This is a genomic window from Thiorhodovibrio winogradskyi (assembly GCF_036208045.1).
Lineage (GTDB): Bacteria > Pseudomonadota > Gammaproteobacteria > Chromatiales > Chromatiaceae > Thiorhodovibrio > Thiorhodovibrio winogradskyi.
This window is the reverse complement of record NZ_CP121472.1, coordinates 1-57,671: the sequence shown is the minus strand read 5'-3', so window position 1 is coordinate 57,671 and position 57,671 is coordinate 1. Positions and strand designations below refer to the sequence as shown.

Annotated in this window: 47 protein-coding genes, 1 tRNA gene and 1 pseudogene (1 of these 49 running past the window's edge); 32 read left to right on the top strand and 17 right to left on the bottom strand. The window is 58.4% G+C overall.

Translation table 11 applies throughout. From position 1 onward, the window contains the following. Positions 1-729, top strand: partial view of a complex I subunit 5 family protein gene (locus tag Thiowin_RS00240; protein WP_328985754.1) — the 3' portion only. It extends 783 nt beyond the left edge of the window; 729 of the gene's 1,512 nt are visible here — the last part of the coding sequence; its start codon lies off the left edge, out of view; its stop codon occupies positions 727-729. Beyond that, positions 726-2,555 (top strand): complex I subunit 5 family protein, encoded by a 1,830-nt coding sequence (locus Thiowin_RS00235; protein WP_328985753.1) that lies wholly within the window; start codon positions 726-728, stop codon positions 2,553-2,555. The genes Thiowin_RS00240 and Thiowin_RS00235 overlap by 4 nt, the downstream gene beginning before the upstream one ends. Positions 2,556-2,681: 126 nt before the next feature. Here Thiowin_RS00235 and Thiowin_RS00230 read toward each other — a convergent pair whose 3' ends face one another. Both Thiowin_RS00230 and rsmI read right to left on the bottom strand, forming a co-directional pair. Beyond that, positions 2,682-3,701, bottom strand: a complete 1,020-nt coding sequence (locus tag Thiowin_RS00230; RefSeq protein ID WP_328985752.1) for a PdaC/SigV domain-containing protein — start codon at positions 3,699-3,701, stop codon at positions 2,682-2,684. A 29-nt stretch (positions 3,702-3,730) separates the two neighbouring features. After that, the gene (rsmI, locus tag Thiowin_RS00225; RefSeq protein ID WP_328985751.1) at positions 3,731-4,636 is read right to left on the bottom strand and encodes a 16S rRNA (cytidine(1402)-2'-O)-methyltransferase; all 906 of its coding nucleotides are present in this window, start codon (positions 4,634-4,636) and stop codon (positions 3,731-3,733) included. On the opposite strand from rsmI, the gene Thiowin_RS00220 reads away from it, so the two are divergent. The 5 genes from Thiowin_RS00220 (at position 4,635) to cls (ending at position 10,627) form a co-directional block, all read left to right on the top strand. Continuing rightward, entirely contained in the window at positions 4,635-6,521 is a 1,887-nt protein-coding gene (locus tag Thiowin_RS00220) for a penicillin-binding protein activator (protein ID WP_328985750.1), read from the top strand. The two genes, rsmI and Thiowin_RS00220, sit on opposite strands and share 2 nt — an antisense overlap. After that, on the top strand, positions 6,518-6,934 hold the full coding sequence (locus tag Thiowin_RS00215; RefSeq protein WP_328985749.1) for a YraN family protein: 417 nt from the start codon (positions 6,518-6,520) through the stop codon (positions 6,932-6,934). Before Thiowin_RS00220 ends, Thiowin_RS00215 begins: the two co-directional genes overlap by 4 nt. A 67-nt stretch (positions 6,935-7,001) precedes the next feature. Next, positions 7,002-7,613, top strand: coding sequence for a BON domain-containing protein (locus Thiowin_RS00210; protein WP_328985748.1), 612 nt, complete (start codon positions 7,002-7,004; stop codon positions 7,611-7,613). After that, positions 7,570-9,051 carry an FAD-binding oxidoreductase gene (locus Thiowin_RS00205; protein ID WP_408034139.1) on the top strand — a complete coding sequence of 494 codons (1,482 nt, stop codon included), beginning with the start codon at positions 7,570-7,572 and terminating at the stop codon, positions 9,049-9,051. Before Thiowin_RS00210 ends, Thiowin_RS00205 begins: the two co-directional genes overlap by 44 nt. A 4-nt stretch (positions 9,052-9,055) precedes the next feature. Continuing rightward, positions 9,056-10,627, top strand: coding sequence for a cardiolipin synthase (gene cls, locus Thiowin_RS00200; RefSeq protein ID WP_328985745.1), 1,572 nt, complete (start codon positions 9,056-9,058; stop codon positions 10,625-10,627). Here the strand turns inward: cls and Thiowin_RS00195 are convergent. The 5 genes and pseudogenes from Thiowin_RS00195 to Thiowin_RS00175 all read right to left on the bottom strand — a co-directional run. After that, entirely contained in the window at positions 10,624-10,914 is a 291-nt protein-coding gene (locus Thiowin_RS00195) for a hypothetical protein (RefSeq protein WP_328985744.1), read from the bottom strand. The genes cls and Thiowin_RS00195 overlap by 4 nt on opposite strands. A gap of 52 nt (positions 10,915-10,966) precedes the next feature. Continuing rightward, positions 10,967-12,355, bottom strand: a complete 1,389-nt coding sequence (locus Thiowin_RS00190; protein WP_328985743.1) for a cytochrome c — start codon at positions 12,353-12,355, stop codon at positions 10,967-10,969. Positions 12,356-12,409: 54 nt separating this feature from the next. Then, positions 12,410-13,522 carry an AI-2E family transporter gene (locus tag Thiowin_RS00185; RefSeq protein ID WP_328985742.1) on the bottom strand — a complete coding sequence of 371 codons (1,113 nt, stop codon included), beginning with the start codon at positions 13,520-13,522 and terminating at the stop codon, positions 12,410-12,412. Positions 13,523-13,561: 39 nt separating this feature from the next. Continuing rightward, complete coding sequence (ptsP, locus tag Thiowin_RS00180) at positions 13,562-15,793, bottom strand: phosphoenolpyruvate--protein phosphotransferase (RefSeq protein ID WP_328985741.1); 2,232 nt, start codon at positions 15,791-15,793, stop codon at positions 13,562-13,564. A 226-nt stretch (positions 15,794-16,019) separates the two neighbouring features. After that, positions 16,020-16,559 (bottom strand): annotated as a pseudogene (locus tag Thiowin_RS00175) (RNA pyrophosphohydrolase); the annotation flags it as partial. A 131-nt stretch (positions 16,560-16,690) separates the two neighbouring features. On the opposite strand from Thiowin_RS00175, the gene Thiowin_RS00170 reads away from it, so the two are divergent. From Thiowin_RS00170 to Thiowin_RS00150, 5 genes are all read left to right on the top strand, one after another. Beyond that, positions 16,691-17,359, top strand: coding sequence for a histidinol-phosphatase (locus tag Thiowin_RS00170; protein WP_328985740.1), 669 nt, complete (start codon positions 16,691-16,693; stop codon positions 17,357-17,359). Between the two features lie 159 nt (positions 17,360-17,518). After that, positions 17,519-18,298, top strand: coding sequence for a GNAT family N-acetyltransferase (locus tag Thiowin_RS00165; RefSeq protein ID WP_328985739.1), 780 nt, complete (start codon positions 17,519-17,521; stop codon positions 18,296-18,298). 6 nt (positions 18,299-18,304) lie between these two features. Next, a complete protein-coding gene (locus tag Thiowin_RS00160; RefSeq protein WP_328985738.1) occupies positions 18,305-19,108 on the top strand; it encodes a lysophospholipid acyltransferase family protein in 804 nt (267 codons plus the stop codon). 7 nt (positions 19,109-19,115) lie between these two features. Beyond that, a complete protein-coding gene (locus Thiowin_RS00155; RefSeq protein WP_328985737.1) occupies positions 19,116-20,336 on the top strand; it encodes a glycosyltransferase family 4 protein in 1,221 nt (406 codons plus the stop codon). Next, positions 20,308-20,838 carry a phosphatase PAP2 family protein gene (locus Thiowin_RS00150; protein WP_328985736.1) on the top strand — a complete coding sequence of 177 codons (531 nt, stop codon included), beginning with the start codon at positions 20,308-20,310 and terminating at the stop codon, positions 20,836-20,838. Before Thiowin_RS00155 ends, Thiowin_RS00150 begins: the two co-directional genes overlap by 29 nt. On the opposite strand, the gene Thiowin_RS00145 is transcribed toward Thiowin_RS00150, so the two are convergent. Next, positions 20,831-24,418: a sulfite exporter TauE/SafE family protein gene (locus Thiowin_RS00145; protein ID WP_328985735.1), complete on the bottom strand. Its 3,588-nt coding sequence runs from the start codon at positions 24,416-24,418 to the stop codon at positions 20,831-20,833. The two genes, Thiowin_RS00150 and Thiowin_RS00145, sit on opposite strands and share 8 nt — an antisense overlap. A gap of 262 nt (positions 24,419-24,680) precedes the next feature. Between Thiowin_RS00145 and putP the strand changes: the two genes are divergently transcribed. From putP to Thiowin_RS00125, 4 genes are all read left to right on the top strand, one after another. Beyond that, positions 24,681-26,198: a sodium/proline symporter PutP gene (gene putP / locus Thiowin_RS00140; protein ID WP_328985734.1), complete on the top strand. Its 1,518-nt coding sequence runs from the start codon at positions 24,681-24,683 to the stop codon at positions 26,196-26,198. A 17-nt stretch (positions 26,199-26,215) separates the two neighbouring features. Further along, on the top strand, positions 26,216-29,110 hold the full coding sequence (glnE, locus tag Thiowin_RS00135; protein ID WP_328985733.1) for a bifunctional [glutamate--ammonia ligase]-adenylyl-L-tyrosine phosphorylase/[glutamate--ammonia-ligase] adenylyltransferase: 2,895 nt from the start codon (positions 26,216-26,218) through the stop codon (positions 29,108-29,110). An 83-nt stretch (positions 29,111-29,193) separates the two neighbouring features. Then, entirely contained in the window at positions 29,194-30,114 is a 921-nt protein-coding gene (locus Thiowin_RS00130; protein WP_328985732.1) for a branched-chain amino acid transaminase, read from the top strand. A 39-nt stretch (positions 30,115-30,153) separates the two neighbouring features. Then, entirely contained in the window at positions 30,154-30,402 is a 249-nt protein-coding gene (locus Thiowin_RS00125) for a zinc-finger domain-containing protein (protein WP_328985731.1), read from the top strand. A gap of 263 nt (positions 30,403-30,665) precedes the next feature. Here the strand turns inward: Thiowin_RS00125 and prfH are convergent, their stop codons facing one another. After that, complete coding sequence (gene prfH, locus Thiowin_RS00120) at positions 30,666-31,295, bottom strand: peptide chain release factor H (protein WP_328985730.1); 630 nt, start codon at positions 31,293-31,295, stop codon at positions 30,666-30,668. Between the two features lie 884 nt (positions 31,296-32,179). Between prfH and Thiowin_RS00115 the strand changes: the two genes are divergently transcribed. Genes Thiowin_RS00115 through argA form a run of 3 tightly spaced genes read left to right on the top strand, consistent with a single transcriptional unit; the run spans position 32,180 to position 35,233 of the window. After that, positions 32,180-32,407 (top strand): hypothetical protein, encoded by a 228-nt coding sequence (locus Thiowin_RS00115; protein ID WP_328985729.1) that lies wholly within the window; start codon positions 32,180-32,182, stop codon positions 32,405-32,407. Between the two features lie 23 nt (positions 32,408-32,430). Continuing rightward, positions 32,431-33,849, top strand: a complete 1,419-nt coding sequence (locus tag Thiowin_RS00110) for a sigma-54-dependent transcriptional regulator (RefSeq protein ID WP_328985728.1) — start codon at positions 32,431-32,433, stop codon at positions 33,847-33,849. Next, complete coding sequence (argA, locus tag Thiowin_RS00105; RefSeq protein ID WP_328985727.1) at positions 33,824-35,233, top strand: amino-acid N-acetyltransferase; 1,410 nt, start codon at positions 33,824-33,826, stop codon at positions 35,231-35,233. Before Thiowin_RS00110 ends, argA begins: the two co-directional genes overlap by 26 nt. A 24-nt stretch (positions 35,234-35,257) precedes the next feature. Here argA and djlA read toward each other — a convergent pair whose 3' ends face one another. After that, on the bottom strand, positions 35,258-36,094 hold the full coding sequence (gene djlA, locus Thiowin_RS00100) for a co-chaperone DjlA (RefSeq protein WP_328985726.1): 837 nt from the start codon (positions 36,092-36,094) through the stop codon (positions 35,258-35,260). 128 nt (positions 36,095-36,222) lie between these two features. On the opposite strand from djlA, the gene Thiowin_RS00095 reads away from it, so the two are divergent. Then, positions 36,223-36,630 carry a globin domain-containing protein gene (locus Thiowin_RS00095; RefSeq protein WP_328985725.1) on the top strand — a complete coding sequence of 136 codons (408 nt, stop codon included), beginning with the start codon at positions 36,223-36,225 and terminating at the stop codon, positions 36,628-36,630. Between the two features lie 69 nt (positions 36,631-36,699). On the opposite strand, the gene thiS is transcribed toward Thiowin_RS00095, so the two are convergent. Then, positions 36,700-36,900, bottom strand: coding sequence for a sulfur carrier protein ThiS (gene thiS, locus Thiowin_RS00090; protein WP_328988169.1), 201 nt, complete (start codon positions 36,898-36,900; stop codon positions 36,700-36,702). A gap of 173 nt (positions 36,901-37,073) precedes the next feature. Here thiS and Thiowin_RS00085 point away from each other — a divergent pair, with 173 nt between their 5' ends. From Thiowin_RS00085 to Thiowin_RS00065, 5 genes are all read left to right on the top strand, one after another. Further along, positions 37,074-38,894, top strand: a complete 1,821-nt coding sequence (locus Thiowin_RS00085; protein WP_328985724.1) for an AMP-dependent synthetase/ligase — start codon at positions 37,074-37,076, stop codon at positions 38,892-38,894. A gap of 225 nt (positions 38,895-39,119) precedes the next feature. Next, positions 39,120-39,193 (top strand) — tRNA-Gly (locus Thiowin_RS00080). 74 nt (positions 39,194-39,267) lie between these two features. Then, complete coding sequence (locus tag Thiowin_RS00075) at positions 39,268-40,866, top strand: AsmA family protein (RefSeq protein WP_328985723.1); 1,599 nt, start codon at positions 39,268-39,270, stop codon at positions 40,864-40,866. 15 nt (positions 40,867-40,881) lie between these two features. Further along, the gene (mutY, locus tag Thiowin_RS00070; RefSeq protein ID WP_328985722.1) at positions 40,882-42,039 is read left to right on the top strand and encodes an A/G-specific adenine glycosylase; all 1,158 of its coding nucleotides are present in this window, start codon (positions 40,882-40,884) and stop codon (positions 42,037-42,039) included. A 58-nt stretch (positions 42,040-42,097) separates the two neighbouring features. After that, entirely contained in the window at positions 42,098-42,370 is a 273-nt protein-coding gene (locus tag Thiowin_RS00065; protein ID WP_328985721.1) for an oxidative damage protection protein, read from the top strand. A gap of 95 nt (positions 42,371-42,465) precedes the next feature. Here Thiowin_RS00065 and Thiowin_RS00060 read toward each other — a convergent pair whose 3' ends face one another. Together Thiowin_RS00060 and Thiowin_RS00055 are read right to left on the bottom strand one after the other, a co-directional pair. Further along, positions 42,466-43,761: a RuBisCO large subunit C-terminal-like domain-containing protein gene (locus Thiowin_RS00060; protein ID WP_328985720.1), complete on the bottom strand. Its 1,296-nt coding sequence runs from the start codon at positions 43,759-43,761 to the stop codon at positions 42,466-42,468. A gap of 3 nt (positions 43,762-43,764) precedes the next feature. Next, positions 43,765-44,193, bottom strand: coding sequence for a secondary thiamine-phosphate synthase enzyme YjbQ (locus Thiowin_RS00055; protein ID WP_328985719.1), 429 nt, complete (start codon positions 44,191-44,193; stop codon positions 43,765-43,767). Between the two features lie 286 nt (positions 44,194-44,479). On the opposite strand from Thiowin_RS00055, the gene Thiowin_RS00050 reads away from it, so the two are divergent. The 7 genes from Thiowin_RS00050 (at position 44,480) to parC (ending at position 51,962) form a co-directional block, all read left to right on the top strand. Continuing rightward, positions 44,480-45,370 (top strand): phosphoribulokinase, encoded by an 891-nt coding sequence (locus tag Thiowin_RS00050; RefSeq protein WP_328985718.1) that lies wholly within the window; start codon positions 44,480-44,482, stop codon positions 45,368-45,370. A gap of 261 nt (positions 45,371-45,631) precedes the next feature. Continuing rightward, positions 45,632-46,288 carry a riboflavin synthase gene (locus Thiowin_RS00045; protein WP_328985717.1) on the top strand — a complete coding sequence of 219 codons (657 nt, stop codon included), beginning with the start codon at positions 45,632-45,634 and terminating at the stop codon, positions 46,286-46,288. A gap of 39 nt (positions 46,289-46,327) precedes the next feature. Continuing rightward, the gene (ribBA, locus tag Thiowin_RS00040) at positions 46,328-47,476 is read left to right on the top strand and encodes a bifunctional 3,4-dihydroxy-2-butanone-4-phosphate synthase/GTP cyclohydrolase II (RefSeq protein ID WP_328985716.1); all 1,149 of its coding nucleotides are present in this window, start codon (positions 46,328-46,330) and stop codon (positions 47,474-47,476) included. A gap of 101 nt (positions 47,477-47,577) precedes the next feature. Then, complete coding sequence (gene ribH / locus Thiowin_RS00035) at positions 47,578-48,045, top strand: 6,7-dimethyl-8-ribityllumazine synthase (protein ID WP_328985715.1); 468 nt, start codon at positions 47,578-47,580, stop codon at positions 48,043-48,045. A gap of 50 nt (positions 48,046-48,095) precedes the next feature. After that, positions 48,096-48,587 (top strand): transcription antitermination factor NusB, encoded by a 492-nt coding sequence (gene nusB, locus Thiowin_RS00030; RefSeq protein WP_328985714.1) that lies wholly within the window; start codon positions 48,096-48,098, stop codon positions 48,585-48,587. Further along, positions 48,584-49,594, top strand: a complete 1,011-nt coding sequence (thiL, locus tag Thiowin_RS00025; RefSeq protein WP_328985713.1) for a thiamine-phosphate kinase — start codon at positions 48,584-48,586, stop codon at positions 49,592-49,594. The genes nusB and thiL overlap by 4 nt, the downstream gene beginning before the upstream one ends. 118 nt (positions 49,595-49,712) lie before the next feature. Next, positions 49,713-51,962, top strand: a complete 2,250-nt coding sequence (parC, locus tag Thiowin_RS00020; protein ID WP_328985712.1) for a DNA topoisomerase IV subunit A — start codon at positions 49,713-49,715, stop codon at positions 51,960-51,962. Between the two features lie 89 nt (positions 51,963-52,051). On the opposite strand, the gene gyrB is transcribed toward parC, so the two are convergent. From gyrB to dnaA, 4 genes are all read right to left on the bottom strand, one after another. Next, positions 52,052-54,457 (bottom strand): DNA topoisomerase (ATP-hydrolyzing) subunit B, encoded by a 2,406-nt coding sequence (gene gyrB, locus Thiowin_RS00015; protein WP_328985710.1) that lies wholly within the window; start codon positions 54,455-54,457, stop codon positions 52,052-52,054. 29 nt (positions 54,458-54,486) lie between these two features. Then, the gene (locus Thiowin_RS25115) at positions 54,487-54,957 is read right to left on the bottom strand and encodes an AAA family ATPase (protein ID WP_408034138.1); all 471 of its coding nucleotides are present in this window, start codon (positions 54,955-54,957) and stop codon (positions 54,487-54,489) included. Between the two features lie 65 nt (positions 54,958-55,022). After that, complete coding sequence (gene dnaN / locus Thiowin_RS00010) at positions 55,023-56,132, bottom strand: DNA polymerase III subunit beta (protein WP_328985709.1); 1,110 nt, start codon at positions 56,130-56,132, stop codon at positions 55,023-55,025. A 177-nt stretch (positions 56,133-56,309) separates the two neighbouring features. Further along, the gene (gene dnaA / locus Thiowin_RS00005) at positions 56,310-57,671 is read right to left on the bottom strand and encodes a chromosomal replication initiator protein DnaA (protein WP_328985708.1); all 1,362 of its coding nucleotides are present in this window, start codon (positions 57,669-57,671) and stop codon (positions 56,310-56,312) included.

Here is a 57,671-nt window from a genome sequence, read left to right as displayed (position 1 = left end):
CGCTTGGTCTATGATGTGTACGGTATCGGCTTCGCCCAGTCGCTCGGGGTGCTCGATGGTCTGGTGGTCATCGCCTCGGTCACCATTGTCTATGGCTCGGTGCGCGCCTTGACGCAACAGGAACTCAAGCCGCGCCTGGCGTTTTCCACCGTCAGTCAGGTGTCCTATATTGTGCTCGGCATCGGCCTGTTCGGGCCACTGGGCACCATCGCCGCGCTGGCGCATCTCATTCACCAGGGGCTGATGAAGGTCACGCTGTTTTTCTGCGCCGGCAATTATGCCGAGGAACTGGGCATTCACCGCATCGATGAACTCGACGGCGTCGGCCGGCGCATGCCACTGAGCAGCCTGGCCTTCACCCTGGGCGCACTGGGGATGATCGGCCTGCCGCCGGTGGTAGGCTTCATCAGCAAATGGCTGCTGGGTCTGGGGGCGGTGCAGGCCGGCAAGCCCTGGGTGATCGCGGTGCTGGTCACCAGCACCCTGCTGAACATGGCCTATTTTCTGCCCATTCTCCATCGGCTGTGGTTCCGCCCCGGTCCCGCGCGGGGCCTGGGCGACTGGCCCGGCGAGCGCAAGCCCGGAGGACTGGAAACCAGTGCCTGGCTGCTGCTACCGGCACTGGCCACGGCGCTGCTCAGCCTCATGGCCGGGATGCTGGCGGGCTTGCCCTTCAGCCCGTTGCAATGGGCGACCCTGGTGGTCCGACAGGAGTATCTGCTGCCATGACCAGCTTGCCGCTCGCCTCCCTGCCGCTGGCGCCCTTGTTGCTGATCACGCTCTTGTGGCCGCTGCTGCTGGGACTGCGGCCGCTGTTGGTCGACGTTGGGCGTTGGAAACTTCAACAGCTCGATTGGCCATGGCTCACCGCGGCCTGGCCGGCGCTCGCGCTGGTTGTCTTCGGCGCCGACGGCGGTTTGCGGCTCGATGCCTGGCTGACGGGCGGACGCTGGGAACTGGATGGGCAACGCCGCCTGTTGCTGGCCTTGACCGCCTTGCTGTGGGCGCTGGCCGCCTGGTACGCGCGGGGTTATTTGCGCGCCGAGCAGCAACAGGCACGCGCCGGCGATGCGACCAGTCGCGCGCGGCTGCTGCGCTTTGGCGCCTTCTGGCCACTGACCCTGTGCGGCAATCTGCTGCTGCTGGTGGCCGAGGATATCGCCAGCTTCTACCTGGGCTTCGCGCTCATGACCTTCGCGGCCTATCCGCTGGTGATCCACAATGGCAGTCGCGTGGCGCGCCGTGGTGGTTTCGCCTATCTGATCATGGCGCTAGTGGGCGAGGCCCTGATTCTGGCCGGTCTGCTGTGGGGCGCCGGCAGCGGCCATGGCAACAGTCTGGCGATCACACTGACCGAGTTGCGCCTGACATTGGCGCGGGCCGAGTCGGGGGTCTGGATCGGGCTGTTGCTGTGGCTCGGCTTTGGCGTCAAGGCCGGGGTCATCGGCCTGCACACTTGGCTGCCATTGGCCCATCCGGTCGCCCCGACGCCGGCCAGCGCGGTGCTGAGCGGCGCCATGATCAAGGCCGGTCTGGTCGGCTGGTTGAGCACCTTGCCGCTGGGGCTCACCACCGCCGATCCGGCCTTTCGCGGACTGGGGCTGGCGATGCTCGGCGCCGGTCTGGCCGGGGCCTTCGCCGCCGCCTTGGTCGGCGTGGTGCAGCGCCAGCCCAAGACGGTGCTAGCCTACTCCAGTGTCAGCCAGATGGGCCTGCTGGCGGTGCTGGTGTCCCTCGGGCTGTTGCAGCCACAACACTGGCCGATGCTTAGCGCGGCGGTGATCCTGTTCACCGCCCATCATGGCTTGAACAAGGGCGCGCTCTTTCTCGGAGTCGAGATCAGCCGGCGGCCACCGCCCTGGCCGAGCTGGCTGCTGTGGACGCTGATGGCGCTACCGGCGCTCTCCCTGGCCGGTGCCCTGGGTTCCGGGCTGGTGGCGAAATGGGCGTACAAATCCGCGCTCGATAGCGCGGGTGACAAGAGGCTGCTGTTCTGGTCGGGCCTGGCGGCAGTGGGGACGACGGCGCTGATGGCACGGACACTGTGGCTCCAATGGCAGGAGCGCCAGGAGCCGCGGCGGAATCCGCCCGCCGCCATGCCACTTGCCTGGCTGATCTGCGTGCTGGCCGGACTCAGCCTGCCGCTGTGGATTGGTTGGCACGCGGTCGCGCCCGACTTGCCGCCACTCACAGCCCTGCCCGCTCTGCTGTGGCCCCTGGCGCTGGGCCTGCTGTTGTCCCTGGTGCTGGGCTGGAGCCTCTGCCGCTTTGCCCCCCAGATCGCGCTTCAGTTAAGCCGTTGGCTGCCGGCGGGCGATCTCTGGTGGCCCCTGGCCTGGTGCGCGCGCGGTCTGCTGCGCGCTGGCCGCTGGACGGCCCAGGCGCTGGCCAACATGCAAGCGGCCTGGGTGACCTTCTGGGTCGCGCGTGAGCAAGCCATGCTAGCCGCGCTCGATCAGCTGATTCGTGCCGAGGGCTGGCTGCGCCGCCAGCTTGCCATGCTGTTGCTTGCCCTGGCCGGGGGACTCGCGGCCTTGCTGCTGTCGTATCCATGAGACTGGGCGAGACTAAGCGAGACTAAGCGAGACTGGGCGAGACTGGGCGAGACTTGGCAGCGAGTCCGACATCAAACTGGCTTCAAACTGGCATCCAGCTGACAGCCAGGCCAAGGCTCGGCATTGCTAGTCGCCGAACCAGCGCGGATTCAGCACCCCGGCCAGCTCATCATAGCCAAGCAGCACATCAACAATGCCAAGGGCATAGGGGCCGATCTGATACTGACCAAAAATGATCTTGAGCCCATCGGCCAGTGGCAGCAACACCTGGTAGTTTTCTGCTTCAGGCGCGGTGCCATTGCGGAGCCAATCGTCGTCGCTGTCTGCATTGAATGGCTCGCGCTCGGAGAGGTCGGCATGGCTTAGCTCCGCGAGCCGTGACAACCAGGGGCTATCCGGGCGGAATAATCCGGCTGGCGGAATTGACTCACCCTGATCACGGCTAAACACCAGCGCCTGATGCATAAAGGCACCGTGGGCGCCACCGGTATAGCTGTAGAGTGTCAGATCGATGGTCCAGAAGCGCTGCCCGGTGTAGGTTTGTGCAACATCAATCTCAATCGCCCAGGGCGGACCAAAATGCTCGCCCTGGTTGCCATCGAGAAAGTCCAGATAGTTTTGCCTGAAATCCTGCAACTGCTCGCGCACGCTGGCGGCGATCTGGCGATTCGCCTTCCGGGTGGCGCTGTCCTCGCCTGCGAGCCGGGGATACTTGGCCTTTAGCTCGACGAGTGGCCCGCGTTGGACAATTTCAACACCGTCCGGCAACTCGCGCTCCGCGATCGGCCCCAAGGGTCCATCGACACGCAGACTGAGAGCGGCGATGCGCTGGCGATAGGCGTCCACCAGGCACGAGTTCGTGTCGCAGCCGTTGCGTTCGGCCAGCCAGTCGCGCTGCTGCGTTCGCAGCGCCTCGGCGGCCGCGCCGGCATCGCCAAGCGCGCGTCGATAGAGGTCGCCCAGGGTCCCGTCAAGCGAGCCAAGCTCTGCATCGGCGCAGATCAAATGCTCGACCTTGGTGGTTGCCTTGCGGCAATCGAAGCTGGCACTCTGGGCGGAGATGGGTAGCGCGGCTAGCGTGCAAAACACCAGCGGCAGCATCGCCATTGGCCTGCCATTGGTTGCAAGAGTCACTGCTTGAAACATGATCGACACCATCCATTTCTTCACGGGAGTCAGGGATAAGAAGAGTCGTCAGCTTGCGACTCTGACCGCTGGCGCGTCAGGGCCGCGCGATAGAGTCGGTTGCGCTGACCACCCGTGATGCGCGCGGTTAAGGCAGCCGCCTGGCGGGTGGGCAGCTCGCGACAGAGGATATCGAGGATGCGCGCCTCCTCGCGCTCCTGCCGCGCGCCCTCACCGCCACCGGCCCCTTCGATCAGGAGCACGAACTCCCCGAGCTGCTGTTCGCTGTCCGCGCTGACACGCGCATGCAGGTCGCCGAGCGAGCCGGTTAAAAACGTCTCGAAGCGTTTGGTCAGCTCACGCGCGATCACAGCCTGGCGCCTCTCGCCGAGCATGGCGCGGCTGTCCTCCAGGGTTGCGACTAGACGTTTGCCAGTCTCGTAGAAGAGCAGAGTACCCGGCTCCTCGGCAAGCTGGTCAAAAAAAGCACGCCTTGCGGCGCTGGTACGTGGCGCAAAGCCGAGGAACAAAAAACGATCGCTTGGCAAACCCGCGGCCGAGAGGGCACAGATCAGCGCGCTTGGCCCCGGGATCGGAACCACATCGACGCCTTGCGCACGAGCTGCGCGCACCAGACTGAAGCCGGGATCGCTAATCAGCGGAGTACCAGCGTCGCTGATCAGCGCAATGCTCTCCCCTGCCCGCAGACGCGCGAGCAGGCGCGGATAGGTCTGTGCCTCGTTATGATCATGATAGGCGCACAGCGGCTTGCGGAGACCCAGGTGGTCGAGCAGGCGACGGCTGTGGCGTGTGTCCTCGCAGGCGATCAGATCCACCCCGGCCAGTATCGCGGCGGCGCGGGCACCAAGGTCGCCAAGATTGCCGATAGGCGTGGCCACCACGTATAGTACGCCAGACCGAACGGCCGCATCCAACTGATTTGGCGGAGAGACCATGAATCCTACCCTGTCCGTTCCCCGATCCATTCCCAAACCACGCGCGGCCCTGCCCAGGCTGGCCGTGGGTGCGATCTTCATTGTGCTGACCGGCTGCGCGACCGTGCCAGGCGGAGATGACCGGCCATTATTAACCGGAGTGCCCGCGAATGCACTGGCGGAAATCGAGTCAACCGCGGCGGCGGGCGATGCCGTGAATGCGGCCGAGGCCTACCTCAAGCTTGCCAAGGAGTCCAACGCACCCGCGCGCCAGGCGCTCGAGTTGCGCGCGGCCGAGGCCTTCTACCTGGGCGGCCAATCCCAGCGCGCCCTACGCACCCTGGGTGCCATTGATAGCGGCCGCCTCACTGCTGGTCTGCGCCACCAGGAGCAACTGATCGCCGCCCGCGCGGCCCTGCAGAGCGCCCTGCCCGAGCGCACTCTAACGGAGCTCAACCGGCTCGGCGCTTTCGGCCTGCCACCGGAGAGTCGCATCGAGCGCCTGGGCATGATGGCCGCAGCTTACCGCCAGAGTGGTGATCCCGTCCAGGCAGCGGCCAAGCTCGATGAAATTGATCGCATGCTCGGCGGCTCGCAGCAGCGTCTCGACAACCAAGTCTCGCTGCTATTGACCTTGTCGGTCCTGGACGCAGCGCAATTGCGAGAGCTCAGCCAAAAAGGCAGCGGACGCCTGCGCGCCTGGGCCGGTCTTGCGGAACTGCTCTCCACTGCCAACCAGGCCGATGCCACCGTCCTTGGCAAGTATCGCGGCTGGCGTTCGCGCCACGGCAGCTTGCCAGTCACCGAGGAATTGCCCCGCGCCTACTATGCCGCCCTGCACGGCGACTATGCGCCCGGCACGGACGTCTGGGTGCTGCTACCCCGCAGTGGTCACTTCAGCGGCGCCAGCATGGCCATCGACAGGGGCCTGCGCCATGCCGATGAGGCCCAGGCCAGCGGGAATCGTCCCCGCGTCAAGACCGCCAACAGCACCGATGATGCCGAAGCCGCCTATGAGCGAGCCGTGTCAAATGGCGCCGACCTGGTGATCGGGCCACTGCAAAAAACCGCCGTTAACGTGCTGAGCAGCCGCCAGCAACTGCCCGTGCCAACGCTGGCGCTGAATCGTGACAACAAGGGGCGCTCTCTGCCCGGGACGCTCTATCAGTTTACCCTGGCTCCGGAGGATGAAGCCATCAGCGCCGCCAATTATGCCTGGGACTCCGGGCTGCGCTCGGCTCTGCTGCTGTACCCTCAAGGCCCCTGGGGCAATCGTCTGGCCAAAGCCTTTCGTGAGCACTGGCGATCCCTCGGCGGCAACCTTGCCGGAGAGACTGTCTATGGCGCCACGCCGGCAAGCATGGGCACGGGGGCCGAGACCTTGCTCGCACCCGGCAAGGGCGATCTGATTTTCCTGATCGCGACCGATGACAATGCCCAAAGCCTGTGGGCCAAGCTCAAACTGGCCAACCAGCGCAACCTCCCGGTCCTCGCCACCTCCCATGTTTACAATGGCAGTGGAACGGATTCTCTCGCCCTGACCGGGCTCTATTTCGTTGACATTCCCTGGCTCATTGGTTCCAGCGGCCCGGCTCGCGCGATGCCGCGACTCCCACCAGGCGCGGGGGGCTCCAACGCGACGCTGACCCGCCTGGCCGCCATGGGCATTGACAGCTACCGACTGGCGCCGCGCGCCCACGCGATGAGTCTGCATCCTGGGCATTTCCTGCCCGGCGTCAGCGGCGGACTCAGCGTCGATGGCAGCGGACGCGTGCTGAGAACACTGGCCTTGGCGCGCTTCGAGGCGGCTGGACCCGTCCCGGTCACGCACATCGAAGCGGCGCGCCCACCTGCCTCCAAGAGCGCAGATTCCACAATGTCCAAGTCGCTCATTGCCCAAAGATGACGGCGTCTGGCGGGAGGCAAATCCATCGCGCGGGTGCTAAGAGCCCGCGCCTCGGATCCGAGACAGCGCTGGCACGAGGCCAGGGCTACGAAACTCTGGCGCGGCAATATCTACAAACACAGGGACTTGAGTGGATTGCCTCCAATCACAGGTGCCGCTTCGGTGAGATTGATCTCATCATGCGCGACCGCCAGGTGCTGGCATTTGTCGAGGTCCGCTACCGCCGGTCGCAGCGCTTTGGCGGCGCCGGCGCCAGCGTGGATACGCGCAAGCAGCGCAAGCTCATCATGACCGCGCGGCACTATCTGAGCCACCATCCGACTGACAGCGCCTGCCGTTTCGATGTGGTGGCCATCGAGGGTCAGGAAGTGATTCATTGGATCAAGGGAGCTTTCGATGCGTCCGAGCAATAAATCCACAGCTGCTTCAATCCCAGCCCAAGACATCTGGATCCGGTACTTGAGGAAGATGCGCACGCAGATGAAACCTTTGGTTATCCTGCTGACCCTGATCATGAGCCTGACCTTGCTGTCCGCTTGCGCTCCCATGGTCGTCGGAGGCGTGGCCTTGGGCGGCGCCGTCCTGCATGAACGCCGCTCCGCGCAGACCGTGCTGGGTGATGAGACCATTGAACTGCAAGCCATTCATTACTATCACCAAAATCCGGATATTAGCGAACACAGCAGCATTTCGGTCACCAGCTACAACTATGAGGCACTGCTGACCGGCCAGGCCGAGAGCGCCGCTGTTTCGCGTCGCTTCGCCGAGCTCATCGCCCGACTGCCCAAGGTGACCAAGGTTTACAATGAGGTCGAAATCGGTCCGAACATCAGCCTGACGCGCAAGAGTCAGGATACCTATCTTGGTTCGCGCGCCAAGCTGGCACTGGCCGACATCAAGATCCCGGATTTCGACCCGCTGCGGGTGAAAGTAGTGGCCGAAAATGGCGTGATCTACCTGATGGGTCTGGTCACTCCGGAGGAGGCCGAGGCCACGGTGGAAAAGGTGCGACGCATTCCAGGTGTCGTGCGCGTGGTACGTATTTTCAATGTCATCAGTGCAACAAACACAGTATCCCCACCCAGCACCTGATCGGCTTCCTGATCGGCTTAGGCGCGCGCTGGCGGACATCGTCGGCACCGATGCGCTACTGACCGATCCCGCCGACTGCTGGGCCTATGGCTATGACAACAGCCGCCGTCAGGGTCAGCCGGGTGCCGTGGTTTTTGTGCATGATGCCGAGCAGGTGCGGCAATTGGTCCGACTCTGTGCGAACGAGCAGCTGCCAGTCACTGCGCGCGGTCTGGGCACAGGCACCACGGGTGCGACAGTGCCCGAGCGCGGCGGTCTGGTCATTGCTTTCGAGCGCATGAATCGCCTGCTCGAGATCGATGGCGCCAATCGCCTGGCCCGTGTCGAACCCGGGCTGACCAATCAACGGTTGCAGCAAGCGCTGGCGGCACAGGGGTTTTTCTGGCCGCCGGACCCGACCAGCGCGGCGGTCTGCACCATCGGCGGCAATCTCGCCTATAACTCCGCCGGACCGCGCGCGGTGAAGTACGGCACCCCACGCGAGAACACCCTGGGATTGACGGCGGTGACAGGGACCGGCGAACTCATCCGCACGGGCGTGAACACCACCAAGGGCGTGGTCGGCTATGACTTGACCCGGCTATTGATCGGCTCCGAGGGCACCCTGGGGCTGATTGTCGGCGCCACCCTGAAGCTCACCCCCCTGACCGAGGATCGCCGCACCCTGGCCGCAACCTACCGGGATATTCATGCCGCCGCCACCGCGGTCGCCGCCATCATGGCACAGCCGGTCACGCCCTGCGCATTGGAGTTCATGGACGCGGCCGCCATCGAGATGGTGCGCGAATTCTCCGACCTTGGCCTCGCGCCCGAGACCGGCGCCATGCTGATGATCGAGGTCGACGGACCGGCCGATTGTGTGGACAAATCCGCCGCCGCTGTCAGCGCCGCCGCGCGCGTGCCGGGCCTGCTGGAGCTGCGCACCGCCGCCGATCCGGCGGATGTGGCGGCGCTATGGAAAACGCGCAAGGCACTGTCGCCCGCGCTGCGTCACGTGGCGCCGAAAAAAATCAACGAGGATGTGGTGGTGCCCGTCTCCCACATGGCGACTTTCATCGACGGGCTCGACCAGCTTTCGCGACGCACTGGCATTCGAATTGTTAATTTTGGTCACGCTGGCAATGGCAACATCCATGTCAACCTGCTGGTCGACCCGGATGATGCCGACGAACTGCGCCGCGCCCAGGAATGCCTCAATGCGGTGTTTGACTTGGTGGTGCGCTTGGGCGGCACCCTGTCCGGCGAGCATGGCGTGGGCCTGGAGAAGCGTGATTTCGTCAGCCGCGAACTCGACCCGGCGGCCTTGCGGCTGATGCATGCCATCAAGCGGCAATTCGACCCGGCTGGCATTCTTAACCCGAACAAGGGCCTCCCCCAGCCCTGTCCCCCAGCCCTGTCCCCCAGCCCTGACTTCCAACCTCCAACTTCGAACGCCTGACCCCATGAGTGAATCCAGTCTGATGGCTAGTCTGCTGCTGGTCGCGCACTTCGCGCTTCAAGTGGGCATCGCCATGCGCGTGCTGCTGCGCCCGCATCGCGAGCCGGCGGCACGCATGACCTGGGTTATCTTGATTTTCGCGCTGCCGGTGGCGGGCTTTGTGGCTTACCTCTTGGTGGGGGAGACCAATATCGGCCGGCGGCGGGTGGAGCGTCTGCGCCAATCCCTCGCACGCCTGCCAGCACCGCGACTGGTGACCCACCCGAACGCCGCCGGAATCAGCGAACCCGATGGCATTTCCCCAGATAGCATCCGCCCGGACAGCATTCCTCCTGACAGCATTCCCCCGGAACACCGCCATCTGTTTCGCCTCGGCGAGTCCATCAGCGGCTTTGCGCCGGTCAGTGGAAACCAGGCCCGCCTGCTCGCGGACTCCACAGCCACCATTGATGCCCTGGTCGCCGACATCGATGCCGCGCGCGATCATGTGCATCTGCTGTTTTACATCTGGCTACCAGACAACAATGGCCGCCGCGTGGCCGAGGCGCTGATACGCGCGGCTGGGCGTGGCCTGATGTGCCGCGCCCTGGCGGATGACCTCGGCTCAAGGCGCATGATCGGCTCCGAGCACTGGCGGCGCATGCGGGACGCCGGGGTGCGCCTGGCGCGCGCGCTGCCCATCGGCAACCCGCTGCTGCGGGTCCTGACCGGACGCATCGATTTGCGCAATCACCGCAAAATCGTGGTGATTGATGACTGGATCACCTACTGCGGCAGCCAGAACTGTGCCGACGCGGAATTTCTGATCAAGGCCAAATACGCGCCCTGGGTGGATCTGATGGTGCGCTTCGAGGGACCAATCGCGCGCCAGAACCAGTATCTGTTCGCCAGTGACTGGATGCCCCATGTCGAGGACGACATGGACGCCCTGCTGCGGCGTCCCTTGCGGCAATTGCCGTCCCAACCCGCATCAGCGCCGTTTCCGGCGCCCCTATCGCCGCCATTATCATCCGGGATATCCCAGGATGCCTTGCCAGCTCAGGTCATAGGCACGGGTCCGACAGTGCGCTGGTCGGCGATGCCAGAGGTGTTCGAGGCACTGATTTACAGCGCGCGCCAGGAGCTCACCATCACCACCCCTTACTATGTACCCGACGAGTCCATTCAGGCCGCTCTCTGCGCCAGTGCCCGCCGCGGCGTGCGCACCACCATTGTCTTTCCCGCCCATAATGACAGCCGCATTGTCGCCGCCGCCAGTCGCAGCTACTATGCCGAACTGCTCGCGGCCGGGGTGCGCATCTTTGAGTATCCCAAGGGCCTGCTGCATGCCAAGTCCCTGACCATGGATGGCGCCATCAGCCTGATCGGCTCGGCCAACATGGACAGACGCAGCTTCGAGCTCAACTACGAAAACAACATTCTGCTCCATGACCCGGCTCTGACCGCCAGCCTGCGCGAGCGCCAACAGCAGTATCTGGCCGACTCAGTGCCCATTACCCCCGAGCAGGTTGGCGCCTGGAGCTGGCGCCAACGCCTGTGGAACAACACAGTCGCCATGCTGGGGCCGGTGCTTTAACCCGATCCGCTCGCGCGCTCCTCGTTGGCCAGCGCCCGTTCGGTGATCCCATGGTATAGATCAATGGCGCGGCTGTAGAGCGACTGCAGATCCGGGCGTTGATCCACCAAGGGCTTGATGCGCTGCGCGTCCTCGAACACCCGTGCGAGAAAATCCATATCAAAGGTCTCCAGGGTCGCGCCCTGATCGACCCGTTCCTTGATCTCCAAGGCACGCGGCAGACGAAACTTCTCAAAACGCTCCAGAAAGGCGATGGTCACGCCTTGCTGCTCTTGACTGACAGTCATGGGCTTGTGTTTCCTAGGGTTAAGATGGCCGCGAATCGCAACCACCGCTGAGCTAGTCCCCCCGGCGTAGCTGGCTGACCTGCTCGGGCGTGACGGGTGCGGCATCATTGCCCCAGTTGGCGCGAATATAGCTGGCCAGAATGGCGATCTGGCGATCATTGAGCAGGCTACCAAAGGATGGCATGACCACATGCGCGGAGAATGCCTGGGTTGGGTCGGCCGGCGCGCCGAGCAGCAGCGCGCTGACGACATCCTTCGGATCAGGCAGGGTCACCACTTCATTGCCGCGCAGAGCGGGGAAGTAGGGCGCGAGTCCCTGCCCATGGCTCTGGTGGCAGCCCGAACAGTAATGCCGGTACAGGCGCCGGCCTTGGATATCGTCCTGCTCGCTGAGCTGATGCGGTCTTGATGGCGCTTGGCGCGGGGTTTCTATTGCCGGCCGGTCTTTAAGATAGACCGCAATGGCACGCAGGTCCGAATCAGCCAGTCGCGACAGGCTGAGATGCACCACCTCGGCCATGGGACCGAGCGCGGCGGTTACGGGGCCATTTTGGGAACCATTGTGGGAACCAGCTTGGGGGCCATGCGGCGCGCTGGTGTTGGTCTGCCCGCTGGCCGCGTCCTTGGCGGGCGTGGCCTCGCCGCTGCGCATATATGTGATGAGTTCATGGAGCCTCCAGTCGCCCAAGCCGTCACCCAACTCGGAGGTCAGATTGGGCGCGTACCAGCCATCAATCAGGGCGCCCGTCAGCGCTTCATGGGCCTCGGTGGCACCGGCCAGATTGCGCGGCGTATGGCAGGCGCCGCAGTGACCCAGGCCCTCGACCAAATAGGCCCCGCGGTTCCATTCCTCGCTTTTGCTCGGGTCGGGCTCGAAGCGCTGGTCGCTGAGGTAGAGTTCCTGCCAGCCAAACAGCAGATCGCGCAGATCGAAGGGCCAGCGCAGTTGGGTTTCTGGTGGGCGATAGTCCGAGGGCTCGAGTGAGAACAGATAATCCTTGATGGCGAGCAGGTCATCGTCCTTGACCTTGGTGAAAGAAGGATAGGGCAGAGCCGGATAATAAGGCTTGCCATCCGGGCGGATACCCTGCTGGAGCGCGCGCAGGAAGTCTTGATCGGAGAACGACCCTATACCCCAGGCCTTGTGCGGGGTGATGTTGGGCGAATAAATCGTGCCGAAAGGCGTGTTCAGCGCCAGCCCACCCTCAAATGGCTTGCCGCCAGGACGCAGGTGGCAGCCCAGACAGTCTCCGGCCAGGGTCAGATAGCGCCCATGCTCAATGCGCGCCTGGGTGAACTTGCCATAGGCCTTGGCGGGTGGGAGCGGCGGCTGGCTGGCCTGATTGCTCGCATCCGCAGCATCCGTCCCGGCCAAGGTCGGGGCCATCGATAGCAGGCAGGCCAGCACCAGGGCGCCGTGGCGAAGAGTCAGATCACGCATGGTCGTCTCCTGAAAACAATCGAAAATGACAGGGCGGCAGCCGTATTCGCTAGCTCAGCTTCCGGACTCCATGCTCCGCAAGGGTTCGACCCACAGGCTGCCTTCTGCTGAAGCACCGGCTTCCCCGACCACGGCGACCTGATTCTCGGGTCCCAGCAAAATGGCGATGGGGCGCGTCTGCGGATTGGCACCCAGAGCAATTTTCAGCGCCATGGTCAGGGGAACCGACAGGAACATGCCACCGACTCCCAGAACATAGCCCCAGAATACCAGAGACAGGAAGACCACCAGGGTGGAAAGCCCCACACCCCGACCCATGATCTTGGGTTCCAGGATATTGCCAATGCCAAGATTGATGGCGGCAAAGCCAATCATGGTCATAAGCGCGGCGCCGAGGTCGATCTGCACCAGTGCCAACAATACTGGCGGAATGGCGGCGATGATGGAACCAATGGTGGGCACGAAATTGAGCAAAAAGGCAATGGTGCCCCACATGGGCGCGAAATCCACGCCGACGATGCTCAGCAGAATCCACACCAGCACGCCAGTGAGCAGACTGGTGCTGGCCTTGAGCGCCATGTAGCGGTTAATGGCCCGCATCACCTGTTGCGCCTGGTCAATGGACTCTTCTGGTGTGCGCAGCGCCAGGCGCACTTTGTTGGGCAGGCCGTCGGCTTCAAGCAGGATGAAAATCACTGTCACCAGCACCAGCATGGTATTGGCCAAAATGCTGCTAAAGCCGGTCACCATGGCGCGCATCATCGCCATCATGCGCGGCGGATCAATCAGCGAACTCAATGCATTTTCCGGCAGCTCCACGCCATGGCCTTCGATCCAAGTCTGCAGTTCGCTCGCGGCACTCAGCAAGCGCACCTGATAGCTCGGCAGACGCTGGTTGAAGGTGTTGAGTGAATCAGTGAACAGGGTGCCCACAACCAGGCCAACCCCGGTGAGCACGCCGGCAATCACAAGCATGGCTGCCCAACGCGGCAATCCATGGCTACGCAGATAGCGCAGCGGGCCCGCCGCCAGCACGGCAATGAAGATCGACAACAGAAAGGGCATGACCAGGTGTGAAGCGGCGCGCAAACCCGCGACCAGCACCACCAAGGCGCCCGCCATAATCAGAAAACGCCCGGCCGGGCTGAAATCCGGTGTTTCATCCATAGCATTATCCACACTGAAATGTCAGCCACCCAGCCGCGCTCAGCGCCCCGGACGCACCAGTCCGCCGAGGCCGATGTCCTCAAGCGCCCCGGTCAGTAGTTTGCGCACCGCAGCGCCGGTCTCGCAGCGCAGCGCATCGTTGAGCAGTTCGCGCGCCCGCCCGCGACTGAGACTGCGGATGACACCTTTAACGCGCAGCAGACTGGCGGCACTCATGCTGAGGCTGTGCACCCCCGCACCAAGCAGGAGCACGGCACCAAGGGGATCACCGGCCAGCTCACCGCACACACTTACCTCTTTGCCATGGGCGCGGGCACCAGCCACTACCGTGGTTAGCGCCAGCAGCACCGCTGGATGCAGGTCATCGTAGAGGGCTGCGACACGCGGGTTGTTGCGATCCACCGCCAGCAGATACTGGGTCAGGTCGTTAGTGCCGACGGAGAGAAAATCCACCCGACCGGCGAAGCTCTCGGCTTGATAGACCGCCGCTGGAACCTCGATCATGGCCCCGATGGGCGGCATGCTCACGGCATGGCCTTCGTCGAGGAGTTCCTCGAGCGCGCGACTGATCATGCGCTGGGCTTCGTCGAGTTCGCCCAGGGTGGTGATCATGGGCAAGAGCAATTGCAGATTGTCGAGTCCAACCGAGGCCGAGAGCATGGCGCGCACCTGGGTCATGAAAATCTGCGGATGATCCAATGCGACCCGAATGCCACGCCAACCAAGAAAGGGGTTGGATTCCTCGATGGGAAAATAGGACAGTGGTTTGTCGCCGCCAATATCCAGGGTGCGGATGGTGACGGTACGGGGCGCGAACACCTCGAGGATACGGCGATAATTGTTGTATTGCGCGCCCTCGCCGGGAAAGCGATCCCGCACTAGGAAGGGGAGTTCGGTGCGGTAGAGCCCAACGCCAGCGGCCTCGTCGCTGCCGGCCGGACGCTGCTCGGACACTAGACCGGTGTTCAGATATAGCGGCAGCGAGTAGCCATCCGTGGTTTCCGACGGCAGACCACGCAGGGCGTCGAGCTCAGCCGCGAAGGCCTGCTCCTCATCGGCCAATCGCTCGTATTCGTTTCGAATACTGGCGCTGGGGTCAATATAAACGCGCCCGCGATAGCCATCGACAATGGTCTCCAGCCCGTTCATGCGGCTGACCGGCAGGTCGCTCACGCCCATGGCCGCCGGCAAGCCCATGCCGCGCGCCAGAATCGCGATGTGCGAGGAAGCCGAGCCGCCGCTGCTGACGATTCCGGCCAGGGACTCGCTCGGCACCGCGCTCAACTGCATCACGCTGATCTCATCGCCGACCAGAATAGTCTGCGGTGGATACTTCAGCGCCGGTGCGTGCTGGTTTTGCAGGCGGGTCAGAATCCAGCGACCGAGATCGCGGACATCCGAGGCACGCTCGCGCAGATAGGGATCTTCCATCTGATCGAACACGGAAGTGTGCTCGGCAATGGTGTCGCGCAGCGCTGCCTGGGCCCAGTTCCCGTCGCCAATACGCTTGAGCGCGCCATCGACCAGGGAATCGCTTTCCAACATCATGCGCCAGGCATCGAAGAGCGCGCGGTCCTCTTGGCTGAAACGATCACCGATGCGATCAATCTCGGCCCCGACATCCTTGAGCGCGGCCCGAAAAGCGACCACTTCGCCCTCGGCATCCTCAATGAGCTTGTCAGGCACCGCTTCCAGATTGGCTGGCGGATAGACCACCACCGTGGTACCAAAGCCGATGCCGGGTGAGGCCGCCATGCCGGAAAGAAAGCGGCTCGGCATCAGATCCTGCTGATGCATGCGCCCAAGCTCAATGGCGCCGGCCAATTGCGCGGCCAGGGTAATGACAAAGGTGACTTCATCATCGCCGAAGCAGCGCGATTCACGCTGACGCAGCACCAGCACGCCAAGCACACGGCGGTTTTGCACAATGGGCACACCAAGAAAACCGCGAAAACGGTTCTCGCCAGTCTCGGTGATGCTCAAATAGCGCGAGTGAGTAGAGGCATCGCTTAGGCTGACCAGATCGGCCTTTTCCGCGACCCAGCCTACCAGGCCACGATTGAGCGGGATGCGCACCCGCCCCACAGCCTCGGGACGCAGTCCATCGGTGGCCAGCAGGACATGCTCGCGGTTGCTTTGATCAGTCAGATACACCGAGCAGACATCAGCGCCAATGGCTTCCTTGACACGACTGACAATGATGCGCAGGGCATCGTCGAGCGACAGGGCGCGATTGACCTCCTGGACAATGCGACGCAGCGACTCAAGCATGCCTTGGGCTCCGCTCTGGTTCGGCCGCGACTGGAGGCGGGTTATGAATATGGGCTCGCGAGGCTTGCATCAGGGCCACCTAGCGGCGCCGGCAGATGAGAGGTATCTGTCCCGACCCAGTGGGCTCGGCAGCCGCCCATTCGACTGGCCCGGGCTGTGCCCGCGGGGAGTTTGGTTGCAAGCTTGCTTGCAAATTGGCTTGCAAATTGGCTTGCAAATTGGCTTGCAAAGTGGGCTGGGACTGGCGCGTGAGCCCATCGGGCGAGCGGGCTTGACGGTCACCGCACAACTCCGGGTAAAGCAGGGGCTGCAACTCGATCAGCGCCTGTTCATAAACCCTGCGCTTGAAATACACCACCTCGCGCAGCGGACTCCAGTAACGTACCCAGCGCCAGGCATCGAACTCGGGCTTGGGGGAATGGTCGAGACAGAAGGCATCCTCACCACAATCAACCCGCAGCATGAACCAGATCTGCTTCTGCCCGATGCAGGTCGGCCCGCAGCAATGGCGGCGGATAAAGCGCTTGGGCAAACGATACCTGAGCCAGCCACGGGTGGCGCCGAGCACGGTTACCTGTCGCTGAACCAGACCGACTTCTTCCTCAAGTTCGCGAAACATGGCTTCCCGCGGGGTCTCATCGGCCTGAATGCCGCCCTGCGGAAACTGCCAGGCATTCTGCCCGACACGCCGCCCCCAGAACAGGCGGCGCTCGCCGTTGCACAGAATTATGCCGACATTGGGTCTGAAGCCGTCGCGGTCGATCAAGCCAGGCCACCTCGTGAGTATCTCAATGGCATTTTTCCATATTTCGAGCAACAGCGGCAAATTGATGCCGAGATCGGCGATACTCGCCCTTTGTTGTTCAAGATTCTGCTCGGACTGAAGGGAGGCCCACCTTGCGCCTGACAATTTTTGATCTCGACAACACCTTGCTCGACGGAGACTCGGATTATCTCTGGGGACGCCATCTTATTGAGCAAGGCGTCGTCGATGGCGTCGATTACGAGTGCAAAAACAGCACCTTTTATGCCGATTACCGCAATGGCTGCTTGGATATCGACGCTTTTCTCGGCTTTTCGCTAAAACCCTTGAGCGAGCACCCGCTGGCCATTTTACAGGCCTGGCGGGACGCTTTTGTGCGCGACAAAATCGAGCCCATCATCCTGCCAGAGGCTCGCGCACTGATCGAAAAACACCGCGACGCCGGTGACCGACTCTTGATCATCACCGCCACCAACCGTTTTGTCACTGAACCCATCGCCGAACGCCTGGGCATTGCGGATTTGATCGCGACTGATCCAGAATTCCTTGATGGTCGTTATACCGGACGGGTTGCCGGAACGCCCGCCTTTCAGCAGGGCAAGGTGGAACGCCTGCATCAATGGCTGCGCGAACAGGGGCTCACGCTCGCTGAAAGCCACTTTTACAGCGACTCCATCAACGACCTACCGTTGCTCAGCGCGGTCAGTCATCCGGTGGCGGTGAACCCAGACCTGCAACTCGCCGCTATTGCCCACGACCGTGGCTGGCCGATACTCTCCCTTCGCGGGCAGCGGTCAAGCTAGCCCCATGGCAGCGCGCCGCCTGCCGCTCCGCGCCCAAGTACCCGGGCCAACACAGGAGTCATCGAGTTGTCATATGAAGCTCATGGTATCGCAACAATTGGCTGTTAGATTTTCGGGTTGGCCTGCCATTTTGCACCCGTCAAATCAGGTATTTTCGTCATGGGAGCCACCGCAACTGTCTTATCGTCCGCGCGCATTGAGCGCCTGCGCCCTGAATTCGCCGACGGCCAGGCCGCCGCGCGCGAGGCACTGGCACTGCGCTACCGGATTTTTGGCCTGGAACTGGGCGCCAAGCTCAAAACCGATGCCGAACAACTCGACTATGACGAATTCGATCATCACTGCCAACATCTTCTGGTGCGCGAGACCGGCAGCGGGCAGGTGGTGGCCTGCACCCGCCTGCTCGATCAAGGTGGCGCGCGCGAACTTGGGCGCTTTTACTCCGAGGGGGAATTCGACCTGGACCCAATTCGAGCGCTCGACGGACGCCTGCTCGAGCTTGGCCGCACCTGCGTGGCGCGTGAATATCGTCAAGGCTCCGCCATTGCGGTTCTCTGGTCTGGCGTGGCAAGTTATATCTCAATGCATCGCATCAATTATTTGTTCGGCTGCGCCAGCATTCCGCTTGGCGAGGACGACGCCCAAGCCGCTGGTATCATGAACCGCTTGCGTCGCCAAGCCATGGCGCCAGAGCACCTGCGCGTCACCCCGCGCCTGCCACTGCGGGTCGAAGGGCGAGACGAGCCCAAGCTCGACGCTCCACTGCCTCCGCTGCTCAAGGCCTATGTTCGCGCTGGCGCCAAGGCCTGTGGCGAGCCCTGCCGCGACCCGGACTTCCAGGTTGCCGATGTGCTCATGCTCCTTGATGTGCGCGAACTCAATCCCAGCTACTCGCGCCATTTTATCCACCGCTCGAACGACCATCGCGGACACTTCTGACGGCTGATGATCTGGCGAGCGCTGCGCGCAATCGAACATCTGCTGACAGGCGCCCTGATCAGCCTGGTCGTGGCAGGTCTGCGCCTCTTGGGCCGCCCGCCCGCCTGGCACCTGGAAGTGGTGCGCTGGTGGCATGCTCGGCTGTGTCGCATTCTGGCGCTTGAGCTCAGCGTCTCGGGCCAGCTTCGCGAAGGGGCGCTACTGGTCGCCAACCACATCTCCTGGCTCGATATCCCAGTCCTGGGCGCACAGGGATCGGTTGGCTTTCTGTCCAAGGCAGAGGTCCGTCGCTGGCCGGTTGTCGGTTGGATGGCTGCCGTTGCCGGCACGCTCTTCATTGAGCGCGGCGCGAATCGCTTTGCCGAGGCCATTGCCGCCGTGCGCGAGCGCATTAGCGCGGGTTTCGCCGTGGTGGTCTTTGCCGAGGGCACCACCAGCGATGGATCTGGGGTACGGCGCTTTCTGCCACGGCTTTTCGCCGTGGTACAACCCGCGTCAGAGCTTGGCAGCAGCTTAGCCGGGCCAATTCAACTGCAGCCCGTGGCGCTGCGCTATGGTCAGGGGCCGCGGCCGGATGCCGTTGCGCCCTTCATTGACGACGACACCCTGGTTCGCCATCTGTGGCGCGTGCTGCAGCACCCTGGCATCAGGGTGCACGTCAGCTTCCTGCCACAGATCGATGGCCGAGGTCAAGATCGTCGCCACTTGGCTGATCAGGCACGCGCGGCCATTCTTGACGCGCTCAGGCTCCATGCTCTCACGCCCGAAATGGGCAGCAAGACCGATCAGGCCGGTCTGGGCGCGGAGTAAGCCACTGATGACAGCAAGCCGCAAGCATTCCTGCCGGCTGGTCGTGGTGACCGAGACCTACCCACCAGAAATTAACGGTGTGGCCAACACCATGTATCAGCTCGTCACCGGGCTCGAGCGGCTGGGCCACCAGATCCTCCTGGTACGCCCGCGCCAGTCGGGGGAACCCCTTGGATTGTCGCGGCCTCAATCCCACCCGCGCGCCGGCACAGCGGAGTATTTGGTGCCCGGCCTGCCCATCCCAGGGTACCAGGGCCTGCGCTTTGGCCTGCCGGTAGGCGGACGACTGCTGTCGCACTGGCAGCAGTGGAACCCACAGGCAGTCTATATCGCCACCCAGGGTCCGCTTGGGCGGGCGGCGCTAAACAGCGCCCGCAGGCTTGGTCTTCCGGCGCTCACTGGTTTTCATACCCAGTTTCATCAATACAGCCGCTACTATGGGCTTGGACTGCTAATGCGGCCCATTGTCAAGTCGCTGCGTCGCTTCCATAATCGAGCCGACGCGACCATGGTGCCAACCGCGGCACTGAAAGCGGAACTCGCACGAGCAGGGTTCAAGAATCTGCGGGTATTCAGCCGCGGGGTGGATACCGAACTCTTCTCCCCCGAGCGCCGCTGCCACGCGCTGCGCCAAGCCTGGGGCTGCGGCGAGCGGAGCATCGCGGTGCTCTATGTTGGGCGCCTAGCGGCGGAGAAGAATATCGACCTGGCTTTCGCGGCCTTCGCGGCCATTGCCGCGACCAATCGCGACTGCAAATTCATTCTGGTGGGCGATGGTCCCGAGCGCGAACGTCTCACCCGCAAGCATCCGGATTATGTTTTTACCGGCGCCCGCGTGGGTCCGGCATTGGCCACGCACTATGCCTCGGCGGATTTGTTTCTGTTCCCGAGCTTGACCGAAACCTTTGGCAACGTGGTGCCGGAGGCCATGGCCAGCGGATTGCCGGTGATCGCTTTCAACTATGCCGCGGCCGGACAGCATCTTCGCTCAGGCCAAAATGGCATTGCCGTGACCCAAGGTGACCGGGATGCTTTTATTGAACAAGCCGTTGATCTGGCCCGAAACCCGCCGCGACTGCGTGAACTTGGGCAAGCCGCCCGACGCAGCGCCGCCGCCATGGACTGGGGCCATGTGATCAGTGATCTGGAGCAGGACATTCTTGCTTTGGTGGAGCAGAAAGCGACCGCGGAGAAAACCGATGCGCGCCTTGTGGCAACGTCTGACTAAGTTCGACGCCTTCTGGTGCCAGAACTGGCACCGGCGCTCCAGCCAGTATTGGTTGATGCAACGCGGTTTTGCCATCATCAGCCGGCTTGGCGACGGGATCTTCTGGTACGCCCTGATCGCCTTCTTCGTGCTGTTCGACGGCCTTGATGGAACACGCGCGGGCCTGCACATGCTGGCGACCAGCGTGGTTGGCCTAGCGCTGTACAAGTCACTCAAACACGGAACCAAGCGCGAGCGCCCATGCAATGCCGGCATTGGCATCCATGCCGTGGTTGCCCCCCTGGATCGCTACAGCTTTCCCTCGGGCCATACCCTGCATGCGGTAGCCTTCTCGACCGTGGCACTTTTCCACTACCCTCATCTGGCCTGGCTGCTGGTCCCATTCACCCTGCTCATTGCCGCCTCGCGCGTCGTCCTTGGCCTGCATTATCCAAGCGATGTCATCGTCGCCTCCGGCCTCGGGCTCGGCCTTGGCTATGGGAGCCTGAAGCTCTTCACCTGAGGCGCTCGTCCAAGGGGCTCCAATCGATCTGCAAACGCGCATCGGCGCGCCCGGCAAAGACACGCAGATCCTCGAAGATCATTTCCCAACAGCGCGGGCCGATGAGCCCGGTGTCGCCCTCGAGGCGCAGTCGCATCAGAATGCCTTCGCGCTGGCGCGAGATGTCCAGGGCGATTTCCACCGGATTGGGCTCCTCATCAGCCCCTTGCGGCCGCGCCTGGCGACCATGACTTGGACGGACATGGAGCGCCAATCTGATTTCGATCAGATTGGTCGCGAGTTCTAACATCCGGGGTTCGACCCGACTCAGCACGCAGCCCGGGGTGCGGCAGCGTTCGCGCAAGGCGAACGAGAGTTCGCGTTCAACAAAAACACCGATGGCCTGCTCGATAGTGCGCAGGCGTCGTTCGCAGGCACGCACTCGTCGCGGATAAAGCGCCTGATCACGCAATTGCTTTTCAATTGCCTGACGCACCCGGTCATAGGCTTTCGGCAGCGCGCCGCTGTGAAAGCCACGATACAAAATCCCGCGCATGGTCTCGCCGTGACTGCCAATCACCGCTGGCTCAAGCGTCTGTTCGATATGCGGCGCGTCGGCCCCGCGCAGGGCGACACCATGATTGGCCTGATAGAGTTTCCAATTTTCCTTGAGCTCCCAAACCACGAAACCAAAAAGCCCCGGCAGCAGCACAATGGTCAGGGTGACCAGTGGAATGGCGATGACACCAGGCAGGACCGAGCCTGTCAGCTCGAGCATGAAGCCGGTGGTGGCGGGGAGAAAAGGCAGCATCAGCTTGTGCCCGATCGTGACAATGGGAAAGTGCTTAACCGGGTTGACCTGAGGCTCCACCAGCACCGTGATATAAAACTGCAGCAGTGACTCGGCCAAGGTCCACAGGGGAGCGGCCAGGGCCTTGATCAGGAAGCCGCCGATGGGTTCGTGCAGATGGTGCATCAGCCCCTCTTCCACCCGGTGCAGGGCCTGGGCGATGCGTCGCGTGGCTTCCTTGAAGGAATACTGCAGTTGCTGGATCAGCCCCAGCACCAAGGTCTGGTTGATGCGCCTTTGCATCTGGACCAGGTAGGTCACCAAATTGTCGATGAAACGGCGCCCAGCCGGGGTGTTGCGCGCCAGGGTACCGAGCGCGAAGGCCAGCCCAAGCAGCCAGAAGCCAGGCTCGATGGGAATTTCCTCCACCAGCACGGCCAGCGCGATGATGGGCGTGAGCGGCAGAATGCCAAACAACATGGGCTGGATCAGATTGCGCGCCATGCCGCGGAATAGACCGGTGCCAAGCATCTCGGCCAGCGGCGGCCATTGCAGGAGCCGCCGGGGCGCCTGAATCAGCAGCAGATCAAACAAGGTACGGCTGCCGTGCCAGATGGCCAGAAGCACATGGCGGCCGATGTCGGTGTAGAGCACCAGATTGGTCAGAGTGCCGCCGGCGGTGACCGTGAGCGCGGTGGCGAAATGCAGGCCAGGTTCGACGTCCGGCAGCAGATGTAGCAGCAGGTCGACACTCTTGAGCGCCAGGTAGGTGGCGCCGAAGGGCACCACCAGATGACGCAGAAGGGTGCGCCCCGAGCGGGTGCCGAACAGGGGCGCGGAGAGTTGCTGCAACCCTTTGATGTACAACTCACCCGGACGATAAACCCCGGGCAGGGCGCGCGCGGCGGTACGATCAAAGCGGCGCAGGCGATCACCGCGGAAGAATTCCTCGAAACTTGGGTCTGGCAGGCGAAGCACGTTGCGCGCCACGATGTCGCGTACATCGGTAAACTTCAGGTGCCGGCGCCGTTTGATCACATCCAGCAATTCGCCGCGCATTTTGTGCTCGGCCACGCGCTCGCGGTGGTTGCGCGGCACAAAGTCCGCCTCGCGCAGCGCCTGGGTCAGCCGTGGCGTCAGTTGGGCTTCGAGTCGCTGACTAAAGGACTCGTGCATCTGCTCGAGCAGACTTCCAAAGCGCTCGAGTTCATGCAGCGGCCAGTCGAGGTCATCCAGGCGCGCGCGCGCGATTTGTAACGACCGCAAACAATGCAAGTGTGCCTGAAAGGGCAATATCTCGCGCAGGCGGATACGCCCGAAGCTGACCAGCCAACCCCAAAGGCGCAGACGATAGTAGTCGTCACGTGTTTCACACAGGACTTTCTCCAGCTGGCTTAACAAGGCGCGCGCGACTGGCGAGGCGCTGGCGCCACGGTCCTCGGCCGCCAGGCGCTCCACCAGAGCGTCAAGCTGCCTGGCTGCCGCTGGACGCAGGCCCACTCTTGCCGCTAGTTCCGCGGCCAGGCTTTGTTCGCAGTCGGCCTCGAGCACGGCCAATCGCTGACACAGATTCCCAGCGGACCCACCGCAAAACTGCATCAGGCGAAGCAGCAGCCGCCGGGCATCGGCCAGATGCACCAGCGCGGTGGCGAAGCGTCCGCGCATCTCGCTGCGATTGGCCGCCGCCACGGCATGGCGGAACAACCTCAGTCCGGCGCCGAGCCAGGCACCCGAGGGCGAACGGCGCGGGCGATTCTGTAGCCGCTCGAAACTGGGAGCGAACAGCAGTCGCCCGAACAGGCGGCTTAGGCGCGCGCTCAGACTGTCCCACAGGCGCGCCATGACATCCCGTTTGGGTTTCAGCCGCGAGGCCTCGTGCAGCGCATCGAGACAACGTACCTCGAACAGCGCATCGAAAGACTCAATCAATTCGGGTTCGGAGAGGCGCGCCGCAGCGGTCGGTGGCGCATGCGCGGCCAGCGCACGCACCGCCCGCTGGGCTGGCCGGTAATCCGGGTCGCGAGCGCCGCGCGTCAGGCCACCGGGCAGCAGCGGCAGCGGCTCGGGGGACAACTCGCCGGGACCGGGCCGGGTTTTTTGCAACAGCGGGGGCAGGGGGTCCGCTCCTGCCAGGGCGGGCAGCGGTGGCGGCAACTCAAGGCCGCTGGCCAGCAACCAGGCGTCGATGCGCGCCCAGTCATGCACGGCGGGAAAATAAAACCCACGCGCGCCGGGGGCGAAATAGCGCAGCCGCGCCACCCGGGCGACAAAGCTGCGACAGAGCAGGGCCTCGTCCCAGATGGGCAAGGTCAAGCCGTCGCGTTCGAGAACATCGCGCAACTCAGCAAAGCCATGTTCACCCACCAGGTCGCGCAGCGCCCGGGCTCCAAAATCCTCATCGTCACCCGCTTGGTCGCGCGCCATCTGCCAAGCCCGGGCGACTTCGGCCTCGAAGGCGCGCGCCCAATAGTCGTGACGCAGCCGGCTGAACGCCGCGCCATCGGCACCCTGGGCGCGCGGCGATGGCAGCAGCACCACATAGGGCGGCAGCTTCAGCCCCTCGATCACCGACAGGGCCTCGGGATTCTCGGTCTCGAGCCCGAACAGAAAATCCTCGCGCCGCATCAGGTAGTAGGGCAGCTCGGGAATCGACACCCCATGCTGAGCGGCGCCAAGCTGCTCCTCAATCAACCGCTCGATGGCGCGCGCATGGAACAGAAAGACCCCGTCCGCCGGGTTCAGCACTTCCTGGCGAAAGTTCTTGGCGCTGGCGATTGTTTGCGCCATGCCATTGGAAGGCTTGTCGGTCATCGGCTTCTCTTGGCCCACCTATGCTCCATATTGCTCGCCAACAGGATGTTGCTCTTCGGGTCGCATGGGCTGCTGATGGATTGGCTATTCCATTTCCTATTCATGGTGTCCTATTCATGGCCGTGCCATAGTTGTTTTGCACGCCCGGAACCCTTGGCTGACTTGCCAGAAAGGCGCCGAACGGGGCATGCTTCCCGCTCGGTCTACCTGGCCGTGCCAATCCGCCGCGCGACCAAGCCGCACAAGCACCATCCATTTCTCCATGCAAAATGCCATCTCATTGTCCGTCGCCGCGACCTTTTTCCTCTACTTGCTAGTGATGCTTGGCATCGGGCTTTGGGCCTGGCGCCGGACCCATGACTCGGCCGATTACTTTCTTGGCGGGCGCCGTCTCGGGCCTTGGCCGGCGGCACTCTCGGCCGGGGCCTCGGACATGAGCGGCTGGCTACTGCTCGGCCTACCAGGCTTTGCCTTCACCTCCGGCCTGCAATCCCTGTGGCTGGCTGGCGGGCTGCTGCTCGGTACCTATCTTAACTGGCGCATTGTCGCGCAACCCTTGCGGCAGTTCACCGCCGAGGCCAATGATGCCCTGACCATCCCTGAGTACCTGGCCAATCGCTTTGGCGACCCAAATCATGCCTTGCAGGCCATCGCCGCGCTCTTTATTTTGCTGTTTTTTCTGTTTTATACCAGCTCCGGCCTGGTCGCTGGCGGCAAACTGTTCGAGACGCTGTTCGGGCTGGACGCGCGCCTCGCCACCACCATCGGCGCCCTGGTCATTATGTCCTATACCCTCACCGGTGGCTTCCTGGCGGTGTCCTGGACCGACCTGGTGCAGGGTCTGCTCATGCTCGCCGCCCTGCTGCTGGTGCCCGTCATCGCCATGCAGGCCGATGGCGGCTTTTTCGCCATGCAAGCCAGTCTGAACGCTGATCATCCCAGGCTGATGTCGCTCTGGAGCAACGATGAAGGCGAGCCGCTTGGTCTCATCGCCATTGTGTCGCTCGCGGCCTGGGGGCTGGGGTATTTTGGCCAACCGCACATACTGGCGCGTTTTGCCGGCATTCGCGATCAGCAGGCAGTGCCAGCGGCGCGGCGCATCGCTGTGATCTGGACCGCGCTTAGCCTGGCCGGTGCCGTGTTGGTCGGGCTGGCAGGCCTGGTCTGGGTGGACGGCCATCTGGGCGGCGAGCTGGCCGATGCCGAGACCATCTTCATGGTGCTGGTCGAGGCACTCTTCCATCCGCTTATCGCCGGTGTGCTACTGGCGGCTATTCTGGCGGCCATCATGAGCACGGCGGACTCGCAGTTGCTGGTGTCCTCCTCGGCCCTGACCGAAGACCTTTATCGCCAGCTGTTTCGCCGCCAAGCCAGTTCGAAGGAGATTGTCCTGATTGGACGCCTTGCCGTGGTGCTGCTCGCCGTGATCGCGCTGTTGCTGGCGCTGGAACCCGACAACACAGTGCTTGGCCTGGTCGCCTACGCCTGGGCCGGCTTCGGCGCCGCCTTCGGCCCGGTGCTGGTGCTCTCGCTCTACTGGCGCGGCATGACGCGCATCGGCGCCCTGGCCGGGATTATCGCGGGCGGGTTCACCGTGGTGGTCTGGAAAGCCCTCGGGGGCGGTTTGTTTGAACTCTATGAGATCGTCCCCGGTATCCTCGCCGCGACCCTGGCGATTGTGATCGGTAGTCGCTTGAGCGCACCGACCCCGCCCGCGATTCTTGCGCGCTTCGCCCGCTTTCGCGGCGCCGGCGATGCGCCCGAGATGGCCAATCGTTGACGCAATAGGCCATCGCCATGCATCACTCCACCCCAAGTCCCAACGACAACCATTGGCAGGACTGGCTCGCCTGGGCGGCCGAGGCCGGCATCCAGTTACCGCAGGACGCCGAGTTCCGCCGCGCGCGCGAGCGGGTCTGGGCCGGCAGCGAGTATGTCGCCCTAAGCGCCGCGCGCCATCCGCGCATCTTTGCCGGCCTGCTCGCCAGCGGCGATCTCAAGCGCGCCGATGGCGCCGCGACCATGACCGCCGCATTGCGCCAGGCGCTGGCTGACGTGAACGACGAAGCCGCCTTGACCAGCGCGCTGCGTCACTTCCGTCGCGCCCAGATGCTGCGCATCATCTGGCGTGACCTGGCCGACTGGGCCAGCCTGGAGGAAACCCTGGCGGACTTGAGCGCCTTGGGCGATGTCTGTGTGCGCGAGTCCCTGGCTCTGCTTGAGCCCTGGCTGCATGCCGAGCTAGGCGAACCCATGGGCGAGGATGGCAGCCCGCAGCGCCTGGTCGTGCTGGCCATGGGCAAGCTCGGCGCCGAGGAGCTGAATCTGTCCTCGGATATCGACCTGATCTTTGCCTATCCAAGCCGTGGCCAGGTGCAAGGCGGCCCGCGCGCGCTGACCAACGAGCAATTTTTCACCCGCCTGTGCCAGCGCCTGGTCAAGCTGCTGGAAATGCAGACGCCCGAGGGCTATGTGTTTCGGGTGGATACCCGCCTGCGCCCCTTCGGCGATGCCGGCCCGCTGGCCATGCACTTCGACGCGCTCGAGACCTATTACGAGGCCCACGCGCGCGAGTGGGAACGCTACGCCATGATCAAGGCGCGTCCAATCGCCGGGCCGCCCCAGGCCGGGGCCGGGCTGATGGACATGCTCAGGCCCTTTGTCTATCGGCGCTACCTGGATTTTGGCGCCATCGACTCCCTGCGCCATCTCAAGAGCCTGATTGATCAGGAGGTGCGGCGCAAGGGCATGGCGGACAACATCAAGCTCGGCCCCGGCGGTATTCGCGAGATCGAATTCATCGGCCAGTCCTTCCAGCTGATTCGCGGCGGACGCGAACCCGAGTTGCAGGTGCGCCCCATTTTGCAGGTACTGCGATACCTGCGCGAAAAGGGCCTGCTCGCACCCGAGGTCGTGGCGGATCTGAGCGAGGCTTATCACTTTCTGCGCCTGACCGAGAATCGCCTGCAAGCCTGGGCCGACCGCCAAACCCACAGCCTGCCAACGCGCGAAGCCGAGCGCGAGCGTCTCGCCCGCTCACTCGACTTTGCCGACTGGCCAAGCTTTCTCGCGCGGCTCGGTCATCATCGCAGCCTGGTGCAACAGCACTTCGACCAGGTGTTTGCCGATCCCGCCAGCGCGGCGCCCGCCGACGAGGCCGGGCTGAGCCGGCTATGGACTGATCCGCCCGAGGAGGCCATGGCCATCGGTCAGCTGCGCCAGGCCGGTTTTCACGACCCCGAGAGCGCCTGGGAGCGCCTGGAGCAATTTCGTCAGAGCGCGCAACGCAAGGGTCTCGGGCAAACCGCGCTACAGCGCCTGAAATCCCTGATGCCATGCCTGCTCGAGCAGATCGCCCGTTGCGAGGCCAGCGCCACCGATGCCGAGGTCTCGCCTGATCTGACCCTCAAGCGGGTACTCCATGTGCTCGATGCCATTCTTGGGCGTACCGCCTATCTGTCGCTGCTGGTCGAGCGGCCCGATGCGCTCGATATGCTGGTACGTCTGTGCGCCATGAGCCCCTGGTTCAGCGAACGCACCGCGCGCGCGCCCCTGCTGCTTGATGAACTGCTCGACGCCCGCCGGCTGTTCGCGCCTCTGCATCGCGCCGACCTCGACGCCGAATTGGACTCCCTGCTCGGTCCACTCGCAAGCGACGACCTCGAACAACCCATGGAGCGCCTGCGTCAGTTCGCCCAGGGCAATCAACTGCGAGTGGCCGCCGCCGACATCACCGGCGCCATCCCGCTGATGGTGGTCAGCGACTACCTGAGCGAGATCGCCGAGGCCGCGGTCGCGCGCAGCCTAAATCTAGCCTGGGATGGCCTCAGCCCCCGCCATGGCGTCCCGGCCGGGCGCGACCGGCAGCACAATGGCTTTCTGGTGCTGGGCTACGGCAAGCTCGGCGGCATTGAGCTGGGCTACCACTCCGACCTTGACCTGGTGTTCCTGTACGACGGCGAGGGCGCCATGGATGCCACCGAGGGCGAGCGCCCGGTCACCGCCGCGCAATTCTACATTCGCCTGGGCCAGCGTCTCATTCATATCATGACCACGCCCACTTACTCCGGCGTGCTCTATGAGATCGACATGCGCCTGCGCCCCGATGGCCAGAAAGGCATGATCGCGCGCTCGCTCGACTCCTTTGCCGCTTACCAGCGCGAAGAGGCCTGGACCTGGGAGCATCAAGCCCTGGTGCGCGCTCGTCCTGTGGCCGGCGACCCCAAGTTGGGGCAAGGCTTCGCCGAAGTCCGCCGCGCCATCCTGCAATTGGAACGCGACCCCGAGAAACTGCGCGCCGAGGTGCGCGAGATGCGCGCGAAAATGCGCGCCAACCTCGACAAGAGCAACGCGCGGCAATTCGATCTCAAGCAGGGTCGCGGCGGTATTGCCGACATCGAGTTTATGGTTCAATACGCCGTGCTGCGCTGGGCGGCGCAATACCCCGAGCTGACCGACTGGACCGATAATATCCGCCTGCTCGAAAGCCTCAAACGGCTCGATCTGCTACCCGGAGATAGCGCCGAGGTGCTGACGGCGGCCTACAAGTCCCTGCGCGCGGCCTATCATCGCAATGCCCTAAGAGACGCACCTGGGCGCGTGGCCAACGACCAACTTCTCACCGAGCGCGAGCGTGTCGAGCAACTCTGGCACAGCCTAATGGACGATGCCCAGTCGGATATCGACTCCTAGGTCCAGCTCGAAAACCAAACCAAAAATTGGCCCGGAAATAGGCCCGGATGCGGGCACGAATTATAACCTGGAGACATCGAAACATGAGCATGGCCGACCGCGACGGCGTGATTTGGTACAACGGCGAACTCGTCCCCTGGCGCGACGCCCAAACCCATGTGCTGACCCATACCCTGCACTACGGCATGGGCGTCTTCGAGGGCGTGCGCGCCTATGAGACCGACCGCGGCGCGGCCATATTCCGCCTGCCGGAGCACACCGAGCGGCTGTTTAATTCCGCGCACATCCTGGGCATGAAGATCCCCTACGACCGCGACACCCTCAATCAGGCCCAACGCCTCGCGGTGCGCGAGAACAAGCTCGCCTCCGCTTACATCCGCCCCATGGCCTTTTACGGCTCCGAGGGCATGGGTCTGCGCGCCGACAACCTGCAAGTGCATGTCATTGTCGCCGCCTGGCACTGGGGCTCCTACCTCGGCGAGGACAATATGAACCGCGGCATTCGCGTGCGGGTGTCCTCCTTCACCCGCCATCATGTCAATGTCACCATGTGCCGCGCCAAGGCCAACGGCAACTACATGAACTCCATGATGGCCCTGCAGGAGGCCCTGCGCGACGGCTACGACGAGGCTATTTTGCTCGACGCCCAGGGCTATGTGATGGAAGGCAGCGGCGAAAATATCTTCCTGGTGCGCGACGGACAGCTCCATACCCCGGACCTAACCTCGGCGCTCGACGGCATCACCCGCAAGACAGTGATCGCCCTCGCCGAGGACATGGGCTTGAAGGTCCATGAAAAACGCATCACCCGCGATGAGGTCTACATCGCCGACGAGGCCTTCTTCACCGGCACCGCCGCCGAGGTCACACCCATCCGCGAAGTCGACGGGCGCGTGATTGGCAACGGTGGTCGCGGGCCCATTACCGAGAAGCTGCAAAGCCACTACTTCGACGTGGTCCATGGCCGCGACCCAGGCCACCGCCAATGGCTTGATCTGGTGTAAACCCCTCTCCTCACTCGGCACCTAACAGGAAGATTCGTCATGGAACATTCCGCACTTCCATTCAGCACCGACAAACCGGCCCCCCCAGTCAGTCCAGCCGCGGCGCCAGGGCCCATTAAAATCCAGGCGTCCAAACTCCCCCTGAGCTGCCCCAGACCCGGCGAGGAGCTCTGGAATATGCACCCGCGCGTCTATCTCCCGATCGACAAGGCACCCGACCGCCGCACTGTCTGCCCTTACTGCGGCGCAGTCTATGTGCTTGAAGGAGAGATCGGGAAGATCCACTGACGGACGTTCACGCTTGACCAGATCCCGCGGTCAGGCCCTCTTCGCGTTCAGACCGCTGATTTGATCAGGCAGTTGGAGGCCGAGTTTCAGGACTCCCGGCTCGAGCCCGACTGGCCCTAACACCTCTTTTCCAGCCGTGGGCCACTACGCACTTTCTACCGCCATCTGTCCGACACCTGCTCAAGCATAACACGGAGCGCTATCAATGCGGGCACAATGAAAAAACTGAATCTAACTCGCACATGTGGAATATTCGGACTCTTCTAACGACGGAAATCGCTGCCCCGATAAACCCGTACAGCATTCCCTCGTTCCAACTGGGTATGCTGCCGCCAGCGCCGATCTTCCGCCGCTCGAAGCCGATCCTCGGTCTGTTCGAACAGCAGCGCAGAGAGCCTGGCCAGCGCTAGGCGACGGTTCAGGTGCTGGGAGCGTTCCTCTTGGGCCAGGGTGCTCATCCCGGTCGGCAGATGGGTGACACGTACCGCGCTTTCGGTGCGGTTGACATGCTGCCCTCCTGGACCGGAGGCGCGCTGGGTTTCAATGCGCACTTCGTGCTCGCTCCAAGTAGAGACCACCGGTTCCGTGAAGGCAGCAACGCTGACGAACCAGTTCTTGCGCTTGTGGTGGGGCCGATATGGACTGGCGCCGATCCATTGGATGGTGCCGAGCCAGTCGGCGACCTGGGTCTGTACCTCCGGACCACTGACCCGCAGCAACACGGAGCGCGCATCTCCGGGGTGATGGCCGGGGGTGCGGTCGATCTCCTCCACCGCCAGCCCGCGCGCTTGCAACTCGGCGGTCAGGCGCGGGGCAAGTTGACCGACCACCCATTCGCATTCCGCCGGGCAGCGGCCGGCGGAGACTTGTAGCCACAGGGTTGGGGTACTCATCGGCGGTTCCGCTTAGGCTTAGTTGTGCGAGGCGACTTCTGTGCCCGCTGGCGCTCCCGATTGCTTTCGAGGCGACGAACCTTGTAGGTCAGTACCGGTCACACGGTGGCTATGATGCGGCACAGGCCGGCATCGACCAGATCAGCGATGACGCGGCCGACGGCTTTGTATGCTTCGGGGCTTCGTCATAGAGCAGTTCCTTGTCCTCGCAGATGATCTGGCCACCGAGGGCCGTCTGGCGCAAGTCCTCGGGGTGCTGTCGGGCAGCGCGGCGGTCTGCTTCACTTGGCGTACGGCATCGCCTTCAATCCAGGTGTCCGTTGAGGCGATAATATGTATTAGTGTCTTGTCCAAGTTCGTGGCTATCTCGATACTCTTGCCAATCTTGGTCACTGGCGCGCGGATTTGTGTTTGAGCAGCGGCATATTCGGCAGTTCCAGGCGCGGCCCAAGCGTTGGGCGCGCACTGTCGATGACCAGGTCAATTTTCTCCAGCACCAGCTAGCCGATCAATGGCTCGCTCATTAGATAATAGGCAGTGATAATAGGGGACAGACCCTGAGGTATCCCCACAAACTTTTGCCTCGCCAGGCCGCTACGCCAGCAGTCTTTGTTAATGTCACCAGCAGGCGCGCCAGAAAAACCCGCGAATAATCCCGTCGTTTGCGGCAGCCAGGACGCATTTTCTCATGCAAACCGGCGTGTTCCGCCACCGTGCCGATAAGCCAGAGCAAGAAGAGATCGCCGCCGGCCGCTTTTCGACAAGATGGGAGAGATGGGTTTTTGCTTCATGGATGTTGACAGTGTGCATGGGCTTGCCATCAAACTAAACTTTTTGCACTTCGTCTAGGTCGACGGTCCCGCCCCGCCAAGCAGTTCCAGGCCATGGCGATAGATGAAGTCGTCGACCATGAGGCAAGCACCGCGGTTGGGCACCACAACAAACCATTACTGCTGTCTCATGCCTGCTACGCTTCCGACATCGGCATCTTTTTCTGGGATTACCTCGGCGACCGTATCGGAGGACATCACACTATCGGAGGACATCACACCATCCCGCCATTGCCTGATATCATTTGTGAGCGTGCCGCTGTGGCGGGCGCTGTGCCATGAGAAATTGAGAAGTTACCCGCCCGATGCCCAAGGCCGCCGCCAAGCCCAAAGCCCGCGCGCTGGTTGTCGATGACGAACCCGATATTCTCGACCTGGTGCGCATCACCCTTGCCCGCATGGGGCTGGAGGCCCAGTGCGTCGGCACCCTGAAGGCTGCCCGCCAGGCGCTCGCCGGTGATCGCTTTGACATCTGCCTGACCGACATGCGCTTGCCCGATGGCGATGGCACCGCTCTGGTGCGCCATGCCAGCACGCGCTATCCCGAGATGCCAGTGGCCATGATGACGGCCTATGGCAACATGGAATCCGCCGTCGCGGCGATGAAAGCCGGTGCCTTTGACTTTGTCTCCAAGCCGCTCGACCTGCGGGTATTGCGTGAGCTGACCACTGCTGCCCTGCGCGCGCGCGGGCGTGGTGGCGAGCCCGCGGATGAGAGCATGGGTCCACAAGCCAAACTCATTGGCGAATCGCCGCAAATTCTTGAACTGCGCACCCTGATCGCCAAACTTGCGCGCAATCAGGCACCGGTGTTCATTAGTGGCGAGAGTGGCACCGGCAAGGAGCTGGCGGCCAGCCTGATTCATCAGCTCGGCCCGCGCGCCGATCAGCCCTTTGTGCCAGTCAACTGTGGCGCCATCCCGGCCGATCTGGTCGAGAGCGAGCTCTTTGGCCATCGCAAGGGCAGCTTCACCGGCGCGAGCAGCGACAAACCGGGGCTGTTCCAGGCGGCCCAGGGAGGCACCCTGTTTCTTGATGAAATCGCCGACCTGCCGCTGCCGATGCAGGTCAAGCTGCTGCGCGCCATCCAGGAGAAAAGCGTGCGCCCAGTCGGCGCCGCCAAGGAGGTGCCGGTGAATGTGCGCATTATTAGCGCCAGTCATCTCAACCTGGTCGATGCCGTTGCCCGGGGTTCTTTTCGTCAGGATCTGTTTTACCGTATCAACGTCATCGATCTGCATCTGCCGCCACTGCGCGAGCGGGTTGGCGACATCCCCGTTCTGGTTGCCTATCTGCTGCCACGCATCGCCGCCGAGTCAGGCAGCCCGGCCGCGAGTCTTGACCAAGACGCCATGGCGGCACTGCGCGATTACGCCTTTCCTGGCAATGTGCGCGAGTTGGAGAATATTCTAGAGCGCGCCAGCGCCCTGTGCGAGTCGCCGGAGCTGAGTCTCGCCGATCTGCGCCTGCCTGAACCACGGCAGATGGGCGCCCCCATAGCGAGCCGAGCCACTAGCGCCGCCCCGCTGGCCAGCCCGCCGCCAGCGACCGAGTCTACGCTGGCCGACCGCCTTGATGCCATCGAACAACAGCTATTGGCCGAGGCACTGCACGCGTGTGGTCAGGATTCGCAGAGCGCGGCCGAGCGACTGGGACTCTCTCCGCGCGCCTTTCATCTGCATATGGAAATGACCTCAAATGTCCAACCCCCAAAGCGGCCATGAGGCCCTCGACATCACCACCATTGATAATGCCATCTCTGCTGCTGGCGATCAGGGTGACGGCAAACCAAGCGACCCTTTCGTCGCCTGGTTCCGCCAGTGTACGCCATATGTGCACGCCCATCGCGACCGCACCTTTGTCATTTGCTTCGGTGGTGAGGCCATCACCGACCCTGGGTTTCCCAATCTGGTGCATGATTTCGCCCTGCTGCACGGTCTTGGCATTCGCCTGGTGCTGGTGCATGGCGCACGCCCACAAATCGAGCAGCGCCTGGCCCGTCAGAGCGCCGAGATGCGTTATGTCAAAGGCCTGCGTGTGACTGACAAACCGGCGCTGGCCTGCGTCAAAGAGGCGGCCGGGGTCGCGCGGGTCGAGATCGAGGCGCTGCTCTCGCTTGGTCTGGCCAATTCGCCCATGGCCGGGGTGCGCATCCCGGTCGCGTCTGGCAACTTTGTCACCGCACGCCCGCTTGGCGTTCTTGATGGGGTCGATTATCAGCACACAGGCGCGGTACGGCGCATCGACCGCGCTGCCCTGCGCCAGCGCCTGGAGGCCAAGGCGGTCGCGCTGATTCCACCCTTGGGCTATTCGCCAACCGGCGAGGTCTTTAACCTGAGCGCGGCCGATGTTGCCTGTTCCACCGCCGTGGCCTTGGGCGCGGATAAGCTGATTTTTCTTCTCGAGCCCGGTGGATTCAACCCGGTGCTTGGGCCCCAACTCTTGCTAAGTGACGTGGACCAGCTACTGGTTGGCGAGACGGCGCTAACGGAAGAAACCGCCGCCGTGTTGCGCGCGAGCACGGAAGCCTGCCGACGCGGTATTCGCCGAGTCCATCTGATTAATCGCGCCCGGGACGGCGCGCTACTGCGTGAACTCTTCACCCGCGACGGCAGCGGTACTCTGATCTCCAGCGAACCTTTCGAGGAACTCCGACCGGCGCGTTTGGATGATGTGGCGGGCATTCTGGAATTTCTAGCGCCACTTGAACAAAAAGGCCTATTGATCAGTCGCTCGCGCGAACGGCTGGAAAGCGACATTGGGCAGTTTCAAGTCACCGAGCGCGACGGCACCATATTATCCTGTGCCGCGCTGTTTCCCCATGCGGATGCCGGTTTGGCCGAGCTTGCCTGCGTGGCCGTGCATCCGGAGTATCGCGGCACCGGTCGCGGCGATCGGATGCTCGCGCACATGGAACAGCTTGCCCGCCGCATGGGTCTCAGAGGCTTGTTCGTGCTCACCACCCAAACCGCGCACTGGTTTCGTGAACGTGGCTTCGAGCCCGCTGGGCTGGAAGTGCTGCCCGAGGCGAAGCGCGCGAGCTACAGACCCGAGCGCAATTCGCAGGTTTATCTCAAGTGGCTTGCGGATGAGAGCACAATTCCCTGAAGCAGAAACATGCGCCAGTCACTGTCAAGCTGCCCGCGCCTGTTGAATGCGCTCGTAAGCTTGGCGAATCTGTTGGGTTTTCTCCGTGGCGAGTTTCAGCATTTCTTCCGGCAGTCCGCGTGCGACAAGCTTGTCGGGATGGTGCTGGCTGCGCAGGCGACGGTAGGCGCGCTTGATCACAGCATCTGAGTCATTGGGTTTGACACCCAGCAGCGCATAGGCCTGGGCGAGCGTGAGAACCCCGGAATCTGGCTGCTGACCCGCTCGGCGGGATTTCTTTTTACCGCGCGCGCCGGCTTTTTCCGAGGTGTTCTCTCGTTCGACGCGAATCATTTGCTCGAGCTGATCGAATTCCGACTCCGGGATGCGCAGCGCTCGGCGCACCTGGTTCAACAACTGGCGCTGCGCTGGGGAAGGCACTCCATCGGCATAGGCGGCCTGTAGTTGAAGGCGCAGGAACATCTCCAGCAAGCCGGCGTTACCGCGACAATCGCGCCAGAAGGTGGTGAGCGCTTCGGCCAGCACAAAGTCTGGCGCCTTGCCGCGCTTGAACTCAGCAATGGCCTGACGCCGTTTCTCGGCGGAGAAGCGCAGGCGAGCCATCGCCGCCTCTGCCATGGCGATTTCAGCCTCGGACACTCGACCGTCCGCCTTGGCGATATGGCCCATGGTGCTGAAGGTCACGGCACGAAAGGCCGCTTGCACGCGCTCGCGCTCCTGTCGTGAGAGTGAGCCATCGCGCCTGAACGCACGCAGACCATGGTCGAAACCATGCCCCAAAATCGCCCCAAGTACGGCACCGGGCGCTTCCGCTAGCAACAGCCCGGCGATGCCGCCGATTACTTTACCTATCCAGCCCATGGACTTGCATCCTGATGATTCCCTGCCGCCCCGAACCCAGAGTGGGCAATTTCGCGCCGAGTCAGGTATAAACTGCCAAACTATCCCCTGGTCCGCGCTGACCCAAACTCACGGGAGACTCCGTTATTATGACATCAGACGATATTGCCCTTGTGCGCGCTTCCTGGGCGCGGTTGCAACCACAGGCCGAGCAGGCTGGAGCAGCGCTTTATCAGCGCATGTTCAACGACCACCCGGAGCTTCGCCATCTGTTCAAGGGCGAGATGGACGAGCAAGCGCACAAGCTGATGCGCATGATCAATCGCACGGTCGATACCCTGGATGATCTGGCGTCCTTGGATCGGGTCATTACCATGATGGGTGCTCGCCACAGCGGCTATGGGGTGGAAGATGAGGATTACCCAAAGATGCGTGATGCCCTGATCGCAACCCTGGACGCGCATCTTGGTAGTGATTTTGGCCCGGAAACCCGTCATGCTTGGAATCAAGTCTATGACGAACTTGCCCAGCTGATGATGGAAGGAGGAGCGAGCTGAGCGTCTTAGCGGACCCCCAAGGCTTGCCCCAGGGAGTCCCAAATGGAACCCAAATCCTGACTGGAACTCTTAGCCGCCGCCAACCGCGTGAATGATTTCTACACGGTCGCCCGGTGCAAGTGGACTTGCCGCGAACTGGCTTCGGGGGACGAGATGTTGGTTGACTTCGACCGCCAGGCGCTGTTTGGCGAGTCCTTGTTGGTGAATCAGATCCAGCACCGTGGCACCAGGATTGAGGTCAAGGGTTTCACCATTTAGAAAGATCTGCATCGCCAATTTCCTTGTGTTTGCTATTGTTTTGCCCTGGATCACCGGCGTTAATCGCCTTAAGATCCGTTTTGGAAAGCCGCTGCGCTTGTGCCATCCTGACCGTGTCGCAGCCATCTCCCTAATCAACAAGGATCCCTCATCAAGATCCCTGATCAACAAGCCGGGAGTAGCTCATGGAGCGATGGTCAAAAGATCTGATTCCGCTTGAACAGGCAGTCACGCTCGACGGGCTTTTTCTGCAGCGGGTAAGCCGTTCCCCGGAGCACGAGGCGTACCGCTGGTTCGATCGCTCCAGCAGCGCCTGGCGATCTCTCACCTGGGTCGAGATTTGCACGCAGGTCGCACGCTGGCGCGACGCATTAGCCGGCGAGGGGCTTGAGCCTGGAGATCGTGTCGCTCTGTTGTTGCGCAATTGTCCGGAATGGGTCATGTTCGATCAAGCGGCACTTTCGCTTGGGTTGGTAACAGTGCCCTTGTATACGGACGACCGCGCCGAGAATGCCGCCTACATCCTGCGCGAAACAGCTGCCAAGGCCTTGCTGGTGCAGGATGCGAATCGCTGGAACCGCCTGGCCGAGGTGATGAGCGATCAACCCTGGCCGGCGACAGTGGTGCTGCTTGATACTCCTAAAGACACCCCCTCACTGGCTGCCGGAGAGCCTCGGGTGGTGGCGGCTCGCGACTGGCTGCCGAGCCAGGGCGCGACTTGGCGGCAGCGCACCGCCGACTCCGATGAGTTGGCCAGCATCGTTTACACCTCTGGCACCACCGGCAAGCCCAAAGGCGTCATGCTGACGCACGGCAATATTCTGAGCAACGTGCATGGGGCCGTGGCGCTACTGGATGTCTATCGGGAAGACGTTTTTCTGTCCTTCCTGCCCTTGTCGCATATGCTAGAGCGCACGGCCAGCTATTACCTGCCCATGATGGCCGGCGCCACCCTGGCCTACGCGCGCTCGGTCGGCCAACTCGCCGATGATCTTAAAAACGTTCGCCCGACGGTGATCATCGCCGTACCCCGAGTGTTCGAGCGCGTCTACCAGCGTCTGCGGGAACAAATTCAGCATCGCCCAGCTCCGGCACGCTGGCTGTTTGGTCTGGCCACGCGCATTGGTTGGATCGCCTTCGAGCATACTCAAGGACGGCGGCGTTGGCATCCTCTGCTGCTGCTCTGGCCCATGCTCAAGCGTCTCATCGCAAACAAGGTGCTCGAACGCCTTGGCGGACGTATTCGGGCAGCCGTGAGCGGCGGCGCACCCCTGCCGCTGGATGTGGCGCGGATGTTTATTAGCCTGGGATTGCCCTTGATTCAGGGCTATGGTCTGACCGAAACTAGCCCGGTGGTCAGTGTCAATCCGCTTGAGGATAATCAGCCGGAGACCGTTGGCATTCCGCTGCGGGGCGTGCTGGTGCGCATTGGCGAGCAGGACGAGCTTCAGGTCAGCGGCCCCGGGGTCATGCGCGGGTACTGGAACAACCCGGCCGCCACCGCCCAGGTCCTGGGCGAGGACGGTTGGTTCCGCACTGGGGATCAGGCGCGACTCATCGGCCGCCATCTTCAGATCACCGGGCGGCTGAAGGACATTCTGGTGCTCTCCAATGGCGAGAAGGTGCCGCCGGCGGATATGGAGATGGCCATCGGGCTCGATCCTCTGTTCGAACAGGCCATGGTTCTGGGCGAGGGCAAACCCTTTCTGAGCGCCCTACTGGTGCTCAATACCGAGCTCTGGCCGAGCCTGGCGCGCGAGCATCAACTTGACCCGCGGGATCCGACGAGCCTTCAGGATCAAGGCTTGATCAAGACCATGCTGGCGCGCGTCCGCGAGGCGCTGGCGGACTTTCCCGGATATGCAAAAATTCGCCGCGTCACCCTGGTGCTTGAGCCTTGGTCGATCGACAACGGTTTGCTGACCCCAACGATGAAGGTCAAGCGACATCAGGTTGTCCACCAGCACCGTAACGCCATTGAGCGCATGTATGCCCTGGATGGCTGAATGAGACCTCCGTGCATGGGCGATTCTTGGTTTCTTTGGCGTTCTCTTGCCCGAGCGTGATCGCGTCTTGCCGATCCGCTCGCGCGGACCTACAATCGGCCCAGGTGATGCCAACCCGAGTCCTTGAAGCTGGGTCAGTTGGCAAGCAAGGCATGCATGACCTCTAGCTTGCGCCCTCAGTTTGGCTTGGGCGGACGGTTAACAGCGGCAACACCCATTCTTATCGCGGGCGTAGTTCAATGGTAGAACAGGGGCTTCCCAAGCCTCCAATGTGGGTTCGATTCCCATCGCCCGCTCCACTTCCCGCCTCTCTTGATCTCCTGCTTTCTCCCCCGATGCTCTCTTCCCGCGATGATCAAGGTCATGTAGAGCGATGATGCGGCCTCTGACAACGGGCTTGCTGTGGTTCTTCATGATCTTTGCCGGACTCGGGCTTTTTGTCATTGTCGCGGGCGATTCTTTGCTGGACCGTCCGCGGGTCCGTGATCTGCTGAGGGCTCAGGTTGAGGATGCAACCAGCTCGCACTGGCGCATCGGCGGGGGCCCGCGAGTCCACTGGCTACCCCAGCCTCAAATCCACCTGTGGCAAGTTGTAATGCTGGCGCGCGAGCGGCCTCCTCTACATGCCGAGGAAGTGGTGATCACATACCGCTGGAATTCCCTGTTCACTGGCCAGCCGCGGCCCGCACGTATTCAGGCCTGGCACCTCAGTGGCGCCTTCACCAAGAGCTCGGACGCCACCTCCCAGGTCAATCCGGTTCCGCTCACCTTTGACCTGGCCAAGGTGGACCTGCAGCTTGGCTCCGCGCGCCTGCCACTGGCCACCGCGGAAGGTCTCGAACTTCCGGATATGCGCCTCGGACTTGGGCCTATCACCTGGAGTCGGAAGGATCAGAGCTGGCATTGGCCAGCAGCCGAACTGACCGCGGATCTGAGCACCCAGGAGAATGCCCGCTCACTGAGCCTTGGCAATCTGCAGCTGCTTATCCAAGGTTTGCGCTTTGGCGGCGACATCCATGCCAATCTCACGGAAGAAGCGCTCATGGCATCCGGGCACCTGGCCGTGGACGCACTGGATCTGCACGCCTGGCTGGAAAGCCTTGAGCGTGCGCCAACCTCTGCCGGGCAGAGGCTCATCAGCAAGGAGGGCATGGGCTCCTTTGCCGCTGGTATTGACTTTCAACTCGACACCCAGGCTTTCGCGGATCAGCCTTTTTCGACCAATATATTTTTTTCATTACCAAAATTTTATGGCGGGCGAGTTGACGGTCAGCTTAAGGTAAGACCTGGTGATCGCGGGGCGCCCAGGTTCCAGCTATCGGCGCAAGGTGAAAGCTTGCAGATTGGCCCCATCCTGAGCGATCTGCAGGCCAAGCTGTCAGCCAGCGGTGTGGCCAAGATCGCGCTTGAGCTGAGCGCCAGTGGTGGCAATTGGGAGGGCATCAGCGAAAGTCTTGCCGGCGAGGCCGCTGTGCTCTTGCGCGATGTCCAACCACAAGGGCTTTCCTTCACCGACATGCTTGCAGCGACTGGGCCGGGTCTCAAGGCGGCTGGACTTGAATTGCCACGGCTCCATGCCTTTCGTGAGATCAGCGCCAGCTTTCATGGGGATTTGGGCCGCTTTCGCAGCCAGGATGTGATTGCCCGCTTACCCGGGGTATTGGTCACCGGCACGGGTCTGGTGGAACTGCCAGCAGAGAATGTCGATTTTGATTTGACCGCCATAGTGCAGGACAACCCAAATGGCGAGACCATCGCTGAGCTTAATGGACTGCCGATGCCTGTTCGCATTCAGGGCGCCTGGCAGACGCCGCGGGTTCGCATCGACCCGAGGCCGGCTCTGCGCGAGGCCGCCGCTCGCGCTCTCAAGCGCAAGGCAGACCAGCACCAGGACAAGCTCCGCGCGCTTGAGGAGCGCACCGGCATCAAGGGGCTGGAGCAAGGTCTGCGTAAACTACTTGGCACCAATTAGGCCAGGAATGGCGCCATGAACCAGGCTTGGTTGCCTGATGCCTTCGCAGACTGCGTGCTGCAATGGTTTGCCTGTCATGGACGTAAGGATCTTCCCTGGCAACTCGCGCCCACGCCGTATCGGGTCTGGGTCTCCGAGATCATGCTGCAACAGACGCAGGTTGCTGTTGTTATTCCGTATTTCGAGCGCTTTATTGGGTGCTTTCCCAATCTCGGCGCGCTCGCGACAGCCACTGAAGATGAGGTGCTGCAACACTGGTCCGGGCTTGGTTACTATGCTCGGGCACGCAATCTGCACCGCTCCGCCAGGATCGTTCTTGAACAGCATGGCGGCGAATTGCCCGAGCAGCTTGAGTGGCTGATCGCACTGCCAGGCATCGGGCGTTCCACGGCGGGCGCCATTCTCTCGCTTGCCTACGGGCAGGCTCATGCAATCCTTGATGGCAATGTCAAACGAGTGCTGGCACGCTGTTTCGCGGTTGCGGGCTGGCCCGGGGAGAGCCGGATACAAAAGCACCTGTGGGCTTTGGCCGATGAGCTTTTATCCGCTGCCGCCCGAGCTGGTTTGCAGGAGCTGCACCTTAAGCATCCGAATTGGCCAGGCACCTACAATCAAGCGATGATGGACCTGGGTGCCACTGTCTGCACTCGAGCCGCGCCGGATTGCAACCATTGCCCGCTCAGCCGGCATTGCCTGGCTCTCATGACGAACAGCATTCACCAGTATCCCCAACCCAAACCCAAACGACCCTTGCCTAGACGCGCGACTCGCTGGCTCCTAGTGCAAGACCCCGATGGCAGAATTTTGCTTGAGCAACGACCGCCAAGCGGACTCTGGGGTGGGCTCTGGACTTTCCCCGAGGTTTCGCTGCAGGAAAGCAGCGCGCATTGGTGCGAGTTGCATCTTTACCAGACGGCGCCTCGGGTTGAAAAGCTGCCAGACAGGCAGCATTCATTTTCCCACTTTCACTTGGACATTTATCCTGAACGACTCTTGCTCAAGTCAGCAATAAGTCAGCTTCGAGATAGCGACCGGCATCTCTGGGTGGCGCTGAAGCGCGCTTCCACCATGGCTGTCCCCGCGCCCGTCAAGGCGATCTTGCTGGAGTTACTGGCCATGGCTAAAGCATCCAAGAATCAACTCCTGGACTGTTGTTCCCACAGGCCAGCTTAGAACCTCATTCCAGAGAAATTCTTTTCTATCAATTACTTAGTGTACATGGAGACGTCCTATGTCCCGCATGGTCAAATGCATCAAACTCGGACATGAAGCCGAGGGCCTTGAGCGCCTACCCTATCCTGGCCCGCTTGGTGAGCGGATCTTCGAGCAAGTATCCAAGCCCGCCTGGGGCGATTGGCTAAAGCATCAAACGATGCTCATCAACGAAAATCGCCTGAGCCCGATGGACCCCAAGGCACGAAAATTTCTCGAGGATCAGATGGAGCAATATTTCTTTGGCGAGGGCGCCGAGGTGCCAGAGGGATACGTACCACCCAAAAACTGATTGGTTTCATATCAAGGCACTGATACAAAAAGGTTTTATCCAGATCCACGCAACCAGGGCGCTAGTTATATCTTGGCAATCTTGGATAAATTTGCTCAACCGAAGGTCTCGAGAGCCGCTTTCAACTCCGGTCGATCCTTGGCAGCTTCCGCCATCGGCACCCCGGCGGAAATGGCCGCCCAGGCCTGGTGCAGGCTTCTTGCTCCTGCCGCTGGACCTTGTGGGTGGCTGAAAACACCTCGACCAGGCACAAAACCGAAATCCGCACTGCCTACCAGGTTATAGACAGCCTCAAGCGTAGCAGCCGAATCGCTGCCACCAGGAACCGGCAAACTGGGTTTAATGTTGCCGAAGGTTGGATCAAGACAAGCATCGATACAAGCTTGAACCTCTGCTGCCGGGGTCATCATGCGCGCACCAAATCCCGGCATGATGATGACATCAAAGCCAGCAAGGCGTTGTAGCTTGGTCATGACGCGGGTATGCACACCAAAAAACGGCAGCCGACTCATACCCGCAATGACAGGGAAATGCGCCACCATTGGCACCTTGGTGTAAGCGCTCAGCATGCGCGCGGCACTCAAACCCATGGGCCAGGCATTCAGCATGACCGCTCCAGCACCGGCGGCGACCGCGGTATCGTGCAGATCGATCAAACGATCCAATTCATCGGTGATATTGGCCAAATAGATTTTCGGCACGCCAGTTTCCTGCTCGGCACGCATACGCGCGGCGCCTAGCAGGCGGGCCCGCTCTGCTAGCGGTGACCATTGGACATCAGCCAGCATTTCATCGTCCTTGGCAATGTCGAGACCTCCAGTCCAGGCTTGATAACCAAGCTCGGCGAAAGGTTCAGGAGGAAGACCAATATTTGGCTTGATCACACCAAAAAAAATGGGTCGATTCTCAACCTGGAGGCGCTCACGTAGGCCCTGAATGCCGAAGCGCGGTCCTTGAAATGCGCTCAGAAAGGAGTCCGGGAACTGAATATCGAGCAGCTTGATCAGGGGGATGCCGGGCGCGAAAAATGCACCTTCACCCAGTACCGCACTGAGCAAGTTGGGCAAGCGCGGACCAAAATTGGCATGAGGGTGGGCGATGCGAACCTTACAGCGATAAACCTCGCCATCTCCAAGCTCTACAACTGGGCTTGAAAATCCTGAAGGACAAGCTTGAGTGTCGAGTGACAAGACTTTCGCGGCAAAGCGAGGCCGGTAGTCCTCGCTGACATTCACTCGCTTCCATTGCGCCGTGGATTGTTCGCTGCAAAGATGGGCTGCAGCCAACTCTGGATCGCCTTGGCACTCGAAGACGTAGTCCAGTAGCAGATAGTCCTCGAACTCAAGAGCATTGGCCGAAGAAAAAAAACCACGAGCGTCGACTGCTTTCATCGCTTAACCCTCACCGAGAAACTGGAGTGTCAGGGCGCGCGATGTGCGCGGACCATCGAGCTCGACAAAGAATATGGACTGCCATTCACCAAGCAACAGTGCCCCATCCTCGATCGGGATGCTCTCCGAGGCATTCATAAACAACCCGAGCAAGTGTGCGTGCGCATTGTCTCGACCATCAACCGGGGCAAGGTTATGGCGGTAGTCACCATCGCGCGGGACTAAGCGCTTGAGGAAGGTCAACATGTCTAGTTGGAGTTGTGGTTCGCGCTCGTTAAAGTTGACGTAGGCTGTGGTGTGCCGGGAAATGAGTGTCGCCAGTCCAGAGCGAATGCCGGAATCCCTGCAGTGCTTGCGCACCTGCTCGGTAATATCAATTATCTCGATCGGTTGCTGTGTCGCAAGCCTGAGTTCAACCACTACCATTTTCATTCGCTGTCATCCTCCGGATTCCATCTCTTAGACTGTCTTCGCCGACCCCAGGGCCTGCAGTTAGAGCCAACTCATTGTGGTTTCCGGCTTCACCTGAGGTCGGCTTGAGCATGCCAGACGCATCTCCCGATTTCTGCACGTTTTATAACATCAGGCTCAATATGAGTCTCTCATGATATAGTCAGGGGTTCGGGCGCTGGTCCGTGCCAACGCGACGCCTCAACCATCTGGGCGCGCACCGATTCACCTTCCTGATTTGGAACTAGCACAACGACGGGAGTCAACTATGTCGAAAAAGCATCCAATTGTCGCTGTCACGGGCTCATCTGGCGCCGGCACAACCACTGTTAAACGCGCATTCGAGCACATTTTCTACCGCGACGGTATCAAAGCCGCCGTTATCGAGGGCGACAGCTTTCATCGCTACAACCGGGTGGAGATGAAAAGCGAAATGGCCAAGGCTGCGGAAGTTCACCGAAATTTAAGCCACTTTGGACCGGAAGCAAACCGTTTTGACTCGCTTGCTGACCTTTTTCAGACCTATGGAGACACCGGCAAGGGCAAACGTCGCTATTATCTTCATAGTGAGGGGGAAGCGGCCGAGCATAATCAACGGCTTGGAACTGACTTAAAACCTGGAGAATTTACGCCCTGGGAAGACCTTGAAGAGGGGACTGATGTTCTTTTTTATGAGGGCCTTCATGGACTCGTTGTCTCCGAAGAGGACAATGTTGCCCAGCATGTCGATTTAGGTGTTGGCGTCGTCCCTATCGTCAACCTGGAATGGATTCAGAAAATCCACCGCGATAATCTTGAGCGCGGCTACTCGGCGGAAGCTATCGTCGATACCATCATGCGGCGAATGCCCGACTATATTCGTCACATTACTCCTCAGTTTTCCTTGACGGACATCAATTTCCAGAGAGTCCCGACTGTTGACACTTCCAATCCTTTTATTGCCCGCGATATTCCTTTGCCTGATGAGAGCTTTGTGATTATTCGCTTTCGCGAGCCCGAAAAACTCAATATCGATTTTCCGTACCTACTCAGCATGATACACGACTCATTCATGAGTCGTCGCAATACCATGGTGGTGCCGGGGGGCAAGATGGGCTTTGCGATGGAGGTGGTCCTACAGCCAATCATCGAGCGCATGATGGATTCGCGTAATGTTTAGTATCGTTTTCATGCTCGGTCTGGTTGATAAGCACGGGTAAAGACGATGTTCGTGACATAAACTTCTGGGGCGGAATTTCCGCCCCATTGAGTTTCTCATCGAAAGTGGATGAAAGAGAATCTAAAATCGCTCTCTGGGGTGTGAAACTCGATATCCACTGAATCCTTGCAACTTACTTCGACCTTCAACTCACCGCGTTTTCGGCATCTCCACTGGCATGGAACTTCCCAGAAGATGCGCTTCTTAAGGGAAATCTACTGAGTGTTTACTGGCATTATCCAGGCTGCGGGGCATGTTGCCCAAATTAAAAGGTTCGGGTCCGACGCTCGCTTATCAATTCAATGTCCTGAATTCGATTTACAGCTGGCCAAGATTGGCGACAGTATCGCCGTCAACGGTGTTTGCCTGACAGTAGTGGGTTTTCTTCCTGACGGTTTTAGTGCCGATGTTTCACGTGAAACCTTATCGCTGACCACCCTCGCAGAGATCAGACCAGGAACTTTGGTGAATCTTGAGAGCGCTCTGACGCTCGCAACTCCCCTCGGAGGTCACTTGGTAAGTGGACATGTCGACGGCATCGGCACTGTGCTAGACATACGCGAGGAAGCTCGCTCACTTCAATTAAGCATTGAAGTCCCAAACGAACTCACCCGCTATATTTCCTGTAAAGGCTCCATAGCAGTTGATGGAATCAGTCTTACGGTCAACGACATCACTGGAAGCCTATTCTATTTGAATGTAGTACCCCATACACGAGTAGTAACAAATATCCAAAACTATCGAAGCACCACACGCGTCAATATTGAGGTTGATTTAATAGCGCGTTATCTTGAACGGCTGATAATTGGGAAACCAAGTAAAAGCGATGAATATGCCTCGGTAAGCAAGGAACTTCTTGCTCGCCATGGTTTTCTATGACGTCAATGATTCCATCTCTTTCAATACTGCCACCTGTACATGACTCATAATTCCACCGAAGACATTATCGAGGATTTACGCAAGGGGAACATGGTTATCATCATGGACGATGAAGACCGCGAGAACGAAGGCGACATCCTTTTAGCAGCGTCATGCGTCACCCCAGAGGCCATCAATTTCATGGCAAAATATGGACGCGGCCTGATCTGCCTAACTTTGAGCAAAGAACGATCAGAACGCCTTCGACTGCCGCTGATGGTCGACAAAAACCATGCCCCATATTCCACTGCTTTTACAGTCTCGATCGAAGCCGCTGAGGGGGTTACTACCGGCATCTCTGCGGCTGACCGTGCTCGGACCATTCAGGCCGCTGTTTCACCTAACGCTCGCCCCACTGATCTAGTACAGCCCGGTCATGTTTTCCCGCTGATTGCTCAACCAGGAGGTGTCTTAGTTCGTGCTGGTCACACTGAAGCTGGTTGTGATCTTGCCCGTTTGGCAGGTTTCGAGCCTGCAGCAGTGATTGTGGAGATCCTTAACGACGACGGATCCATGGCACGACGGCCTGACTTGGAGAGCTTCGCTAAAAAGCATGGACTCAAAATTGGCACAATTGCCGATTTAATCCATTATCGCGTCGCAAACGAAAAAGCTGTGGTGCGCCTTGACCGCTGCCAACTACCCACGAAGTTTGGTACATTTCAGCTCACAACCTATCGCGATACCATAGATGACGGACTTCATCTCGCGCTCACATACGGGAACATCTCAAAGGAACGTCCAACTCTTGTTCGAGTGCATCTCCAAAATAGCCTTTGCGATCTATTTGCAGGCTCTCATCCAGGCTGTGGCTGGCCGCTTGGGGATGTCATGCGCCAAATCGTCACTCAAGGGGAAGGTGTGATAGTCGTGCTTCGTAACCGTGACAGTAGCGAAGACATTCTTGCCAAGATGCGCCAAATGATGGCGTCAAAGGAAACCGAAGAAGTACTATCACATCGCAGTGATCAAAATGAACTTCGTACTTATGGCATCGGCGCTCAAATCCTTGCTGACCTCGGTGTCCGCCAGATGCGAGTAATGAGCGCACCAAAGGCACTGCACGGAATCTCTGGGTTTGATTTGGAAGTCGTTGAATACGTAGGTGGCGATGATAACCTTGCAAACAGCCATTCAGTTCAGTCATAACTGATGTATAGGCCCTCCCTAATACACTGACCATCCTTAGAGCCCTACTACCTTTAAGCCTGGTCTAATCATTTATTTTTCTCGGTATCAGCTAATTCACCATGATCAAAACACACGAAGGTGGCTTTCGACCTGGCTCAGTTCGTTTTTGCCTGGTTGTATCCCGTTGGAACAGTTTTATCGTCGATCATCTTGAACGCGGTGCCTTGGATGCATTGACTCGCCACGGCGTTGAGGAACAAAACATTACAATTATCCGAGTTCCAGGCTCATTCGAGATACCCCTTATCATTGACAAAATCGCCAAACAACATGATCACGACGCCATCATTGCCCTTGGTGCCGTCATACGCGGCGGTACACCTCATTTTGACTTTGTTGCAGGGGAATGTGTCAAAGGGATCGCCCAAGTGAGTCTCAGCCATGGTGTTCCAATTGGTTTTGGCGTACTCACGACAGACACCATTGAGCAAGCAATTGAGCGTGCTGGAACAAAAGCAGGTAACAAGGGAGCTGAGGCCGCGCTCTCTGCTCTAGAAATGGCTAACCTGCTAACACAGATCAGCTAAGCTGTAGATTCATTCATCGGCGTATTCCTTAGCGCTCTGGTAAATAATACATGTCCGGTCCACGCAGTCGAGCGCGTCATTACGCGCTTTTAGCACTTTATCAATGGCAATTTGGTAAACATACCGCAGCTGAGATCGCGCGAAATTTTTATGATGATCCAGCGTGGATGGATGCGATTGCGAGAGGATTGGCAGATCGTACTGAAGATCAAGCACTACCTACAGGTGGGGGTTTCGATCTTCAACTATTCGATCAACTCTTCCGTGGAGTCACGGAACAGATCGATGAGCTTGATGATAGCTTGCGACCCTTCCTTGATCGATCACTGTCAAGCGTCGATCCGGTTGAACGTGCGATCCTGCGGCTTGCCGCCTTTGAACTACAGCATAGTCCACAGTTGCCTAGCCCTGTAATCCTAGACGAGGCGATTGATTTAGCGAAAACCTTTGGTGCCGAAAAAGGACACAAGTTTGTCAATGGTGTTCTCGATAAACTCGCGCGCCATCGGTCAAATGAAGAGGAAAGGTCCAAACAATCTTGAGCAATAACGCATCATTGAGCGAGTTCTCTCTGATCCATGACTACCTGACAGGATTGGGCGCCACCCGCCAAGATGTGGTACTGGATATCGGGGACGATTGTGCGCTGACTGCAATTCCACCAGGATACGAGCTCGCCTTTAGCATTGATACATTAGTTAGTGGCGTTCATTTCTTCCCTGACTGCAACCCACAGGCGTTAGGACATAAATCACTCGCAGTAGGTCTCAGTGATCTAGCTGCCGTTGGTGCTATGCCAGCCTGGGCCACACTGGCATTGACCTTACCAGAGTCAGATTCAATCTGGTTAAAATCCTTTGCAACAGGAATCCATGAGCTTTCCTTAAAACACGGCTTACGCGTCGTAGGTGGAGACCTGACCCGCGGTCCACTGACAATATCCATTCAAGTCATGGGTCTGGTTCGCACAGGTATGGCAGTACGCCGTTCTGGTGCAAAACCGGGAGATCTAATTCTTGTCACTGGAGTACTCGGTGATGCAGGTCTTGCACTGCGACACCTACTCGCATGTAAAAAACAAAATATTATTGCCACAGACTTAGACCCGGAACTTCGCCAGCGACTTGAATGGCCACAACCTCGTGTCCAATTTGGCTGCTCTTTGCCTGGTATAGCAAGCGCTGCCATTGATATCTCTGATGGACTCGTGGCTGACCTCGGCCATCTCCTGACCCAAAGTGCTTGTGGCGCAAATATCGAATTAGCCCATATACCGCTCAGCTCACAGGTTTCTGCAGTTGTCAATCAGGAATTTGATTGGACAATCCCGCTCTGCTCTGGAGATGATTATGAACTTTGTTTCACAATCCCTGAGGTTCATTTACAAAAAGTTCAGAAGTCAGCCCATGAGTCTTGCTGTCAGGCCACAGTCATTGGCCATATCACCGAAACAACTGGCATACGACTAAAACAATCAAACGGAAAAGTCATAACTGCAGGCAATAAAATAGCCGCGACACCAGGGTTCGATCACTTTTCCAGTCATTGACTAAACTCTAATTGTTCCTTGCAATTGACGCCAGGATTTTGATCACGCAAACCCCGGAAATCAATTACCTCTTTGGGGCTATATCCCTCTTATCTAATACATTTTCTAGCACATCCTAATGAGTGAAATGCTGACTGAAAACTCCGAAGGCCTTGAGCAACTTGCTCTGCATCTGTTCAGTGAGAAGGCCTATCTAGACTATTCCATGTACGTTATTCTTGACCGGGCTTTACCGCAGTTAGCTGACGGACTTAAACCTGTGCAAAGGCGTATTCTATACGCAATGTCAGAACTTGGACTTGCTGCTAGTTCCAAGTTTAAGAAATCAGCACGCACAGTTGGCGACGTCCTTGGTAAGTTCCATCCTCACGGTGATAGCGCCTGCTACGAAGCCATGGTCTTAATGGCACAAGACTTTAGCTACCGTTATCCTCTCATAGATGGTCAAGGAAACTGGGGCGCACCTGATGATCCCAAGTCCTTTGCTGCAATGCGGTATACCGAGGCCCGTTTAGCGGCCTATGCAGAGTTGCTTCTTTCCGAGGTTGCACAGGGAACCGTAAACTGGCAGCCAAACTTTGATGGCACCCTTGAAGAACCCTCCCAACTGCCCGCTCGTTTGCCAAACCTACTTTTAAATGGTGGATCTGGCATCGCAGTTGGTATGGCGACTGATATCCCACCACACAATTTGCGCGAAGTCGCAAGTGCCTGTATTCATATACTTAAACACCCAAAGGCCGCACTAGATGACATCATGTCACTAGTGCCCGCTCCTGATTATCCGACAGGAGCGGAAATTGTTAGTTCATCCAATGAACTCAAGCGCATTTATGAATGCGGAATCGGCTCCATCAGACAGCGTGCCCGCTACTCAATAGAACAAGGAGACATTGTTATTTCTGCTTTGCCACACCAGGTATCCGGAAACCGAATCATGGAACAGATTGCAGCACAAATGCAGGCGAAAAAACTCCCCATGGTCGAAGATCTTCGTGATGAATCCGACCATCAATGCGCGACCAGAATAGTCATCAGTCCTAGATCGAATCGCGTCGACCTTGAACGGCTGATGTCACATCTTTTTGCGACAACAGAACTTGAGAAAAGCTATCGCGTCAATATGAATTTAATTGCCCTTGACGGACGACCTCATGTCATGGGCCTTCTCGAGATCTTGCACGAGTGGCTCAGATACCGCAGAGGAACAGTCCGACGCCGACTCACACATCGTCTTACAAAAGTTGAGGATCGCCTACATTTGCTAGCGGGTTTGCTGGTCGCACTTCTCAACATTGATGAAGTTATACGTATTATCCGCAACGAAGATGAGCCAAAACCTATCATCATGGATAGGTTTAACCTGAGCGAAGCACAGACAGACTACGTTTTAAATACCAGATTACGTCAACTTGCTAGACTCGAAGAAGTTAATATCCGCGCTGAAGAACATCAGCACAAAAAAGAGCAAGCAGAGATCTCACTCTTACTTGGAAATCAGCAAGCGTTGACGCAATTGATTATTGAAGAAATCACACAAGACGCTGAGAAATTTGGGGATTCGCGACGTTCACCTATCGCAGAAAGAGATGCAGGCACCGCACTTACAGACATTGAAGTCATGCCAAGCGAACCCCTGACTGTCGTACTCTCAGAAAAAGGGTGGGTGAGAGCAGCCAAAGGCCATGAGATAGATCCCCTTGCACTGACATACAAAAGTGGAGATGGCTTTGCAATGGCAGCACATTTGCGAAGTCAACAGAATGCTGTTTTCCTTGATTCAACTGGACGTGCCTACTCATTACCAGCAAACAGCCTACCTTCAGCACGAGGGCAAGGAGAGCCATTGACCGGACGTTTAGAACCACCAGCTGGTGCAATATTTAAGGCGGTTATAAGCGGAGAACCTCAAATATACTATGTTTTGGCGTCAGACCAAGGTTATGGATTTATCTGCTCGACAGAAAACCTAATCGCCAAGACAAAATCAGGGAAATTAGTTATCCATTTGCCAGATGGCGCCCAACTTCTCAGACCAGTTCAAGTTTTAAATGCCAAAAATGCTTGGATAGCCGTTGCTACTAACTCTGGACATTTACTTATATTCAAAGTTTCACATTTACCTGGGCTCGCTAAGGGAAAGGGTAATCGTATGATCACTATCCCGTCACCTAACCTAAACAACGAGGGTGAGCGCGTAAGTGGTCTTGCCGTAGTCCAGAATGATCAAACTCTTATTATTGAAGCGAACCAACGGCAATTCCGTCTTAAACCATCAGACCAATTGCACTATCAAGGGGAGCGTGGCCGTCGCGGTGCATTGCTACCGCGCGGCTTTCGACGTGTTGATCGTTTAGTCGTCGATTAACAAAATGTACGCAATTATGGATTCTGATGTAAATCTGAACTAGTCTTGTTTTACTAAAACATTATAATAATAATGATTGCTAAGTAAAATCAGACGTCTATGTTTCCCGCTTCAAGGGCATTTCTTTCTATAAATTCCCTTCGCGGCTCAACCTGATCTCCCATCAGGGTTGTAAAAATCTGATCAGCAGCGACTCCATCTTCAATTGTTACCCGTAATAGTCGACGACATTCAGGATCCATGGTTGTTTCCCAAAGCTGCCCTGGATTCATTTCTCCCAAACCTTTGTACCGCTGAATTTGGTAACCGCGTTTAGCTTCACCAAATAGCCAGTCGTAAGCGCTGATAAATGTGGAAATATCTGTACTCCGATCACCCCTTTCGACTCGCGCGCCTGGCCCCACCAAACCATCAAGTTTTTCACTTAAGGCAGCAATTTTTAAATAATCCGCTGACAAGAAAAACTCAAATGAAACAATACGACTTTCTGGAACACCATGAACCGAACGAATTATTTCTAGGCCAGTTTGCTCGATATTCCCATCGCTGTGAATTGACACGTGGTAATCGACCGATGTCTCACAATTAAGCCTTAAACGCTCCGACAATAACTCAATCCATGGTCTAAGAGTCGTTTCATCATTCCATGAATCCAAGGTAAGTCGAGGCAGATTTAAAAGTTCAACGAGGAAAAGTGAATCGTAACGGTTCGATAATCGAGCAATGATTGCACGATAGACTTGAAATTCCCTCGTTAGTTCTTCGAGGACCATGGGGGACATCGGTGGAGTATCAGCCCTAAGGTATAGTCTAGTGTTATCCAAGGCAGCACGAAGCAAGGATACACTCAACTCTACATCATCTAAAAGATAATCCTCTTGTTTTCCTCGCTTAACTTTATAAAGAGGTGGTTGTGCGATATAAATATGCCCTCTTTCGATTAATTCGGGCATTTGCCGATAAAAGAACGTCAACAGCAAGGTTCTTATATGCGCGCCATCAACATCAGCATCGGTCATCACAATGATGCGGTGATAACGCAGTTTCTCCGGATCGTATTCCTGGCGACCAATACCGCAGCCCAAGGCAGTAATCAAGGTACCCACCTCGGCCGAAGATAACATTTTGTCGAACCTTGCCTTCTCAACGTTTAGAATTTTTCCTTTTAAAGGGAGAATTGCCTGAAAAGCACGATCTCGACCTTGTTTAGCAGATCCACCAGCAGAATCACCCTCGACTATAAAGAGCTCTGATCCAGCTGGATCTTTTTCTTGACAGTCAGCAAGCTTTCCAGGTAAACCTGCTACATCCAAAACGCCTTTGCGACGTGTCATATCACGTGCTTTTCGAGCTGCCTCACGGGCACGTGCTGCCTCCAGCATCTTATTAGCAATTATTTTAGCTTCAGTGGGATTCTCTTCAAGGAATATATTCAAGTGTTCACTAAAAGAAGCTTCAACAATTGGCTTAACGTCAGAAGAAACAAGCTTTTCCTTTGTTTGAGATGAAAACTTTGGATCTGGTACCTTAACTGAGACAACAGCCGTGAGTCCTTCACGGGCATCATCTCCAATTGGTCGAGATTTTTGATTCTTATCCAATGTTTCTCGTTCGATGTATTGGTTCAGCGTACGTGTTAAACCAGCACGGAAACCAGCTAAATGGGTACCACCGTCCTTTTGTGGAATATTATTAGTGTAGCAAAATATGGTCTCTTGATAGCTTTCATTCCATTGTAAAGCTATTTCAACGACATGATCATTTCTCTCATCTGTGAAATAGATGACCGAACTATGAATCGCTGTTTTATTACGATTCAAATGTTCAACAAATGCTTTAATACCACCCTTATATTCAAAAACATCTTCTCGGTCGACCCGCTCATCACGTAACTGAATACGTACACCTGAATTTAAAAACGACAATTCACGTAGACGCTTTGCCAAAATATCATAATGAAACTCACAGTCAGAAAACACTTCCTTAGAAGGTTTAAAGCGAATCTCAGTACCCGATGATTCTACTTTGTCAATTGCTGTTAATGGCTGTTCAGGCACACCCATATGATACTTTTGTCCATAGAGTGTCCCATCTCGCCATATCCGCAACTCAAGAGTCTCGGAAAGCGCATTGACAACAGATACACCTACACCATGCAAACCTCCTGATACTTTATACGAATTATCATCAAACTTACCCCCTGCATGGAGCACCGTCATAATGACTTCCGCCGCTGAACGATTCTCCTCGGTATGAATATCAACCGGGATCCCTCGTCCATTATCTGTGACAGAAACAGATCCATCTGGATGCACAATCACTCTAATTTCATTGCAATATCCAGCCAAGGCCTCATCAATAGAATTGTCAACAACTTCAAAAACCATATGATGTAGTCCGGTACCATCATCAGTGTCACCGATATACATCCCGGGCCGCTTGCGAACAGCATCCAGTCCACGAAGAACCTGAATATTTGTGGAATCGTAACCCATCGAGTCTAAAACGTCAGTAAGTTGGCCAGTTAATTAAACATTATAACGCTAAAAACGCAGCAATCGCTGCCAAACATCGAGTATTTTTTATGATTGTGCACAAAGTCAAAGCTTGCCATCAGCACTACGGATACGACCTTGTTCCACGTGAAACACCTTATCGCACTCAATCTCAGGATCATCCAATGCAGTAAAAAAAACGTGAGCCTTTTCTCCTCGAGAACCAGCTTAGTATGACTTTTATGCCAGATCTGTAGATCAGATCGATCAGGCCCCAAAAAAGTAAAACCACGTTTCCTATCACTTACATTGGTATTCAGCATCTGTCCATACTTTTTTCCTCGAAAAGTTCCTCCATGGGTTAAAAAACAAACTGCCTCAAGGAAGGTTGTCTTACATGCCCCATTATTACTAAGAACAAGATTGACTCCCTTTTTCGACTCTATATTAAATGGTGCTAAATTGCGAATCCCCTCACCTTGAAGGATCTCAAGCCACATGAAACAACCATGACAAACAACAGAAAAGTTCATCAAAATCAATAAAAAAATTTTCCCCTGATAGGTTAAATCCGCATTGGCATTACTACATAAAGTTCTCCATCTGATTCAGGGTCAACTAATATTGAACTGACTTCAGAATCTGAAAATCGAACCTCTACCAAATTCCCGGTCATGGCATTTAAAACATCGAGCCAATAACTAACATTGAAGCCTATGGTTGTATCATCACCATTAAATACAATCGGTATATCTTCTTGTGCCTCCTCATGCTCAGGATTGCTAACCTCTAACTTCAAAGATCCATCCGCAAAGGTCATACGAACTCCTTTTTGCTTTTCATAAGAAAGAACCGCGGTTCTTGTCAAAGCATTTCTGAGAGTCTCTCTATCAATAGTAGTTGTATACTTAAGTGAATATGGAATAACGCGTTCATAATCAGGATATCGACCATCGATTAGTTTGGTAGTTAAAACATTTTTACCAATTCGAATAACAACAGAACGATCACCAATTTCAAATATTGTTGTTGCTCCAAATTTTCCCCCTAGCATGCGTTTTAGTTCAGAAACCGTTTTAGCCGGGAATATCAATTGCTTCTCCTGTTCCCAAGCATCCAAGGCCGGCATTAATAGTTCTGATTTTGCCAATCTGTGGCCATCAGTAGCCACCAAAACAAGCTTCCCAGAATGAATTTGCACCAACAAACCATTTAAATAATAACGTACATCCTGATGTGCCATTGCGAAACTGGTACACTCAAACATCCTACATAATAGTTCTGTATCAATTTCAAAACTTTGATGGACTGAATCTCCCTCCAGTCCAGGATAATCTTCAGCAGGCATCGTGCTTAACATAAAACGACTAGGTCCGCAACGTATTATTGCGCGTTTATCAGCGACTTCAAGCTTGATAACACTATTGTCTGGAAGCGCTTTACATATATCTGCAAGTTTTTTTGCCGGCAAAGTAATCGCACCTGGCACATCAATCGTTCCCTCAACATTGCATGAAATCTGTAATTCCAGATCCGTTGCCGTCAAAACTAAACTATTTTCCAAAGTCTTAACCAGCAAATTACTTAGAATTGGAAGGGTTTGCCGCCGTTCCACTACAGAGGCAACGCTGATCAGAGCTGGAATCAGATGGTCACGATATACTTCTATCTTCATAATAATATTAATACCTAGTAGTTATAGTAGATGCCTTGGCATATCTCATATTAATCAAGAATTATACGTAATTTCAATATTTTAAGCTCCTCAAAACATCGTGCAAGAAGTAACAAATAAACTGTGAATAAAATGTGCATGAATTGATTCCTCACTTTATACCGTAGTTATCCACAACTATGATGTCATAATTCTCAACAGGTTCTTAAAATCTTCGTCAAAGAGTGAATCTTGACTTCTCAATTCCTGAACTTTTTTAGCTGCATGTATCACTGTGCTGTGATCTCGCCCACCAAATGCTTTACCAATTTCAGGTAGGCTGTTTTTGGTTAGTTCTTTTGCCAGTGCCATAGCAATCTGTCGTGGACGGGTAATGGACCGAGTGCGCTTGGCTGAGAGTAAATCCGAAGTTCTAATCTTGAAATATTCAGCTACCATTTTTTGAATATTATTAATCGTCACTTGCTTATCCTGGGCAATAAGCATGTCGTGCAATGCGGATCTTGCGAATTCCAAATTTATTGGAACACCAGTAAAGCTAGAGTTCGCACCTAAGCGCCGAAGTGCCCCTTCAAGTTCTCGAACGTTGGAACGAAGACGTTTTGCTACGAAAAAAGCGACATCCTCCGGGAGATGGATACCAAATAAATTCGCCTTACTTTGAAGGATTGCCACTCGCGTTTCAAGATCAGGAGGTTCAATTGCAACGGTTAAACCCCAACCAAACCGAGATTTTAGTCGTTCCTCAAGGCCGTTAACTTCTTTTGGAAACCGATCACTGGAAAGAATAATTTGCTGACCAGTTTCAAACAAAGCATTGAAGGTATGAAAAAATTCTTCTTGTGAACGATCCTTGCCAGCAAAAAATTGCACATCATCAATTAGAAGGGCATTGACTGCCCGATATTTTGCCTTGAAGTCATCCATTCGATTATGCTGAAGGCATTTAATCATATCTGAAACAAAACGTTCTGAATGAACGTAAACAATAGATGCCTCGCTATTCCTTTCAAGAATTGTGTTACCTACAGCCTGCATAAGATGTGTTTTTCCAAGGCCAACTCCCCCATAAATATAAAGCGGGTTATAAGTAGTTCCAGGATGACAAGCAATTTGCATTGATGCAGCTCGCGCAATTTGATTTGATTTACCTTCCACAAAGGTATCGAATCGAAACTCAGCAGACAAGTTTGCCAAGCGCCTCCGTTCTTCAAGCGGACTACTTTTCCCCGGGCTTGATTTTTGGTTTGAGCGAGCCTGTACTCCAACAGAGTTATGTGGTCTTGAATGATCGTCCCCCCGGGCGCCGATTTCAAACTGAACATTTTCTATTTCTCCGTGACTAAGAGATTTGCTCAGTTCAAGAATAATTTCCCCATAATGGGTAATTACCCAATCGCGTACGAACCGGTTTGGCGCAAGGAGTTGAAGCGAGGTACCTTCTAGTCCGGCCTGCAATGGCAGAATCCAGGTGGAAAACTCCTGCGGACTCAATGTTTCTCTCAGTTGGTTGACACAATCCTTCCAGACGTTCGACAA

Coding starts and splice junctions, on each gene's coding strand:
- Thiowin_RS00205 (WP_408034139.1), top strand. CDS start 7,570: ATGTCATCAGTGCAACAAACACAGTATCCCCACCCAGCACCTGATCGG.
- Thiowin_RS25115 (WP_408034138.1), bottom strand. CDS start 54,957: ATGTGGCTTGAGATCCTTCAAGGTGAGGGGATTCGCAATTTAGCACCA.
- Thiowin_RS00155 (WP_328985737.1), top strand. CDS start 19,116: ATGACAGCAAGCCGCAAGCATTCCTGCCGGCTGGTCGTGGTGACCGAG.
- Thiowin_RS00230 (WP_328985752.1), bottom strand. CDS start 3,701: ATGTTTCAAGCAGTGACTCTTGCAACCAATGGCAGGCCAATGGCGATG.
- mutY (WP_328985722.1), top strand. CDS start 40,882: ATGAACCAGGCTTGGTTGCCTGATGCCTTCGCAGACTGCGTGCTGCAA.
- Thiowin_RS00165 (WP_328985739.1), top strand. CDS start 17,519: ATGGGAGCCACCGCAACTGTCTTATCGTCCGCGCGCATTGAGCGCCTG.
- putP (WP_328985734.1), top strand. CDS start 24,681: ATGCAAAATGCCATCTCATTGTCCGTCGCCGCGACCTTTTTCCTCTAC.
- parC (WP_328985712.1), top strand. CDS start 49,713: ATGAGTGAAATGCTGACTGAAAACTCCGAAGGCCTTGAGCAACTTGCT.
- Thiowin_RS00085 (WP_328985724.1), top strand. CDS start 37,074: ATGGAGCGATGGTCAAAAGATCTGATTCCGCTTGAACAGGCAGTCACG.
- Thiowin_RS00130 (WP_328985732.1), top strand. CDS start 29,194: ATGAGCATGGCCGACCGCGACGGCGTGATTTGGTACAACGGCGAACTC.
- Thiowin_RS00050 (WP_328985718.1), top strand. CDS start 44,480: ATGTCGAAAAAGCATCCAATTGTCGCTGTCACGGGCTCATCTGGCGCC.
- gyrB (WP_328985710.1), bottom strand. CDS start 54,457: ATGGGTTACGATTCCACAAATATTCAGGTTCTTCGTGGACTGGATGCT.
- Thiowin_RS00065 (WP_328985721.1), top strand. CDS start 42,098: ATGTCCCGCATGGTCAAATGCATCAAACTCGGACATGAAGCCGAGGGC.
- rsmI (WP_328985751.1), bottom strand. CDS start 4,636: ATGGTCTCTCCGCCAAATCAGTTGGATGCGGCCGTTCGGTCTGGCGTA.
- Thiowin_RS00125 (WP_328985731.1), top strand. CDS start 30,154: ATGGAACATTCCGCACTTCCATTCAGCACCGACAAACCGGCCCCCCCA.
- Thiowin_RS00115 (WP_328985729.1), top strand. CDS start 32,180: ATGGCGATAGATGAAGTCGTCGACCATGAGGCAAGCACCGCGGTTGGG.
- djlA (WP_328985726.1), bottom strand. CDS start 36,094: ATGGGCTGGATAGGTAAAGTAATCGGCGGCATCGCCGGGCTGTTGCTA.
- argA (WP_328985727.1), top strand. CDS start 33,824: ATGTCCAACCCCCAAAGCGGCCATGAGGCCCTCGACATCACCACCATT.
- Thiowin_RS00095 (WP_328985725.1), top strand. CDS start 36,223: ATGACATCAGACGATATTGCCCTTGTGCGCGCTTCCTGGGCGCGGTTG.
- Thiowin_RS00210 (WP_328985748.1), top strand. CDS start 7,002: ATGAAACCTTTGGTTATCCTGCTGACCCTGATCATGAGCCTGACCTTG.
- ptsP (WP_328985741.1), bottom strand. CDS start 15,793: ATGCTTGAGTCGCTGCGTCGCATTGTCCAGGAGGTCAATCGCGCCCTG.
- Thiowin_RS00215 (WP_328985749.1), top strand. CDS start 6,518: ATGACGGCGTCTGGCGGGAGGCAAATCCATCGCGCGGGTGCTAAGAGC.
- Thiowin_RS00055 (WP_328985719.1), bottom strand. CDS start 44,193: ATGAAAATGGTAGTGGTTGAACTCAGGCTTGCGACACAGCAACCGATC.
- Thiowin_RS00220 (WP_328985750.1), top strand. CDS start 4,635: ATGAATCCTACCCTGTCCGTTCCCCGATCCATTCCCAAACCACGCGCG.
- cls (WP_328985745.1), top strand. CDS start 9,056: ATGAGTGAATCCAGTCTGATGGCTAGTCTGCTGCTGGTCGCGCACTTC.
- ribBA (WP_328985716.1), top strand. CDS start 46,328: ATGACTCATAATTCCACCGAAGACATTATCGAGGATTTACGCAAGGGG.
- Thiowin_RS00235 (WP_328985753.1), top strand. CDS start 726: ATGACCAGCTTGCCGCTCGCCTCCCTGCCGCTGGCGCCCTTGTTGCTG.
- Thiowin_RS00150 (WP_328985736.1), top strand. CDS start 20,308: ATGCGCGCCTTGTGGCAACGTCTGACTAAGTTCGACGCCTTCTGGTGC.
- ribH (WP_328985715.1), top strand. CDS start 47,578: ATGATCAAAACACACGAAGGTGGCTTTCGACCTGGCTCAGTTCGTTTT.
- Thiowin_RS00190 (WP_328985743.1), bottom strand. CDS start 12,355: ATGCGTGATCTGACTCTTCGCCACGGCGCCCTGGTGCTGGCCTGCCTG.
- thiS (WP_328988169.1), bottom strand. CDS start 36,900: ATGCAGATCTTTCTAAATGGTGAAACCCTTGACCTCAATCCTGGTGCC.
- Thiowin_RS00195 (WP_328985744.1), bottom strand. CDS start 10,914: ATGACTGTCAGTCAAGAGCAGCAAGGCGTGACCATCGCCTTTCTGGAG.
- Thiowin_RS00110 (WP_328985728.1), top strand. CDS start 32,431: ATGCCCAAGGCCGCCGCCAAGCCCAAAGCCCGCGCGCTGGTTGTCGAT.
- dnaN (WP_328985709.1), bottom strand. CDS start 56,132: ATGAAGATAGAAGTATATCGTGACCATCTGATTCCAGCTCTGATCAGC.
- Thiowin_RS00185 (WP_328985742.1), bottom strand. CDS start 13,522: ATGGATGAAACACCGGATTTCAGCCCGGCCGGGCGTTTTCTGATTATG.
- nusB (WP_328985714.1), top strand. CDS start 48,096: ATGTCCGGTCCACGCAGTCGAGCGCGTCATTACGCGCTTTTAGCACTT.
- glnE (WP_328985733.1), top strand. CDS start 26,216: ATGCATCACTCCACCCCAAGTCCCAACGACAACCATTGGCAGGACTGG.
- prfH (WP_328985730.1), bottom strand. CDS start 31,295: ATGAGTACCCCAACCCTGTGGCTACAAGTCTCCGCCGGCCGCTGCCCG.
- Thiowin_RS00145 (WP_328985735.1), bottom strand. CDS start 24,418: ATGACCGACAAGCCTTCCAATGGCATGGCGCAAACAATCGCCAGCGCC.
- Thiowin_RS00160 (WP_328985738.1), top strand. CDS start 18,305: ATGATCTGGCGAGCGCTGCGCGCAATCGAACATCTGCTGACAGGCGCC.
- Thiowin_RS00060 (WP_328985720.1), bottom strand. CDS start 43,761: ATGAAAGCAGTCGACGCTCGTGGTTTTTTTTCTTCGGCCAATGCTCTT.
- Thiowin_RS00075 (WP_328985723.1), top strand. CDS start 39,268: ATGATGCGGCCTCTGACAACGGGCTTGCTGTGGTTCTTCATGATCTTT.